The sequence below is a fragment of the Perspicuibacillus lycopersici genome, from assembly GCF_025660475.1.
Lineage (GTDB): Bacteria > Bacillota > Bacilli > Bacillales > Caldibacillaceae > Perspicuibacillus > Perspicuibacillus lycopersici.
In genome coordinates this window covers 288,358-346,028 of record NZ_JAOUSF010000004.1, presented here as the reverse complement: position 1 = coordinate 346,028, position 57,671 = coordinate 288,358, and the positions used below count along the sequence as shown (strand labels likewise).

Annotated in this window: 49 protein-coding genes, 2 pseudogenes and 1 riboswitch (2 of these 52 only partly in view); of the genes and pseudogenes, 17 read left to right on the top strand and 34 right to left on the bottom strand. The window is 36.4% G+C overall.

From position 1 onward, the window contains the following. Nucleotides 1–120, bottom strand: partial view of a DoxX family protein gene (locus OEV98_RS13755; protein WP_263073903.1) — the start only. It extends 396 nt beyond the left edge of the window; only the first 120 of its 516 coding nucleotides appear in the window; its start codon is at nucleotides 118–120; its stop codon lies off the left edge, out of view. A 454-nt stretch (nucleotides 121–574) separates the two neighbouring features. Then, a riboswitch (cyclic di-AMP (ydaO/yuaA leader) is annotated at nucleotides 575–723 on the top strand. Between the two features lie 271 nt (nucleotides 724–994). Here OEV98_RS13755 and OEV98_RS13750 point away from each other — a divergent pair. Together OEV98_RS13750 and OEV98_RS13745 are read left to right on the top strand one after the other, a co-directional pair. Continuing rightward, complete coding sequence (locus tag OEV98_RS13750; protein WP_263073980.1) at nucleotides 995–1,630, top strand: potassium channel family protein; 636 nt, start codon at nucleotides 995–997, stop codon at nucleotides 1,628–1,630. A 3-nt stretch (nucleotides 1,631–1,633) separates the two neighbouring features. Then, nucleotides 1,634–2,980 carry a TrkH family potassium uptake protein gene (locus OEV98_RS13745; protein ID WP_263073904.1) on the top strand — a complete coding sequence of 449 codons (1,347 nt, stop codon included), beginning with the start codon at nucleotides 1,634–1,636 and terminating at the stop codon, nucleotides 2,978–2,980. 58 nt (nucleotides 2,981–3,038) lie between these two features. On the opposite strand, the gene OEV98_RS13740 is transcribed toward OEV98_RS13745, so the two are convergent. Both OEV98_RS13740 and OEV98_RS13735 read right to left on the bottom strand, forming a co-directional pair. Then, nucleotides 3,039–3,554, bottom strand: a complete 516-nt coding sequence (locus OEV98_RS13740; protein WP_263073903.1) for a DoxX family protein — start codon at nucleotides 3,552–3,554, stop codon at nucleotides 3,039–3,041. Nucleotides 3,555–4,742: 1,188 nt separating this feature from the next. After that, on the bottom strand, nucleotides 4,743–5,261 hold the full coding sequence (locus tag OEV98_RS13735; RefSeq protein WP_263073902.1) for a DoxX family membrane protein: 519 nt from the start codon (nucleotides 5,259–5,261) through the stop codon (nucleotides 4,743–4,745). Nucleotides 5,262–5,532: 271 nt separating this feature from the next. Here OEV98_RS13735 and OEV98_RS13730 point away from each other — a divergent pair, with 271 nt between their 5' ends. Both OEV98_RS13730 and OEV98_RS13725 read left to right on the top strand, forming a co-directional pair. Then, nucleotides 5,533–6,153 (top strand): DUF3298 and DUF4163 domain-containing protein, encoded by a 621-nt coding sequence (locus OEV98_RS13730; RefSeq protein ID WP_263073901.1) that lies wholly within the window; start codon nucleotides 5,533–5,535, stop codon nucleotides 6,151–6,153. Nucleotides 6,154–6,264: 111 nt separating this feature from the next. Further along, complete coding sequence (locus tag OEV98_RS13725) at nucleotides 6,265–7,419, top strand: DEAD/DEAH box helicase (protein ID WP_263073900.1); 1,155 nt, start codon at nucleotides 6,265–6,267, stop codon at nucleotides 7,417–7,419. A gap of 52 nt (nucleotides 7,420–7,471) precedes the next feature. Here OEV98_RS13725 and OEV98_RS13720 read toward each other — a convergent pair whose 3' ends face one another. Then, nucleotides 7,472–8,200, bottom strand: coding sequence for a gamma-glutamyl-gamma-aminobutyrate hydrolase family protein (locus tag OEV98_RS13720; protein ID WP_263073898.1), 729 nt, complete (start codon nucleotides 8,198–8,200; stop codon nucleotides 7,472–7,474). Nucleotides 8,201–8,430: 230 nt separating this feature from the next. On the opposite strand from OEV98_RS13720, the gene guaC reads away from it, so the two are divergent. Beyond that, nucleotides 8,431–9,414, top strand: a complete 984-nt coding sequence (gene guaC, locus OEV98_RS13715; RefSeq protein ID WP_263073897.1) for a GMP reductase — start codon at nucleotides 8,431–8,433, stop codon at nucleotides 9,412–9,414. 163 nt (nucleotides 9,415–9,577) lie between these two features. Here guaC and OEV98_RS13710 read toward each other — a convergent pair whose 3' ends face one another. From OEV98_RS13710 to OEV98_RS13690, 5 genes are all read right to left on the bottom strand, one after another. Then, on the bottom strand, nucleotides 9,578–10,030 hold the full coding sequence (locus OEV98_RS13710; RefSeq protein WP_263073896.1) for a GNAT family N-acetyltransferase: 453 nt from the start codon (nucleotides 10,028–10,030) through the stop codon (nucleotides 9,578–9,580). Then, a complete protein-coding gene (locus OEV98_RS13705) occupies nucleotides 10,027–10,536 on the bottom strand; it encodes a GNAT family N-acetyltransferase (RefSeq protein ID WP_263073895.1) in 510 nt (169 codons plus the stop codon). The genes OEV98_RS13710 and OEV98_RS13705 overlap by 4 nt, the downstream gene beginning before the upstream one ends. Nucleotides 10,537–10,690: 154 nt before the next feature. Then, nucleotides 10,691–10,969 (bottom strand): hypothetical protein, encoded by a 279-nt coding sequence (locus OEV98_RS13700; protein ID WP_263073893.1) that lies wholly within the window; start codon nucleotides 10,967–10,969, stop codon nucleotides 10,691–10,693. Between the two features lie 383 nt (nucleotides 10,970–11,352). After that, a complete protein-coding gene (locus OEV98_RS13695) occupies nucleotides 11,353–13,494 on the bottom strand; it encodes a DUF2974 domain-containing protein (RefSeq protein ID WP_263073892.1) in 2,142 nt (713 codons plus the stop codon). A 16-nt stretch (nucleotides 13,495–13,510) separates the two neighbouring features. Continuing rightward, a complete protein-coding gene (locus OEV98_RS13690) occupies nucleotides 13,511–14,359 on the bottom strand; it encodes a DUF1672 domain-containing protein (RefSeq protein WP_263073891.1) in 849 nt (282 codons plus the stop codon). Nucleotides 14,360–14,678: 319 nt separating this feature from the next. Between OEV98_RS13690 and OEV98_RS13685 the strand changes: the two genes are divergently transcribed. Beyond that, complete coding sequence (locus OEV98_RS13685; RefSeq protein ID WP_263073890.1) at nucleotides 14,679–14,885, top strand: zinc ribbon domain-containing protein; 207 nt, start codon at nucleotides 14,679–14,681, stop codon at nucleotides 14,883–14,885. Nucleotides 14,886–14,939: 54 nt separating this feature from the next. Here OEV98_RS13685 and OEV98_RS13680 read toward each other — a convergent pair whose 3' ends face one another. Then, nucleotides 14,940–18,374, bottom strand: coding sequence for a pullulanase (locus OEV98_RS13680; RefSeq protein WP_263073889.1), 3,435 nt, complete (start codon nucleotides 18,372–18,374; stop codon nucleotides 14,940–14,942). Nucleotides 18,375–18,803: 429 nt separating this feature from the next. Here OEV98_RS13680 and OEV98_RS13675 point away from each other — a divergent pair, with 429 nt between their 5' ends. After that, nucleotides 18,804–19,844: a 2,3-butanediol dehydrogenase gene (locus OEV98_RS13675; RefSeq protein WP_263073888.1), complete on the top strand. Its 1,041-nt coding sequence runs from the start codon at nucleotides 18,804–18,806 to the stop codon at nucleotides 19,842–19,844. Between the two features lie 64 nt (nucleotides 19,845–19,908). Here OEV98_RS13675 and OEV98_RS13670 read toward each other — a convergent pair whose 3' ends face one another. From OEV98_RS13670 to OEV98_RS13655, 5 genes are all read right to left on the bottom strand, one after another. Beyond that, the gene (locus tag OEV98_RS13670; protein ID WP_263073886.1) at nucleotides 19,909–20,373 is read right to left on the bottom strand and encodes an HIT family protein; all 465 of its coding nucleotides are present in this window, start codon (nucleotides 20,371–20,373) and stop codon (nucleotides 19,909–19,911) included. Nucleotides 20,374–20,415: 42 nt separating this feature from the next. Beyond that, the gene (locus OEV98_RS13665) at nucleotides 20,416–21,804 is read right to left on the bottom strand and encodes a bifunctional metallophosphatase/5'-nucleotidase (protein WP_263073884.1); all 1,389 of its coding nucleotides are present in this window, start codon (nucleotides 21,802–21,804) and stop codon (nucleotides 20,416–20,418) included. A gap of 1,346 nt (nucleotides 21,805–23,150) precedes the next feature. Then, complete coding sequence (locus OEV98_RS13660; RefSeq protein WP_263073882.1) at nucleotides 23,151–24,623, bottom strand: Msr family ABC-F type ribosomal protection protein; 1,473 nt, start codon at nucleotides 24,621–24,623, stop codon at nucleotides 23,151–23,153. Between the two features lie 486 nt (nucleotides 24,624–25,109). Continuing rightward, nucleotides 25,110–25,154, bottom strand: coding sequence for an erythromycin resistance leader peptide (locus tag OEV98_RS17850; protein WP_142301762.1), 45 nt, complete (start codon nucleotides 25,152–25,154; stop codon nucleotides 25,110–25,112). A 270-nt stretch (nucleotides 25,155–25,424) separates the two neighbouring features. After that, entirely contained in the window at nucleotides 25,425–26,132 is a 708-nt protein-coding gene (locus OEV98_RS13655; protein ID WP_263073881.1) for a class I SAM-dependent methyltransferase, read from the bottom strand. A gap of 388 nt (nucleotides 26,133–26,520) precedes the next feature. Here OEV98_RS13655 and OEV98_RS13650 point away from each other — a divergent pair, with 388 nt between their 5' ends. Together OEV98_RS13650 and OEV98_RS13645 are read left to right on the top strand one after the other, a co-directional pair. Next, entirely contained in the window at nucleotides 26,521–27,630 is a 1,110-nt protein-coding gene (locus OEV98_RS13650) for a YibE/F family protein (RefSeq protein ID WP_263073979.1), read from the top strand. Continuing rightward, nucleotides 27,627–28,397, top strand: coding sequence for a YibE/F family protein (locus tag OEV98_RS13645; RefSeq protein ID WP_263073880.1), 771 nt, complete (start codon nucleotides 27,627–27,629; stop codon nucleotides 28,395–28,397). The genes OEV98_RS13650 and OEV98_RS13645 overlap by 4 nt, the downstream gene beginning before the upstream one ends. 261 nt (nucleotides 28,398–28,658) lie before the next feature. On the opposite strand, the pseudogene OEV98_RS13640 reads toward OEV98_RS13645, so the two are convergent. From OEV98_RS13640 to OEV98_RS13625, 4 genes and pseudogenes are all read right to left on the bottom strand, one after another. Next, nucleotides 28,659–29,768 (bottom strand): annotated as a pseudogene (locus tag OEV98_RS13640) (transposase). 242 nt (nucleotides 29,769–30,010) lie between these two features. After that, on the bottom strand, nucleotides 30,011–30,412 hold the full coding sequence (locus tag OEV98_RS13635; protein WP_263073878.1) for a DUF6157 family protein: 402 nt from the start codon (nucleotides 30,410–30,412) through the stop codon (nucleotides 30,011–30,013). Nucleotides 30,413–30,525: 113 nt separating this feature from the next. After that, the gene (locus tag OEV98_RS13630) at nucleotides 30,526–31,131 is read right to left on the bottom strand and encodes a helix-turn-helix domain-containing protein (protein ID WP_263073877.1); all 606 of its coding nucleotides are present in this window, start codon (nucleotides 31,129–31,131) and stop codon (nucleotides 30,526–30,528) included. Nucleotide 31,132: 1 nt separating this feature from the next. Further along, nucleotides 31,133–31,675 carry a sigma-70 family RNA polymerase sigma factor gene (locus tag OEV98_RS13625; RefSeq protein WP_263073875.1) on the bottom strand — a complete coding sequence of 181 codons (543 nt, stop codon included), beginning with the start codon at nucleotides 31,673–31,675 and terminating at the stop codon, nucleotides 31,133–31,135. A 183-nt stretch (nucleotides 31,676–31,858) separates the two neighbouring features. Between OEV98_RS13625 and OEV98_RS13620 the strand changes: the two genes are divergently transcribed. Beyond that, entirely contained in the window at nucleotides 31,859–32,638 is a 780-nt protein-coding gene (locus tag OEV98_RS13620) for a class I SAM-dependent methyltransferase (protein WP_263073874.1), read from the top strand. A gap of 132 nt (nucleotides 32,639–32,770) precedes the next feature. Here the strand turns inward: OEV98_RS13620 and phoU are convergent, their stop codons facing one another. The 7 genes from phoU to OEV98_RS13585 form a co-directional block, all read right to left on the bottom strand. After that, entirely contained in the window at nucleotides 32,771–33,436 is a 666-nt protein-coding gene (gene phoU, locus OEV98_RS13615) for a phosphate signaling complex protein PhoU (RefSeq protein WP_263073873.1), read from the bottom strand. A 60-nt stretch (nucleotides 33,437–33,496) separates the two neighbouring features. Continuing rightward, on the bottom strand, nucleotides 33,497–34,276 hold the full coding sequence (pstB, locus tag OEV98_RS13610; RefSeq protein ID WP_263073872.1) for a phosphate ABC transporter ATP-binding protein PstB: 780 nt from the start codon (nucleotides 34,274–34,276) through the stop codon (nucleotides 33,497–33,499). An 11-nt stretch (nucleotides 34,277–34,287) separates the two neighbouring features. Continuing rightward, nucleotides 34,288–35,112: a phosphate ABC transporter ATP-binding protein PstB gene (gene pstB / locus OEV98_RS13605; protein ID WP_263073871.1), complete on the bottom strand. Its 825-nt coding sequence runs from the start codon at nucleotides 35,110–35,112 to the stop codon at nucleotides 34,288–34,290. A 21-nt stretch (nucleotides 35,113–35,133) separates the two neighbouring features. Next, nucleotides 35,134–36,021: a phosphate ABC transporter permease PstA gene (pstA, locus tag OEV98_RS13600; protein WP_263073870.1), complete on the bottom strand. Its 888-nt coding sequence runs from the start codon at nucleotides 36,019–36,021 to the stop codon at nucleotides 35,134–35,136. Further along, a complete protein-coding gene (gene pstC / locus OEV98_RS13595) occupies nucleotides 36,021–36,941 on the bottom strand; it encodes a phosphate ABC transporter permease subunit PstC (RefSeq protein WP_263073869.1) in 921 nt (306 codons plus the stop codon). Before pstC ends, pstA begins: the two co-directional genes overlap by 1 nt. Before the next feature lie 105 nt (nucleotides 36,942–37,046). Further along, the gene (locus OEV98_RS13590; RefSeq protein WP_263073868.1) at nucleotides 37,047–37,988 is read right to left on the bottom strand and encodes a phosphate ABC transporter substrate-binding protein; all 942 of its coding nucleotides are present in this window, start codon (nucleotides 37,986–37,988) and stop codon (nucleotides 37,047–37,049) included. Between the two features lie 224 nt (nucleotides 37,989–38,212). Next, complete coding sequence (locus OEV98_RS13585) at nucleotides 38,213–38,656, bottom strand: Rrf2 family transcriptional regulator (protein ID WP_263073867.1); 444 nt, start codon at nucleotides 38,654–38,656, stop codon at nucleotides 38,213–38,215. A gap of 141 nt (nucleotides 38,657–38,797) precedes the next feature. On the opposite strand from OEV98_RS13585, the gene hmpA reads away from it, so the two are divergent. Continuing rightward, nucleotides 38,798–40,027: an NO-inducible flavohemoprotein gene (gene hmpA, locus OEV98_RS13580; protein WP_263073978.1), complete on the top strand. Its 1,230-nt coding sequence runs from the start codon at nucleotides 38,798–38,800 to the stop codon at nucleotides 40,025–40,027. Nucleotides 40,028–41,136: 1,109 nt separating this feature from the next. Here the strand turns inward: hmpA and OEV98_RS13575 are convergent. Then, nucleotides 41,137–41,358 (bottom strand): hypothetical protein, encoded by a 222-nt coding sequence (locus OEV98_RS13575; protein WP_263073866.1) that lies wholly within the window; start codon nucleotides 41,356–41,358, stop codon nucleotides 41,137–41,139. Nucleotides 41,359–41,403: 45 nt separating this feature from the next. Then, complete coding sequence (locus OEV98_RS13570) at nucleotides 41,404–42,150, bottom strand: SDR family NAD(P)-dependent oxidoreductase (RefSeq protein WP_263073865.1); 747 nt, start codon at nucleotides 42,148–42,150, stop codon at nucleotides 41,404–41,406. A gap of 254 nt (nucleotides 42,151–42,404) precedes the next feature. On the opposite strand from OEV98_RS13570, the gene OEV98_RS13565 reads away from it, so the two are divergent. After that, nucleotides 42,405–44,438: an ABC transporter permease subunit gene (locus OEV98_RS13565; RefSeq protein ID WP_263073864.1), complete on the top strand. Its 2,034-nt coding sequence runs from the start codon at nucleotides 42,405–42,407 to the stop codon at nucleotides 44,436–44,438. Between the two features lie 191 nt (nucleotides 44,439–44,629). On the opposite strand, the gene OEV98_RS13560 is transcribed toward OEV98_RS13565, so the two are convergent. Continuing rightward, nucleotides 44,630–45,889 (bottom strand): mechanosensitive ion channel family protein, encoded by a 1,260-nt coding sequence (locus OEV98_RS13560; RefSeq protein ID WP_263073863.1) that lies wholly within the window; start codon nucleotides 45,887–45,889, stop codon nucleotides 44,630–44,632. A 1,259-nt stretch (nucleotides 45,890–47,148) separates the two neighbouring features. Next, a pseudogene (locus OEV98_RS17845) lies at nucleotides 47,149–47,220 on the bottom strand (SEC-C metal-binding domain-containing protein); the annotation flags it as partial. Between the two features lie 632 nt (nucleotides 47,221–47,852). Here OEV98_RS17845 and OEV98_RS13550 point away from each other — a divergent pair. Both OEV98_RS13550 and OEV98_RS13545 read left to right on the top strand, forming a co-directional pair. Further along, entirely contained in the window at nucleotides 47,853–49,001 is a 1,149-nt protein-coding gene (locus tag OEV98_RS13550) for a BMQ_0737 family morphogenetic spore coat protein (protein ID WP_263073861.1), read from the top strand. 352 nt (nucleotides 49,002–49,353) lie between these two features. Continuing rightward, a complete protein-coding gene (locus OEV98_RS13545) occupies nucleotides 49,354–49,809 on the top strand; it encodes a M67 family metallopeptidase (RefSeq protein WP_263073860.1) in 456 nt (151 codons plus the stop codon). An 83-nt stretch (nucleotides 49,810–49,892) separates the two neighbouring features. On the opposite strand, the gene OEV98_RS13540 is transcribed toward OEV98_RS13545, so the two are convergent. Continuing rightward, a complete protein-coding gene (locus OEV98_RS13540) occupies nucleotides 49,893–51,104 on the bottom strand; it encodes a hypothetical protein (RefSeq protein ID WP_263073859.1) in 1,212 nt (403 codons plus the stop codon). 284 nt (nucleotides 51,105–51,388) lie between these two features. Between OEV98_RS13540 and OEV98_RS13535 the strand changes: the two genes are divergently transcribed. From OEV98_RS13535 to OEV98_RS13525, 3 genes are all read left to right on the top strand, one after another. Further along, a complete protein-coding gene (locus tag OEV98_RS13535; protein WP_263073858.1) occupies nucleotides 51,389–52,297 on the top strand; it encodes a hypothetical protein in 909 nt (302 codons plus the stop codon). Between the two features lie 94 nt (nucleotides 52,298–52,391). Continuing rightward, nucleotides 52,392–53,258: a glycosyltransferase family 2 protein gene (locus OEV98_RS13530; RefSeq protein ID WP_263073857.1), complete on the top strand. Its 867-nt coding sequence runs from the start codon at nucleotides 52,392–52,394 to the stop codon at nucleotides 53,256–53,258. A gap of 52 nt (nucleotides 53,259–53,310) precedes the next feature. Next, a complete protein-coding gene (locus OEV98_RS13525; RefSeq protein ID WP_263073856.1) occupies nucleotides 53,311–54,402 on the top strand; it encodes a glycosyltransferase family 4 protein in 1,092 nt (363 codons plus the stop codon). A 618-nt stretch (nucleotides 54,403–55,020) separates the two neighbouring features. Here the strand turns inward: OEV98_RS13525 and OEV98_RS13520 are convergent. The 3 genes in view from OEV98_RS13520 to OEV98_RS13510 are tightly spaced (at most 10 nt apart) and all read right to left on the bottom strand, a layout consistent with a single transcriptional unit that may run on beyond the window. Then, nucleotides 55,021–56,769 carry a glycosyltransferase family 2 protein gene (locus OEV98_RS13520; RefSeq protein WP_263073855.1) on the bottom strand — a complete coding sequence of 583 codons (1,749 nt, stop codon included), beginning with the start codon at nucleotides 56,767–56,769 and terminating at the stop codon, nucleotides 55,021–55,023. Next, on the bottom strand, nucleotides 56,762–57,505 hold the full coding sequence (locus tag OEV98_RS13515) for a glycosyltransferase (protein ID WP_407676514.1): 744 nt from the start codon (nucleotides 57,503–57,505) through the stop codon (nucleotides 56,762–56,764). Before OEV98_RS13515 ends, OEV98_RS13520 begins: the two co-directional genes overlap by 8 nt. Nucleotides 57,506–57,515: 10 nt before the next feature. Next, a protein-coding gene (locus tag OEV98_RS13510) for a sulfotransferase family 2 domain-containing protein (protein WP_407676513.1) crosses the window boundary here: on the bottom strand, nucleotides 57,516–57,671 show its 3' end. The gene runs 636 nt beyond the window's last position; only the last 156 of its 792 coding nucleotides appear in the window; its start codon lies beyond the right edge, outside the window — the gene reads right to left on this strand; its stop codon occupies nucleotides 57,516–57,518.

Below are 57,671 nucleotides of genomic sequence, written 5' to 3'. Positions count from 1 at the left end.
TGCATCAAACCCACCAGTAAATTTATGCCACGCTCCTTCGATCCATTGAAGTCCTAACCAAATTCTTGCCACTGTCCAAATTACGTTTACGATTGGGTTATTGAACCATTGTTTTTTCATTTTTATTTCCTCCATATATTTTAGTTGCAAATTGTGAAGTTTTTCACAAATATGTTTAAAAAAAGGAATAATTGCTTTTGCTTTAACTACTTAATATCGTGATTTCTATTTGTGAAATGTTTCACTATCTTCTACACGTTTAATATACCGCACTTTTATTCCCATTGCAAGCCTTGTCACCATTTTGTCATTTTTTACGTTCCATACAGTAATAACAATTTTAACTTTTGAAAAATGCAGACTGTTTTTATACTGAATAACAATTTTTTTATTACATTGCTACTATATAATAACAATTAATCCATTGATTTTTTTCTATCAAATCCCTATTAAATCAAGCTTTATCATGAATAAAATTAATGGCAATTATTAAGTTTTGGAAAACGTATTGACACCTATATAAAATCGGAGTAGATTTATCTTTGTTTCATTTGATAAAACTAAATATCCGAATACCTTTTAATCGCTGAATCAGCCATTTTGAGCGGGGGAACCATTCGATAGCTTTGAGCTATCTTGGGGTGAATCTTATTGACTAATAAGAAGGGATACTCTCAATCCCTAATCCGACAGCTAACCTCGGAAGCGTTAAATTTTTATCTGGAGAGAAAGGTCAAAGGTTTATTCCTAAGACCATTCTATTTTGATGGTCTTTTTTTATTGGTCATTTTTATTTCCGCAGACTAAAATCCAAGCATGGGACTACATGTAAATTCAATCTGCTCAGCATTGTATATCACTCATTAAATAGCATCCTTTTTACAGTGTGAAGTACCTTCATTCTGTATTTAGAAAAACAACCCTTTTTGGGAAAAATAATAGATTGCACAGAAACAGAAAAGAGGAGACAACTTTGAAGAAGCAATTTGTCATTATGGGGCTAGGTCGATTTGGTCGAAGTATTTGTAAGGAGCTCTATCATTTAGGACATGAAGTATTAGTAGTAGATATGAATGAGGATAAAGTGAATTATATGTCGGATTATTGCACACATGCTGCAATTGCCAATGCTTCCGACGAAAAAGCATTAAAATCACTTGGCGTGCGGAATTTTGATTATGCGATCGTTGCCATCGGGGATAATATCCAAGCTAGCATTCTCTGTACCTTGTTATTAAAAGAGCTTGGTGTGAAAGAGGTTTGGGTAAAGGCTCGTGATACAAAACATCAAAAGGTGCTTGAAAAGATTGGTGCCGATCGAATTATTCACCCTGAAAAAGATATGGGAGTCCGAATTGCTCGCCAGCTAAATTCAAATAGAGTAATAGATTTTATTGAGCTTTCAGAGGACTATAGCATTATAGAATTGATTGCGACAAAAAAAATTAATAATAAATCATTAGAGGAACTGGATATTCGTTTGAAATATGACTGCACGATTATCGCAATTAAGCGTGAGGATGAAGTTACCGTATCTCCTTCCCCATCAGCAGCTATTTATCAAGGGGATACACTTGTTGTTATCGGGAAGAAGGACAATCTGAAACGATTCGAAGAAAAAGGGATGTAACCTATGATTCTATCAAATGACAATCATCCATTAAAAAGGCGAATGTTCCAACTTAGCCCACCACAAATATTGGCTAGTGGCTTTTTCGTTCTTATTTTACTAGGAACCTTTTTATTGAAGCTGCCCTTTGCAACATCTGCATCAATCTCCTGGTTAGATGCAGTATTTACAGCAACCTCTGCTACAACGGTAACTGGGCTCGCTGTTGTCGACACAGGGACTACTTTTACAACATTTGGTGAAGTTATTATTATGCTTCTTATGCAATTTGGTGGTTTAGGGTTTATGACCTTTGCTGTATTATTTTTTTTAATGTTTAAGAAAAAAATTGGTTTACAAGAACGTGTCCTTATTCAAGAATCACTCAACCAAACCGCATTAGGTGGACTAGTACAATTAGTAAAGGCATTATTTATTTTTTCAATTAGTATCGAAGCGATTGGTTTCATCCTTTTATCCATTAAATGGGTACCAGCATTTGGGTGGCAAACTGGAATGTATCAAAGCTTATTTCATACGATAGCTTCTTTTAACAATGCTGGTTTTTCTTTATGGCCAGATAATTTAACTTCATATGCTGGGGATCCATTAGTTAATATCGTAATTACTGGATTATTTATTACAGGTGGTATTGGTTTTACCGTACTAGTAGACTTATGGAATAAGAAAAATTTCAAGCATTTATCGTTACATTCGAAAATGATGCTTGTCGGAACATTAGGCATAAATGTGATTGCGACATTATTACTATTTATTCTTGAATATTCTAATCCAGGTACGCTTGGCTCGCTTTCCTTACCAGATAAGCTATGGGGAGCTTATTTCCAAGCAGTAACCACTCGGACTGCTGGTTTCAATTCTATTGATATTGGGGCGATGACAACCCCTTCGCTACTACTTATGATGCTCCTTATGTTTGTCGGTGCAGGAAGTAGCTCGACTGCCAGTGGGATTAAAGTTACAACCTTTATTGTATTGATTTTAGCTACGTATTCGTATTTAAGGGGAAAAGATGAAACGATCATATACAATCGAGCAATTAAAAAACAAGCGATATTAAAAGCATTGGCGATTACCATTATTAGTTTCATGCTTATTTTTGTTACAATTTTCTTATTAACAATTACTGAAAATGCGCCGTTTTTATCCATTGTATTTGAAGTTGTCTCTGCGTTCGGTACGGTTGGTTTAACAACTGGGATAACGGCAGACCTTACGTCGATTGGAAAATGTATTATCATCGTTATGATGTTCATCGGTCGTATTGGTCCATTAACAATTGCATTTCTATTTACAAAGCAAAAATCATCCTCGATACGCTATCCAGAGGAGGACATTTTTATCGGATAATTAAAATGTCAAATGAAAACAAGTCAGCCATGTTTCTGGCTGACTTGTTTTTTTATTGTTAAACAGTTGCTACTTTCTTCACTTTATTGCCACGGTTATGTCTGTTTGCGAAATATGTTTTGATCATTGGGACTGCGAATCGGTCCACACCGTAGTAGTATGTGCCTGCTCCGATGAATAATAAGATAACTGCTACTGCTAATAATACTGGGTTTGTGCTGATTGTTCCTGCTAATAAGAAGTTCAAGTTCATGAATGCCCCGGCGATTAATGCTGGAATTGTTGCTGCCCCAAGTATTAAACCAATGCCTACTAGGAATTCTCCGACTGGGATGACGACATTAAAGATTTCTACATTTGGCATTGCGAAATGTTCTAGAAATGCTCCGTACCAGCCTTGGACTACTGGTGCCTCACCTCCGGCTTTGGCGATTGCGCCTTGTAAAAATCCTGCTGCATCAAACCCACCAGTAAATTTATGCCACGCTCCTTCGATCCATTGAAGTCCTAACCAAATTCTTGCCACTGTCCAAATTACGTTTACGATTGGGTTATTGAACCATTGTTTTTTCATTTTTATTTCCTCCATATATTTTAGTTGTTAGTTGTGAAGTTTTTCACAAATATGTTTTAAAAAAGGAATAATTGCTTTTGCTTTAACTAGTTAATATTGAGTTTTTATTTGTGAAATGTTTCACTATCTTCTACACGTTTAATATACCGCACTTTTATTCCCATTGCAAGCCTTGTCACCATTTTGTCATTTTTTATGTTTGTAAACGTTAATATGTTGGTTATGTTGGTTATGTTGGTTATGTTGGTTATGTTGGTTCTTTGCTTGTATGTAATCCTTATGATGTCTACTATCAAGCGGATTTGGAATCACTTTTTTTCTCAAAATCCTTTTGAGACCTTCCTTCTAAAGGATTTTCGTTCCTTTTTTTGACCAAAATCCTTTTGTGGCCATCCATCTATCGGATTTTTATCAACTTTCTTGCTCAAAATCAGATTGAGACCTTCCTTCTAAAGGATTTTCGATCCTTTTTTTGACCGAATTCCTTTTGATACCTCCCTTCTAATGGATTTTCGATCCTTTTTTTTCTCAAAATCCTATTGATACCTTCCTTCAAAAGGATTTTAGCCCACTTTTTTGCTCAAAATCCTTTTGACACCTCACATCTAACGGATTATCGCTCCTTTTTTTGACCAAAATCCTTTTGACACCTCACATCTAACGGATTTTCGCTCCTTTTTTTGCTTGAAATCCTTTTGATACCTTCCTTCTAACGGATTTTAGCCCACTTTCTTGCTCAAAACCCGATTGATACCTTCCTTCTAACGGATTTTAGCCCACTTTCCTACTCAAAACCCGATTGATACCTTCCTTCTAACGGATTTTAACCATTTTTCCTACTCAAAACCCGATTGATACCTTCCTTCTAAAGGATTTTAACCCATTTTCCTACTCAAAATCCGATTGCTACCTTCCTTCTAACGGATTTTAACCCACTTTCTTGCTCAAAACCCGATTGAGACCATCCTTCTAACGGATTTTAGCCCACTTTCTTACACAAAATCCGTTTGAGACCTTCTATCTAACGGATTTCTGCAACTTTTTCTGCTCCTAATGCTTTTGAGACACTCCGTCAAAACGATTTTCTCTCCCCTTCTTCCTCCAAATCCGATTAAAACCTTAAAATCGACAAAAAAAACAAGCCAACCAGGGGATTCCTGGCTGACTCGCTTTCCTAAATTCATTTTGCTAAACTGTCGCTACCTTTTTCGTTTTATTTCCGCGGTTATGTCTGTTTTGGAAATATGTTTTAACCATTGGAATTGCGAATCGGTCCACACCATAGTAGTATGTGCCTGCGCCTGCAAATAATAGGATAACTGCTACAGCAAATAATGTTGGGTTTGTGCTAATTGTTCCTGCTAATAGGAAGTTTAAATTCATGAATGCGCCTGCGATTAATGCTGGGATTGTTGCTGCTCCAAGTATTAAACCAAGACCTACTAACAATTCTCCCAATGGAATCACTATGTTAAAGATTTCTACATTCGGCATTGCGAAATGTTCTAGAAATGCGCCATACCAGCCTTGTACTACTGGTGCTTCACCGCTTGCTTTTGCAATTGCTCCTTGTAAAAATCCACTGGCGTCAAAACCATCGGCAAATTTATGCCATGCTCCTTCGATCCATTGGATTCCTAGCCAAATTCTAGCAACTGTCCAGATTACACTTACTAGAGGATTTGTCCACCATTGTTGTTTTTCCATTTTTGTTACCTCCAACTAAAATATTTTTTGTGAATCAATTCACAAATCTCCCTAAAAAAATAATGATTGCTTTACAAACTATTGATTATTACAAAGTTATATTTGTGAAATATTTCACTATAACTACACGTTTAATATATCGTAATCAATTCCTCCTTGCAACCGATGTCACGATATTGTCACCACTATGCTAATTTGTTTCGATAATGTTCACTTTCTAACTTTTAAAGAATAGTATGGGATAAACGTTGAAAAAAGAAGGAGGATAACAATGCCCACTTCCTTACCCGTTATTATTCAACCATTGAAAATAACAAGCGGACCGAAAAAGACTATTTACTACCCACTTGTTAGTGGCATGAAAAATCAACACTTCGAAAACCTTGTGAATCAAACAATCGTTCAACATACCCAGCAGCTAATTAATTTGCAAGTAGGGGATATACCTTCAACCGTTGAAGAAATGATCGGTTCATTTGAAATCAAAAATAATCAACGGGATGTATTAAGTCTCTACCTATCCAACTATACGTATCACTATCATGCGGCACATGGAATGACCTTCATCCATTCGTTAACGTTCGATTTGAAGGACAATAAAATCTGTACACTTCAAAGCCTATTTAAGCCGGGAAGTAATTATATTGAAAGACTTTCAGAGCTTATTCATCTACAAATTAAGGAACGAAATATTGAACTAATTGATGATTTTACCGTAATTAAACCAGATCAAGATTTTTATTTAGCAGATAAAACATTAGTGATTTATTTTCAACTTTATGACATCACTCCATATGTATTTGGCTTTCCTATGTTTCCTATTAATGTGTACAGCATTCAAGATCTTATCGATGAAAATGGTCCACTTGGACGGTTAGCAGCGAATAATTGACTCGCTGCTATATTATTTTCACCACTTCTTCAGGAAAATTTTGTACTAAGCAGCATTTTCGATTAGAATAGAATGATATATAGCAATAGGTAAAAAGGATGGTACAAATAAATGGCAAACAGCTTACAGTTAGAAACAATGAAACCATATATACAATCGGTTTGGAAGGAGTCTGGATTCCAAGCCCCAACTAATATACAGGATCAAGCAATTCCAGCAATACTAGAAGGAAAGGATGTCATATGTGAATCCCCTACTGGTACTGGGAAAACACTTGCCTACCTGCTTCCTGTTATTGAAAAATTGGACGAATCAAAAAAAAGTGTTCAAGTGGTCATACTGGCTCCTTCCCGTGAACTCGTAATGCAAATATTAGATCAGGTTCGAAAATGGACAAAAGGTACGACAATCGGTAGTGCATCCTTTATTGGCGGTGCAAATGTGAAAAAACAAGTAGAAAAGCTAAAGGAAAAACCACAAATTGTTGTTGGGACTACTGGTCGTATTGTCGAGCTAATTAAAATGAAAAAATTAAAAATGCACGAGGTCCATACCGTTGTCGTTGATGAAGCAGATCAATTGGTATCACCAGAGCATTTAGGAAATGTTCAAAGCATCATAAAAGCAACTTTACGTGATCGCCAAGTATTATTTTTCTCAGCAACAATCTCTCCTCAAACCGAAACGATTGCAAAAGGGTTTATGCAGGATCCACAAGTAATTCGAGTCGAAGAAAATATTGATCAAACAAATACAAATCATATATATTTTGTTTGTGAGCAACGAGATAAAATCGACTTGCTGCGAAAAATCATCCATACCATCTCTGGTCGGACTATTGCTTTTCTTAAGACCGTGGAAAAAGTTGAGGAAGCAGAAGCGAAGCTTGCCTATCATGGCATTCCTTTAGCTGTACTTGCCGGCGAATCAAAAAAAATGGAAAGACAGCAGTCAATGAAAAATTTCCGTTCCGGAAAAATCCCGTTATTATTAACGACAGATGTAGCTGCAAGAGGCTTAGATATTGAAGATGTAACATATGTCATCCATTTTGATTTTCCAAAAACGACAACACAATATTTACATCGCTCTGGTCGGACTGGACGGATGGGCAAGGAAGGAACAGTTATTTCACTTGTTAACGCAAGGGAAGAAAGCTTCTTAAAGAAAATGAGTCATGAACTAGGACTGACGTTTACAGAGAAGCAATTATATCAAGGAAAAATTGTCGATATTGTCGGACAAAAAAACAGCATAAAAAAATAATAAACAAAAAGGAAATGAAGCGTACCTTTCGTCTCATTTCCTTTTTTCTCTTTTAAGATAGCTTTCGAAGCTTCACACAATGCGTAACAAATGATTGAAATAGTTTTCTGCTTGGCTCATCCACTTCCAACATATATTCCGGATGCCATTGAAGCGCATGAACAAATTTTTTCCCTGGCATAAAGGCTGCCTCCACGATACCATCTTCTGCTAACGCTTCACAATGAAGTGATTTTGCTAATGTTTTTATACCTTGATGGTGAAGGCTATTTACCAGAACACATTCTTGTTGATACAGATCGTATAATAAACTATTTTTTTCAATATGTATCGCATGAATCGGAGTATCGTACGGTTTTTCTTGTTGATGAACAATCGTTTTCCCTTCGTTTACTTGTGTTGGAATATCCTGATAAAGGGTTCCGCCTAAAACAGCATTGAGTATTTGCAAGCCTCGGCAAATCCCCAATATTGGTTTATCTGCCTCAAGCGCATATTTTATAACGAATTCTTCAAGCGTATCACGAGCTAACAGAGGTTTGCCACATAGGCTACTTGCCCTTTCTCCATATAATTCCGGATTCACATCTTGACCGCCAGTTAATAGAAATCCATCAAGACTTTCAACCAATTGTTTAATCGCTTCTGAGTCATTTATTAACGGCAAAATGATAGGTATTCCACCTGCTTCCACTATTCCCTTTAAATAACTAGGAAGCATCCAGTAGCTTTCTTTTTCCTCATCATATAAAGGCATAACACCTATTACTGGTCGTTTCATAACCTTCTCCTCCAATGCATGAACTTTCGATAAATTTTTACATAAAGCTTAACACGAAACATCCATTCCTGAAACTATCAAAGCTGATTGATAGAGAATTTCGTTAAAAGACTGGAAATTACTGTCATTCCGATAAACTCTTTGACACATAGAAAAAAATAAGGTATAGTACCAATTGCGAACGAAATAATTAAAATTTAATTTAAATATTCGTGTTTAGGGGTGCTATTATGGAAAATGTATTTGATTATGAAGATATTCAATTGATTCCCGCAAAATGTATCGTATCTAGTCGTACAGAATGTGATACAACTGTTATACTTGGTGGACGTACGTTTAAATTGCCAGTCGTACCTGCAAATATGCAGACTATTATAGATGAAAAAATCGCGCTACATTTAGCGGAAAATGGTTATTTTTACATTATGCATCGTTTCCAGCCTGAGAAACGTCTAGACTTCGTTAAGGATATGCAAGCTCGTGGCTTATACGCATCGATCAGTGTCGGTGTAAAAGAAGAGGAATATGCATTTGTTCAACAACTAGCGGAAGCACAATTAACGCCTGAATATATTACAATCGATATTGCCCATGGTCATTCGAATGCAGTTATTGATATGATTAAACATATTAAAAATTATTTGCCAGCCGCTTTTGTGATCGCAGGAAATGTTGGAACTCCTGAGGCTGTAAGAGAATTAGAAAATGCTGGCGCAGATGCTACAAAGGTTGGAATTGGACCTGGGAAAGTATGTATTACGAAAATCAAAACTGGCTTCGGAACTGGTGGCTGGCAATTGGCAGCATTACGCTGGTGTGCAAAAGCCGCAAGTAAACCAATCATTGCAGATGGTGGTATCCGTACACATGGAGATATTGCAAAATCGATACGTTTTGGAGCAACAATGGTGATGATAGGTTCCTTATTCGCTGGTCACGAGGAATCTCCAGGGGTAACGATAGAGAAGGACGGAAAATTATACAAAGAATATTTCGGTTCTGCATCCGAGTTTCAAAAAGGCGAAAAGCGGAATGTTGAAGGGAAAAAAATGTATGTAGAATACAAAGGTCCACTTCAAGATACGTTAGATGAAATGCAACAGGATCTTCAATCCTCTATTTCCTATGCTGGCGGAAAAGAGTTAAAGGCAATTCGTAATGTCGATTATGTTATTGTGAAAAACTCGATATTTAATGGGGATCGGATTTATTAATTGGATGATAGAAACAGTAAGAAAGTAAAAAGCATTCCACACACATTTTGTTTGGAATGCTTTTTCTTTTACCAAAAAATTGAATGGAATTTGTACGTTCGATTATTTTTACTTGGAAAGAGTTTTTTATTGCACAATAACCATTTGTCGTAAAATTTTTTCCCTATAAGGTTTGCGAAAGGCGAATCATATCACGACACCATATGCCATTTTCCATAATAGGCTCATCATAATTTCGTAGAAAAAAATTTTGATCAACCCCTATTATACGAAATCCACATTTTTGATATAGAGCAAGCTGTCCAAAACTAGAATTTCCAGTACCAACCTCCAGCGTTTGATATCCTGCCTGCTTTGCCCGAAGAATCGCGTCTTTTATTAAGTTTTTGCCCAAGCCTTTTCCTTGGTAATTTTCATGAACCGCTAAGTTCATTAACTCGATTGTACTAGCTGAAGTTTGCAATAAAACATATGTACCAATAACTTCCGCATCCTTTTGTAAAACATAGCATTCCCCTTTATCCAAATATTCCTCGATTCGTTCACGAGCGGGATCTGCCGTCAATAATAATTCCATAGGGGCTAGCTCTGCTGAAACAAGCTTTATAATTTTCATTTTCCATCCCTTTTATTTGCAAAAATTAGCTGATAATAATGAACATCTTGCCATTGACCAAATTTATAGCCAACCTCTTTTAAACTACCCACTAGCTCGAAGCCGAATTTCTCATGAAGCTTAACGCTCGCTTCGTTTCCACCAGTAATTACACCAATAACGGTATGATAATTCAACTGTTCCGCGCGTCTGATAATTTCCTTCATCAGTAAGCTACCTACGCCTTTCCCATGATGCTCTGGTGCAATATAAATCGATAATTCACTCGTCCGGTCATAGGCATCCTTTTCTTTAAAATGGTTCAAGCAGCTGTACCCAAGCACTTCCCCATCTTCTTCTGCAACAATTAGTGGCAATCGACCGCCATATTTTTCAAACCAGATTTTACGCTCCGCGAAAGTTTGTACATTTATATCAAAAGTAGCAGTGTAGTTTAGTATTGCATAATTATAGATTTCAAGCATTGCAGGTAGGTCGTCTATTTTTGCGTCCCTAATTTGAATCATCTAGTTGTCCTCCAATTGTCAATGATCTGTATTTTCTATCTTCCTATATCTTGAAAACTATTATATGCTTTTTCGTCACGTTATGTAAGCTATTTTTCATGATTCGAATAAACATTTAAAATGGAGGAATGCAATTACAGCAACAATATGTCGTTCATTTCTTCATTTTCTTTAACAGCTGGACAAAAATCAACAAAATAGGTGCGACTGGTAAATTAAATAGGTAAATCAGAAGCATCCATCCATAGGCTGAAGTATTTTTCCCTAAGGAAGCTAGGTAGAATCCATAGGCAATAATAAAGAGAATTTGGCATATCCATGCTAACACAATATTGCCTATTGTTTTTACTGCAACATGTTTTCTCTTGATACCAATTTGGATAAATATAGACGGAATTAACGGAATGCCTAAAATGAATAGTATGAAGCCCATCCTCACACCTACCTCCTGCTTCCATATGAATACTTCTCTATTTGATCCTAATACAACATGATTTAATTTGATTCTTTTTTGTAATACACTTCAAAAAACCCATTAGGTATATGAATAGCTTTTTTGTATCTGGGAAAGATATTTGTTCGTCTGCTTCACTATTAAATAAACTGTTGCAAACTATTGTGGAGAAAAGCTTTGAAGTGTTTTTGCTTGTAGGTTATTTTAAATGTAATAATAGCTAATGAATGACTTGTTGCACTATAATTCTGTCTAAAATACACAATTCATGTTTTTCCACAGACAAACAAGTGACATTCAAGCTTGTCACTACAACAGAATAAAAAAGGATGCAATGGGTATGCCCCAAAAATTGCATCCCTTTAACCGATCGTCACACGGTTTACTTGTTCCTCGAGAATTTGGATATTTTTTAAAACACCTTCAGAAGCTTCATTTAGTGCCAAAATGGCATTTGCTTTTTGCTCGGAAAGCTGGTGAACGATATCCTTAAGTAATAGCTCCATATCATCTAATATATTTGCTGCAGCAGAATTATATAAATGGATATTATAGTAACCAGAGTTCTGAAATAAAAAGGTATCAAAATATGGACGGAAGTTATCAATTACCTCGCCGAAATTATTATCAATCCGATTAATGCCATCTCGGAGACCCTCTAATGTTGAAGCTAATTCATCCAACGGACGAAGTGCATCATTTACTGCTCGGTTCACTTTATCATCAAAATTAGAAAACAAACTTGCAATTAAACCGGGGATATTTCCGTATAGTCCGATATTTTTTGCTCCACGAATTGTTGCAGAAGCAGTTTCTAATAAACTTTCGACACTCCATAAAATTATTTTCAAGCTATTTAAAATTGGTTTAATTAACGAATGGGAACTCTTTTCAAAAACCTCAAAGGCAAGATCTAAATGAATTTCCTTCAATTGCATACGTACCTTCATATAAGGAGAATCGAGTAAAGGATATTCCTTTACTGGTTGTATTTCTACCCGGGTACCAGAAAATTTACTTTTCGTACGAATGGAGCTACCAAGCAGCTGATCCTGATCTTTAAAGGTTTGCGCAACAGCCTGAATTTGCAGCTGATAATCTCCAATTTGTTTTTCTACCAACCCTTTATTTTTCATGATAATTTGATAGTGGGCCATAATTTCATCAACCACTGCATCTCGAAATGCATTTGTTCTACTTACAAATAAGTCAGGTATCATGTCTCGAACAATATATTGAAAGCCATTCGTTAAATTATCTACTTGCTGCTTTAATTGATAAAGCTCTTGGCGAATTTGTTGAAAAATTACTTCCACACTAATATTTTGATTTATTAAAAACTCCAACAGCTCCATCGGTGGGGAATTTAAAATGGAGTTTAAATTGCGACAGGCTATCTCTGCTACAGCTAAGCTACGAATAAGATCGTCAATAACTCCCTTTACCCTTTCGGCATGTTTAGTAATTTCATTGAATACTGGGTCACCGATATAATTTTTAAATAAATCATCAAATTGATCCTGAAGATTTTGTACGCGTATTGCAAATTTCTGATTTTCATCGATGACAATTTCAAAGGAGTTTTCTAAGTAGTCATTTGAAGTTTTTATTCGACTTAATACTTGCGATCCAATCGCGTCCCCTAGTTGCTTCAAATGGGAGTGGTTCAAGTCTAACCGCGGGGTAAATCCTGCATGAAGTGATTTTCCTGTCCATACACTAGTAATGACGTGGGCGTCGGCATTAAAATAAATTTTTCCGTAGCCTGGCTCTCCTTCATTTCCAATAATATAAGCCTGCTCCTGTTCATCAATTCGCCAATCTAACTCACTACCAGACTTCCGGAGAAATCCGGTATGGTTATTCCCGATAAAAGAAAAGCTAGGAACACCATTATTAATCTCATAATGTGCACCGGGAATTCGATTTTCTAAATTGCCTGTTTCAATTGCCGTCGTTAATGGATCATATACACTGAAATAATTGTGGATATTTTTATAGTCTTCTCCTTCATCGACAATACCATCTGGGAGAAGAGCAGGATTTAATGTCACAACCTCCACGTCCGGATGATGCACTCCAACATACCCTGCCAATCCTCCACCTAATGAATTACCAGTAACATAGGCAATATCTCCAAATTTCTCTACCATATCCTCATAATAATCCTTTGCATCTTCAAGCTGCGCAGGTGTAAAATCGCTAAGTAGCTGTGCATCTACAAACATATCGGTTGTATCAGATGTCCCTTGGTATACGACGACATACTGACCGGTCGCTAGATTTTGCACGGTCATGGCATCGAGGCCAGAAGTTGTGTTTCCGACGACAGAATAAACCCGATATTCCGACCCATTAACTTCGATAATATCATCCACATTATAATTTAAATATGCATGATATCCCCCAAGTTCGACCAAGTCCCGATCATTAATAGGCTGTTCCAATTGTTGGACCGTGTTACTTACAATTGTGCCTGTATTTATATTTTTTATTTCCCCCACCATTTTCTCCTCCTAATTATTGCTTAATAATTTCATTAGGATGTGCTCGTTCTAATGTATTTTCCTTTACCCCATTTCCAGTTGCTTTATCGATATAGTTATCATTTAGTCTTACAGAATAAGAACCTTTTGGTAATCCTTCCATAGCCTCAATATCCTTTATGATTTGATCAAATATTTGTGGATCTGGTTCTTTATTTGCTTCCTTCATGAATAATTGTATCGAGAATGTCACTTGTTTTGGATCATACGACGATCGAATACTATTTTTTAATGCAGCCTTGCTTATCTCACGGTTTTCCTGATACATTTCATATAATGTATTAAAGTTTGCCCTCGGAATCGAAATAAAATAATACGGAGTAGTATATCCGCTACCCATGACATTTTCGATCGCTTCTTCCTGAAAACCAACAACTGGATATTCCGCTGTAAGCTGTTCAAAATAGTTATCAAGTGTCGCTAACTCGTCTTCAAAAATCATCGCATATAAACCAGCAATAATCGCTCGTTCTACTTCCCCTTCTTGTGTCCATATTTGATCGGCTAGAACTTTCTTATTTGCTACATCCATCGGTACAATTGCATATGTGTAGAAATGTGGTTCACCGACTGATTCGACAAAAACTGTCGCACCATCAACATTGCCAACGATATTGTGGAGAACAATTTCTGTATGATAGTTTACTTGGAAAAATTCTTTTACTGCGGCCTCTATTTCCGCACGGGCAGCTTCAGCAATTTTATCTGTTTCTTCTCCGTTTGGAAGCTCATAGCCATCTCCAATATAGCTTTGTATAGAAACAAGTTCTTCCTTTCCAGTCGTTTGATCATTATCAAGTGGTCCATGTTCCGTTTCATTCATTAGTGAGCAACCTCCAATTACCATAAATAGTAATATTAAGAAAACTATAACTTTTCGCTTCAAATTTTTAGTAACCTCCTAAAGGATGAAAATTGCCAGTGACTTCAATAAAATATTCAGTATTTACTGTCATTATAATCAAATATTGTAATCATTACATTGGAATGTTGCTCTTTTTGTAAAAACAGGTAAAAAGTATGACCCAGTCTAGGAGATTGGCACTAATTTTTATTAAAATTTTCTGATTACAAATATAATTTCCTTTGGATATACTATCTGTAAGTGGTAAAATTTTTCTATGTCGAAAGGGGGATTTTTTATGAGTGAAAAAAAAGGCTGTATTAAATGTGGTCATACAGAAGTCGGTACAAAAGAAATCGCGACATCTGGAACTGGTTTGTCGAAAATGTTTGATATCCAACATAATCATTTTAAGGTGGTTTATTGTAAAAATTGCGGATACTCCGAACTATATAACAAACAAAGTTCGACTGGCTCGAACCTTATTGACCTTTTCTTTGGTTAAAATACAATAACAGCCTAGCATATATTTTACATGCTAGGCTGTTATGTAGTTACTTTATTTTACTGAATATCGTTTTCTTTGTAGGACATACATTGCGATTGCCCCGATTAACAGTACAGTTCCAATAAGTAACCACTGATAATTCATCGTTGCTGTATTAGGAAGTGGTGCACCTGCTGCTTCATCAGATGTACCGTTGTCACCACCGTTTCCATCAGTTGGGTTGGATGGATTTGTTGAATCTCCTGGTACTGTCGGATTGTCCCCATTTTCATCCCCATTCCCTGGATTTGTTGGGTTTTCGCCATTATCATCACCATCTCCAGGGTTCGTTGGATTGTCTCCATCATCATCTCCGTCACCTGGCTCTGAAGGAGTTTCATTATTTGCACTTACCTTCACTACAGCAGTAGTCAATGGATCTAAAGTGATGTTAGCATCCGATAAACTAACACCAGAAAGATCAGTTACCTCTTCGACACCTGCTTCATCATTATCAACGAGCACAACACCATTTGTTAAATCTTCATTTAATGTTAAGGAACGTTCCTCGTCATCTGCATTAATAAAGACATAATAAGCATCGCCATTTGTTGCTTCATTACGATAAGCAATGATTAAATCCTCCGCTCCCATTTCTGGTGCAGAAACCAATGTTACATTAGAATCTACAAGATCCTTTTCTCCTAATCGGAAAGCATCAGTTGATCTACGTAGTTCAATTAATCCAGTAGTATATTCTCTCGTTAAATTATTGATTGGATATGCTTCCTCATTCGTTGCTTTTTCCCAATCAATCATATTGATTGCGTCGGAGGAATCATAGGAATCATGGATGAAATATGGATATACAAACGGATTACCATTTTCATCTGTCATATATGTTGAACTATTCGGTGGTACATCGGTTTCGGCACGATATTGTTTCGTGCGTCCATACTCTTGCCCTGCATGAATAAATGGTGTACCTTGCGATGTTAATATTAAAGAATTTCCAATTCGGATTCGTTTATGGATTTCTTCCTCATAATACTCTGGATCCTTCTTAATGGATTGCGCAATAACATCATGCAATGTTAAATTATCATGTGCCGCAATGTATTGCACAACATCTCCTGGATCATCTGCTAAGAAATTAGTAGGCTGCCCTTTAATATTGGAAAAAATTGTATTAATATTACGAGCACCATTCGTAATGAATCGTGGCTGTCCTTCACTACCAAATCCTGATTTTAATTCATTTCTTATTTCATCAGAGAAAGATGCTACTCCATTCGTGTATTGCATCCAGCTTTGATCCGCTGCCATTACAGGATCATTATCATCTCCAGAATAGGTAATCCAGCCTTCACCAATCATAAGTACATTCGGATTGATTTTACTTGCTTCGTCATACGCTAGCTGAATACTTTCTGCATCATGGTCTCCCATCATATCAAAACGAAATCCATCAATTTTATATTCTTCTGTCCAATATTTAATCGAATCCACTAACACGCGTCGGGACATTTTATGGGTTGTTCCAAGGCGACCACCACCAAAGTTTTCTTTTGGATTACCGTTGACATCCATAAAATGATAATAATTTGGTACTAAATTCTCAAATATTTCTGTTCTTGCTGTGTGATTATATACCACATCGAGAACAACACCCATACCACGCTTATGAATTTCATTCACTAAATTTTTAAATTCTGCAATTCGTAATTCTGGGTTATCTGGATTTTCTGAATACATGCCAGATAACGAAAAATAACTTTGTGGGTCATAACCCCAGTTATAATTATTATCAGAAGAAGAATATTCCAATAGTCTTTCATTACTTTGCCATTCATCTCCAAAGAAGTAACTCATAACAGGCATTAATTGAATATGGGTTACACCTAATGATTGAATATAGTCTAGTTTGTCGATGAAAGCCGAGAAGGTACCGAATTGTGCATTTAGCTCATCTTCAATACTTGGATCTGAAGTAAAGTCACGCACATGTACTTCATAAATAATGGCATCTTCACGTTTCTCATAACCATCGATAGTAGCAAAGTCTAATGCTGGTCCAATGTTCGAAGGATCGACAATGGCAGCTTTAGCAATTGGATATTCTCCGCCTAATTCTGGGTTTTTCCAACCCGCTAAAGATTTCGCATATGGATCTAATGCTAAATTCGTTTCCTCACCATGCGTAATTTTATAATGATAGTAATAGCCTTTAACACTATTTAAACCAGTATTTTCTTGGTTTAATGTAACCTCCCAAACACCACGATCCCCTAGTGTCATTGGGATATCCTCTTGAACCACTTCCATTTGATTATCTTTATCGTATAAAACGACCGATACGTTGTCTGCCTTAGGTGACCATACCTTTAAAGTAGCAGTCCCATCTGCATGCAATTCCGCACCTAGCTCTCCATCATAGCCATACATTTCATCTACCATTCGCCAGCCACCAGCTGCAGGAATTGTCATACCATCATAGGTTATGTAGAATGGCGCTGCATCTAAAGCAAACGAACCATAGATTTCTACTTTTGTATCATTAATAATTGCTGCATCCTCTACGTCTACCGGGTTTCCATCTTTATCTGTTACCGCTAGCTCATTGATTAATGCTTCTACAGTTAAGTCTTCTGTTTTTGAAAATAATAGCTGAATTTTTGAATCGGACAATAACTCTCCAGATATCAATGTTGTTGGAATACTACCATATGGATTTGGATACACTTGGTTATCGCCATCTTTTACAAAAAATTGGTTATACTCATCACCTGGAAGAGTATAATTATAGTCTCCCGTTTGTACCCCTGTCGCTTTATTAACAAAAAGGAAACCAATATCTTGTGCTTCTTCAGTTAACGGAATATCATAGTAGGCACCATGTTTGCCAACACCTGTTAAATTGGTAGCCCCATCTGGCCAGCCACCAGTGGAAGGTGATGCAACATCTCCCCAAGTCCAAATTGCCCAATCATCGTAGTTATTGTCTTCACGATCATAATGAATACGAATCGTATTTTCCGGCAAATCAACCGGTTCAATGATATTTACTTCATCAGATCCTTGCGAAATCCATACTTCATTTAGATCCGGATGAATCAGTTCCACTGTTTTATCGCCACCATCTTTATCACCAGTTACGACATTTAATACAAGGAAACCAACCTTCTTGGCATTGTATTTAATTGGAATATCTAAATACACCCCGTAATCATCCACTTGCTCTGCCACGAATGGAGTTCCCCCGCCTGGCCAATTTTGTGAAGGCATTTCCACATCATCCCAAAGCCATAATCCTAAATTTTCATAATTGCCATCTTCTCTTTGGTAATGAATACGTAGCGTATTTTCCGGAACATTGCTTCCGTTTCCTTCTTGAACCTTTAGCACCTCTGCAGAAGTTGCAGGAACAAAAGCATAATTACTCATCGAAAACATTAATAAAATGATCAATACATAATGAAATAGCTTTTTCCAATTTTTCATACGCATCATTCTACTCTCCCTATAATTAATAGTTAAATAGTTTCACAAGCAGTGAGCGGTTCTCCCCCCTTTTCCCCGTGTAAAAAACAACTTGATAAGCACCACTGGGTGGAAACGCTTGCACAAATATCCAAAAAAATATGATTGCAAACGCTTCCACTTTCACTTAACATGATACATATTATCTAAATAAAAATCAATTCTTAATCTTAAAATATATTTTTTGTAGTCTTTTGTAGAATAGTCATACAAACCAATAACCATTTTTTCTATTAAAGGGGTCATGCAAACGTGTGCAACAACAGGCATTATCATTGGTGGGATCTACTAGAAATTATGATAAAATATTGTAACAATTAGCTATAACCTCTTTATTTTAAATTGTTATGATAAATATATAGTATGCTAGCTTTTAAATTAAAGGAGGAATTTATGATGAGAGCACTCGTATGGTATGGTACAAAAGATGTTCGCGTGGAAACAATTAATGAGCCTGTAGTGACAAATGGAAAAGTAAAAGTGAAGGTGAAGGCAGCTGGAATTTGTGGAAGTGATTTACACGCCTATGCCCACGGGATCGGTATTCAAGTTGGCACCCCACACCCACTCTCTGGGAAAATGGCACCATTAACAATGGGACATGAATTTGCTGGGGAAGTTGTGGAGGTTAGCGAAGGGGTTACTTCCGTAAAGGTTGGTGATCGTGTTGCAATTGAACCAATGTACCAATGCGGTGCATGCGATAATTGTAAAAAAGGAAACTATCATTTATGTGAAGGCTTTGGCTTTATTGGACTAAATGGTGACGGCGGATTTGCAGATTATGTGGTTGTAGATCCTTATATGGTTCATAAATTACCGGATAACGTTTCATTTGAAGAAGGTGCATTAGTTGAGCCAACTGCAGTTGCCGTATATGCGGTGAAAGAAAGTAAGCAAAAAATCGGTGATACTGTAGCAGTATTTGGTGTCGGTCCGATTGGGCTATTAACTGTTATTGCCGCAAAGGCAGCTGGAGCAGCACGAATAATTGCTATTGATATTTCTCCTGAACGGCTGGCACTTGCGAAGGAGGTTGGCGCAACTCATATTATTAATAGCTTAGAAGAAAATTGTGTTTCAATCATCCTTTCCGAATATGGCGGTGTTGATGTCGCTTATGAGGTGGCAGGTGTTCAGGCTACATTAACAAGTGCAGCCTCCGTAGTCAAAAAAGGTGGGGAAATTCGCGTGATTTCATTATTTAGTGCACCAGCAGAAATCGATTTGTTCTCCTTAATCGTACGCGAAATTTCGATTACAACAAGCTGTGCGTACCACCATGTTTTCCCTGAAGTAATATCGATGATTGAAAATGGTGTGCTTGACGTCCAAAAAGTCATCACTGCCAAAACAACATTAGAAAATATTGTCGAGGACGGATTTGAAAAACTAGTAAGTGATAAATCACAGGCAAAAATTTTAATTGAGATTTAATGAGAAATGCAGGAGCAATGTAGCTCCTGCATTTCATTTAGTTTAGGTTGAAATTTATATTCCCTTACTTAACAATTGGTGATAGCTTCTCTAATTCCTGATAAAGCTTTCTTTTCATAATTTCTAATTGTTCCGCTGTAGGTTTTACTTCATCGGAGGACATTGTCTCTCTATCTGCCCACCAAACTGGGCCATCAATTCCATCACTTTCTCTTCTAGGAAAAAGATGCCAATGCAAATGTGCATCCCCGTTTCCAAGCAACTCATAATTCATTTTTTTTGCATTAAAGGCATGATAAACTGCTTCAGCAACCTTACTCATTTCCATTAGGAATTCTGCCTTCTCATCTTCCTCTAAAAAGTGTAATTCGGTTTTATGCTGTTTACATAAAAATAATGTATATCCATGGAATAATTGATGATCACCAATAACGACATAGCCTGTTTTAAGCTCTGCTACAACGTAAGGATTCGTTCCTTCCTCAATCATCTTTATTCTTTTACATATTAAACAGTTATCCCCACTCATTTTCGTCAGCTCCAGTGGCTACTATTTTTGAAAACAAAACTACTAATTTTTAATAGCTAGTTTATCCGTCCAGCGGTTTTGATAAGCTTTTTCCAAATATACTTCCTTATCAGCATATAGGAGGATAACATCCTTTATTTCCTCTGCTAAATATTTTTCATTCCGATTTTGTGCGAGACTTTGATATCCAGTACCTCTTTGTAAATAATCCGAGCTAGCGACGGTATACCATCTCTCCGCATCTAACGGTTCATTGCCTATGTATATTTCGTGAACTGTACTGCCATCGTGGATAATCTCAGCTCCAGATACATGAAGCTTCCCTAGGAATCTACCACGGAAACCAGGACCACGGCCATCTACTAAGTTCATTTGCGAATCTATCGACTGGATGATTGCTTCCTTAAGGTGTTTCCCTTGTATTTCAAAGGACGTTGGATTTAAAGGTGAGGGGCAAATTTCAATCAACTTTTTCTTAGATATATGGTCAAAAAGCCCAGCATTACAAATACCACTATTAATCAAACCAATCTCGCAATTTAGCATATCCTTTAATCCATCCGCTATTAAATTGGATAGCGGATTTTCTTCCACCACATCATGCCATAGTGGCTTTGTAATTCGATAAAGTGGCTGACTTAATACTTGAATCGCCTTTTCTTTATTTGTATGTAAAATCGATAAAATTTCATTATCTGGTTCAAAGGTATTTGTAGCAATTGTTTCTGCATGTAGCAACGTTATTTTACCATCTGCAATTTCAAGATCTACAATTCCCACGTGCTCCGCATAATTACCCGCACTGTTCATAATCGTGTTATCAATGATTCTAGCTTCTGAATAGAGCTTATGGTCATGGGCGGATATAATAATATCAATTTCCGGTATTTCAGTTGCAAGCACTTCATCCTCAAAGGTGCCAAGATGGCTTAATAAAATGCAAATATCATATGCACCATGATTCCGTTCAATTTCCTTCTTGATTGCTTCCTTAAATGGAGACATTGAAATACCCAATCCATCACAAAAATCTCCTAGATTAGGAGAGGATCCAGTGATTAGAATGCGAAGACCATTTTTGTTAATAATCGTGCTTGTATGAACACCTTTGATTGGAGTTAAATCCTTTTTCAGCAAATTATTACTGATAAAAGGAAAATGGCTATTGCTTGCCATATTTTCTAGTGTGTCCACGCCATTAAACATTTCATTGTTGCCAATCGTTAACGCATCATAGCCAACCGAATCTAGTAATTCAAGGGCCGCAATACCCTTTGTCCCCTGTAATTCAATACTTTTAAAATCTGCAAAATCTCCACCATCTAGAAGCAAAGTATGCTCCTGTTTATATTGCTTAATAACGGTAACCGCTCGCGCAAAGTTAGTAAAATTACTATGTATATCATTTGTATGAATAATTGATAGCTTCATCCTGTCCCTCCAATGGTTGTTTATTTTAGAATAATATATTTTATTGGACAATTCTAGAAAAATCTTTTTTATGCTTAGTGAATGTAGAGTATAGGGGGAATGGAGTATGTGGAGTATGTGGAGATATCGGGACGGATATTTGGATGGTATCAAGGGTTTTTGGTAAGAAGAATGTGGGGTAGGAATTGGATTGATAATTAAACTTAGCTTCGATTGGATCTTTTATTAAAACCAGGCTATTTTAGTTATCAAAAGGATTTCTCATCGATTTATTATTCACTTTCCTGTTGACGGCCACTATCAATAGGATTTCATCTTTCTTTTTTGTCCACTTTTCTGTTGACGACCTCCATCTATAAGATTTCTCTTTACTTTTTTGCTCACTTTCCTGTTGACGATCTCTATCTATAGGATTTCGCTTGTTTTTCTTGCTCACTTTCTTGCTGACGACCTCTATCAAAAGGAATTTGCTTGTTTTTCTTGCTCACTTTCCTGTTGACGATCTCCATCCATAGGATTTCTCTTTCCTTTCTTCCTCAATTTCCTATTGACGAACTAAATCAATAGGATTTCGCTTGTTTTTCTTGCTCACTTTCCTGTTGATCACCTCTATCAAAAGGATTTTGCTTTACTTTTCTTACTCACTTTCCTGTTGACGGCCTCCATCAATAGGATTTCATCTTTCCTTTTTGCCAACTTTCCTGTTGACGACCACTATCAATAGGATTTCTCATCGATTTATTATTCACTTTCCTATTGATCACCTCTATCAAAAGGATTTTGCTTTACTTTTCTTACTCACTTTCCTGTTGACGGCCTCCATCCATAGGATTTCGCTTGTTTTTATTGCCCACTTTCCTGTTGACGGCCTCCATCAATAGGATTTCGCTTTACTTTTTTGCTCACTTTCCTTTTGGTCACCTCTATCCATAGGATTTCGCTTGTTTTTATTGCCCACTTTCCTGTTGACGATCTCCATCAATAGGATTTCGCTTGTTTTTCTTACTCACTTTCCTATTGACTACCTCTATCAAAAAGATTTTGCTTTATTTTCTTACTCACTTTCCTGTTGACGGCCTCCATCCATAGGATTTCATCTTACTTTTTTGCCCACTTTCCTATTGACTACCTCTATCAAAAAGATTTTGCTTTATTTTCTTCCTCACTTTCCTGTTGACGACCTCCATCCATAGGATTTCTCTTTACTATCTTCCTCACTTTCCTGTTGACGACCTCCATCCATAGGATTTTATATAGGTGCTTGCCTATAAAAAAACAACCCAGTACTTTAAATACTGAGTTGTATCTTCTTAACGTATTGACTATTACAATGTTACGTCGAGGATTTAAATCCTTTCCCACACAAGTTTTAGCTTCCTCTCCTCCATCCGATAAATGCAATCCGCTACATTCTCTATGAACTTTCGGTCATGGGATACGAGGAGAATGGTACCTTCATAGCCTTTTACAAAGCGCTCCAATGCCTTCACGCAAAATATGTCTAAGAAATTAGTTGGTTCATCTAAAATCAATACATTATATCTTCCTAAAAAAAGGCTACATAATGCTAAACGAATTGCTTCTCCTCCGCTTAAATCTTGAATATTTTTCCGTAAATCACTACCTGTAAAGCCCATTGAATGAAGGACGGAACGGATCTTGCTTTCCGGATAATCACTTCTATCCTTCATATAGGCTATAACAGTTTCTATCTTTGGAAATTGATAATCCATTTGTTGATAGCATCCGATAACCGCCTTCGGGGAAATCGTCACTCCTTCTCCTTTTTGAAAAATATAGCGAAGTAAAGTGGTTTTTCCAGACCCATTTTTTCCTGTGAGTGCAATAGTTTTACCTAATGGAAATTGAAAGCTGGCTTTCTCTAGAAGTACTTTATCCCCTAACGTAATGTTTAGCTGGTCTGCCATTATCGGAAATTTATTGTGTAATGCTAAAGATTCTGGTTGATGAAAATTAAGTGACTGTACAAAAATTGGTGCATTGACTGACTCAAGTTGTGCTGCACGTTGCTCCAATGCTTTTGCTGCTCGCTGGACCGCCTTTTGACTCGAATCCTTTGATTTTGTCATAAACATTCGATTTGCCTTTGCCTTTGTTTCCTTTTTTGAAATATGTCCATTTGCTTCGGTAATTTTTGCTGCCTTACTCATTTTTTCCTCAGCTGCCTTTAATAAGCGTGCTTTTTCCTTCGTATATTTTTCATGCTGCTCCTCTTGTTGTTTTCGTTTCTGCTCCTTTTGTTCCTCATAGTCTGAATAATTTCCTGTATACTCTATTACACGACCATCCTCTATTTCCCATATTTTTGTCACGAGCTTATCTAGTACAAATCGGTCATGACTAACAATGACAAGTGCCCCATAATAATATGTTAATTCCTCGATTAAAAACTGGATACCGGACTCGTCTAAATGGGTTGTCGGCTCATCAATTAGCATTCCTTCATAATAAGTGGAAAAAATTTGTGCAAGCTTTAGCCTAGTTAATTCCCCACCACTTAAATTGTCCCTTTCTGTGTGTGGAATCGCCAGCCTCCCAATTAATTTAGGATCTATTTCTGTTTCCTCAGGAACAGCTAATTGGTCAAAATAGGCAAAATCAGAAAAGCGATGAATCTTTCCCTTTTCAGGCTGAATTTGACCATTCATTAGCTTCAGCAACGTACTTTTTCCTGCCCCGTTTCTTCCGACTATACCAATTCGATCGAATTGATGTACCGCTAATCGTGGTATAGTCAACACCACTCGCTCCAAATATGAAAGCTCAATATTTTCCATTTGTAAACAAACTTGTTCCATTCTTTTCTTCCCCCAAATCTCAAATAATATTTTTAGCAAACAAAAAAAATCACAAGCATCTGCCTGTGATCTAAGAGTAAAGGGGAGCATTCCATCCAAATACGAATATTGCAAAATACACCTGCCATTATAGAGGGCAAGAAATTTGGACATAAAAAAGAAGACAAAACGAGCTGCCTTCTCTACCATTACATAATGTTTTTGGCTGTTTTCACACAGATTGTTACTATTTATAAAGTGCCTGCAGACTGAATAAACTCCGCGCATCCATTCGGGCAAGCGGTGAGCCTTCCCGTTACTATCACTATTCCACTGGAGTCTACTTATATTCAGTCTGCTTAATAGTTTAAACAAAATTTCTTATCTTGTTAAATAAAAACAATCCCTTAGAAAACAGCCATATTCTATGAAATGAAGATTATTAAAAAAGGACAGACTTATCCCGTTTACTCTGTCACACATAACAGAGACTTTGAACGTATTTAATTACTGGTTCAAAGTAGGGAAACGAAGTCTCATCGCATGGGTCATTTTTTAATAATCCTCCTTAAAATTGTTTCGCATCGCTGTTATTATAAAAGCTCATGCATAAATTGTCAAAGGGGATTACTTCTTTGGTTTTTCAAATTGGTCAATGCTACCACCAACTCCTCCAAATATCCCGATAATTATAAGTGTAACTAATTTTAAAGTCATCTTCCAAGTCGAGATTTTCATTAGGGACCTCCTTTATAAAGTGTTCGGTTTGATCGTTACATTTTTAATACCATTATGTTACTAATTAAATTTAATTAAATTATATTATTTTTTCTTCTGAACGACATACGTTATCGCATTTGTTTTAAGTAAAATATTGTGCTTCCCGCGATGGATCAAATACTGCAATGGCTTTACCTCTGATTTCAATAATTCCCAGCGATAATAATTTTTAGATAAAAGCTCTAACATTTCGTTAGTTGAAAGATTCACTTCCATTTGTGCATCCGCTTTTCCATTCGTTTCACTATTAATTTCTTCTACATCAGTGTTAACGACTAAACAATTCACTCCTCCGCTCTTCGTCCCATCTGCCATCTGTTTTATTACCATTTCCAGTACTTCCACTGATTCCACATGTTCTAAAGCTGATACGGCTAATATGAAATCATATGTATCTCGTTGTATTTCAAAGCTCCCGATATCGGCCTTGATTAAATGTATTATTTCACGCACCTGATATTCTTCACGATACTGTTTTAATTTTTCCAAAGCAGAATCCAATAAATCAACACAGACTACTTTCCCGTTGTTGCCTTTTATTGCTTCTGCTATCGGGATACTATTTCTTCCAACTCCACAGCCTAAGTCCAGCACTTGAATATTCTTTTTATCCTTTATTAGTGGTAATAAATCCAGTACTGTTATTACTGGCTTATTTAGCCAAGAACCTTCAGCAAAAAGCGTGTAATTTTCATAGCAATAATCATGGTAACGCTTCTCCTGCTCACGTATTACTGCAAGTCTATCCATACCCCTCAGCTCCCATTATTTCCTTTATACTATATTCGACACCAAGAGCTGATTTTCATTTTTTTCTATTTTATTTCTTATTGATTAAATATAATGTAATTTCTCGTTTCTCCCCCACCAATTCTATTAAGTAGTTAATACTTTTTTCGAAAAAACAAAGCATTATAATAGAGTAATAGTAGTTTGAAGTTTTGTTGACAGTTAGAAAACTTAATTGCTATACTATGCCCATTGTTAACTACATACTTTCCTAAAAATTAACATAGAGACATCTCAATTTCGATTCGCTAATGGAGCTCTATTATTCCTTCTATTTATTAACCAGATATCCTCCATTACGATCATTGGAGGGAATAGCTTGAATACGATAATAAACCGATTAGAAAAAATGACAGCAAAGCAAATGCTTTTGTATGGCATGCTAGCCATTTGCTTTGTTGCCTCTCTTGTTTTTGTTAATTATAATTATTCGTTTTATGAACGGCCAATCGCGAAAATCACCGAAGCCCATTTGCAAGATACATCGGAAACAACCGATTTATACGAAAATACAGATACCATTTACACCCAGGAAATAACTGCCGAATTAAAGAACGGGGAAGAAAAAGGGAAACTGATTCATTTAACAAATGAATATTCTGCCTCGGGAGCGTTTGATCAAGAATACTCCGTTGGGAATGATTTGTTTGTTTACATTAATCCTGACACTGTAGATGATAATGAATTAACTGGGTCCATTCTCGATGTAAAGCGTGATAAATATATCGTATTTGTAGCATGGATTTTCATCTTTACGCTTCTATTTGTCGGGAAAAAACAAGGGCTATTTTCCATCGTAAGCCTTGTCGTGAATGCATTGATTTTATCTTATGCATTAGATATTTATTTGAGGACTTCTGATATTAGCTTTGTTCTGATTTGTAGCACTAGTGTTATTTTGTTTACAGTTATTTCCTTACTACTTGTGAATGGGTTCAACGAGAAAACGTATGCGGCGATTATTGCGACAATCGTAGGTACCTTTAGTTCCTTATTGATTTCCTATATCGTAATTTGGGCAACTTCTGGGAAGGGACTGCGCTATGAGGAAATGCAATTTTTGACTCGGCCATATAAAGATATTTTTATGGCAGGGGTGTTCATTGGGTCGTTAGGAGCCGTTATGGATGTAGCAATTACCATGTCCTCCTCCATCTTTGGTCTTTTCGAAAAAAATCACAACATATCGATAAAGGCATTGACTAAATCTGGCATGGAAATTGGGAAAGATATTATGGGAACGATGACAAACATTTTGTTCTTTGCCTATGTCAGTGGCTCGATTCCTATGCTAATTTTGTATTTAAAAAATGGTTCCCCATTAGGATTTACACTATCCATGAACCTTTCCTTGGAGTTTGCTCGGGCATTAGCCGGGGGGATTGGTATCGTTTTGACCATTCCGATCGGGTTATATACTTCCATATTGTTCATTAATCGAAAGAGGGCAAGAAAATGAGTGTATTAGTATGTTTAGGAGCAATATTGCTTATATTGATGGTAGTTATTGGAGGAAAAAAAGGCGCCCGTTCTTTCCTTGCCATTTTCTTTAATTTCGGTGTATTACTATTTATCATTCTTTTAATGACAAATCCAGCCTTTCATCCGATTACGTTAACATTAATTGCCTGTGTCATAATTAGCTGTATTAATCTTTTCTATATTAACGAGGTGAATACGAAAACAAAGACAGCGTTCCTTTCTTCTATCATAACAACCGTAATTTTGCTGTTTTTCATTTTACTATTAACTGAAAAGGCAAAAATTCATGGATTTGGTGAAGAAGAAACAGAGGAGCTCGGTATCTTTTCCCTTTATATCGGCGTTGATTTCGTTAAAATTGGTGCTTCTGTCATTATTATGAGTGCGATTGGAGCAATTACAGATACCGCAATGGCGATCTCCTCACCAATGCGTGAGCTCTTTTATCATCATCCGTTGATCAATCGAAAGGAGTTATTTGCTTTTGGTATACGGATTGGGAAGGACATTTTAGGAACGAGTGCCAATACATTATTTTTCGCCTTCTTTGGTGGCTACATTGCGCTTCTAATTTGGTTTAAGGATTTGTCATATTCACTCGATGAAATTGTGAATTCGAAAATTTTCAGCTCGGAAATGATAACAATCTTTTGCTCTGGCATTGGCGTGACGTTAGTAATTCCGATTACTTCTTGGATTACTGCGTATTCCTTAGTTAGAGGACGAGAGAAAAAAGAGGCGTAATTGGCTGGAGGTAAAGCGACTATCCTGAGGATAGCCGCTTCAGACTGTCGACAAAAGGTATTGAGAGACATCCTCTCGGTGCCTTTTGTCATTTTTTGATGGAATTGCGGTTAAAATCCGTTGATTTCCGCTCCGGGCACTTGCTTTCCGGGGGGCGGGCGGTGAGCTTCCTCGTCGCTTTCGCTCCTGCGGGATCTCACCTGTCCCGCACATCCCCCAGGAGTCAAGCACCCTCCACTCCAATCAACTAGTTTGGTTCACTCAAGCAGGTTGCCAAGTCCAAGTGGCCATTTTCTTCCAATTCATGGCAGCAAACGTAAGCATCGCCTGCATAGACAATTTTTTAAGACCTCGTAAGGTTGTCCATCGCGTACCATGCTTTTCCTTCACATCTACAAAAACACGTACTACTGTCTCTTTGCGTTTTGCATATATCTCTTTGATTTCATCGTTGTGACGTAAGTGTTCTGCCTCTTCTAAATAAGGTTCCCAAATATGCCGTTGTAAAAGCTTTTGATGGTTTTTACTATCCGTACAATGGGGTAAAAACGGACATTCTGCACAAATCGATGAATTTGATTTATATTGCCGATATCCTTCCTTCGTTGTCGTCGGATACCTTAAAACCTGCCCTTTTGGGCAGAGGTAACAATCATAATGTTCATCATACACATAATCATGCTTACGGAAGAAACCATCTTTCGTTTTTGGACGAATGTAAGGAAGGACAGGTAACATTTGATTCTCTGATAAAAATTTGTGATCGCCGGTGTTTTATAAGCTGCGTCAGCAGCTACTGCAAGTGGCTTTTTTACTTTTTCTATCACTTTCTCGACAAGAGGCTGTAACAGACGACTATCATGTACATTTCCGGGAGTCACTATCGTGCCTAATCAAACTTACGTTTATTAGCACTCGCTTTTACATGTATAGAATCTAAGAAAATATGATCAGCAGACAACAATCCTTTATCCGTAATCTCTTTCAAAATAGGATAGAAGATGTCTTCAAACCATCAGAATCATGGTAGCGATGTTCATAATTTTCACCGAAAGTAGAAGAGGGAGGAACTTCTGTGTAGAATCCGAATCCTAAAAACCAATGATAGGCCATGTTTGTTTCAATTTCTTTTATAGTTTGGCGCATAGAACGGATACCAAATATGTATTGGATGAAAATCATCTTAAACAAAACTACGGGGTCGATACTTGGACGGCTAATCCCTGAATAGAGGTTTTCAACCAAGGGATAGATGAAAGAAAAATCAATAGCCGACTCTAGCTTGCGCACTAAATGATCTCCAGGAACTAATTGATCAATTGTCAGCATTTCTAATTGTCCACGGTCATTTGTTTGGTTTCTCCTCATCATGGAACGTCACTTCGAAAATTATTAATCCTATATTTTAATTGATTGAAGTTTATTAGAACGGAGGGTGGCGACTCCAGAGGGAAAAGCGGGAAAGTCGAGACCCTGGACTGAGCGTAGCGAGGGAAGCGGCTCGGCCCCGCCCGCGGAAAGCATCCACCCTTCGTTCCAATCAACCTACACTATTTACATCATTCTATTCTTAAAAAAAAGCGACTATCCTGAGGATAGCCGCTTTTTTCTGTCTACTTCCTTTTTGTACGCATGCCCTTCAGCTTTTGGATATGCGCTTCCTTTTCTAACGCTAAGTATTCCTCACTGTTTACAGCATAGAGTGCAATTTTCCCTTCGTTATCATAATGAATTCCCCAGCCATAGCTTTTCACTAGTGGTGAAGCTCGGAAGCATGCTTTTGGCTTGGAGAAAAATTGATCTTTAAGCTCCGCTAAATTTTCCGTTTCTAGTTTGTTTTTCCTTACATATGTTTGGAATTGGACATCCGCTTGTGTATAATGATACGGATTATTTTTGATCAATTCAAATTCAATCGAGGCAATCGTTGGCTTTTCATTTTTCGGTACAGGAATGACTGCCGTATTACGTGGCGAGTCTTCTGAAATGGTAATAAACGTGTTTTTGTAGCTCATTTTTCTGACCTCCTCTGTGCCAATTATTACACAAATTCAACAAACAATACCTATAATTGGTAAAATTTTTATTACTATTTCGTGATAAATTATTTGTTTCTTGCTTTGTATAGTTACTGTTTACTTGCTTCATCAACAAACAAAACAACATCCCCATAAAACTCCTTATCAAAATAAATCATTAATTTCCAAATTCCGGATTTCGGTATTTCGAATGTTGCGACAAATTGTTCCAAACTATCATATCCAACAGAAGGCTCCGTAATTTTCTCTGCAGGTAAAACATGGATACGATCCCCTGTTTCCTTTTGAGTAGCATAGATTTCCATTGTTTTTCCATCATATGCGACAAATGGTTCCGTAAAATGAAACAAATACCCATAAGGTTTACCTGCCGAAAGGGTAGGATCCGGAAAAACCTCAAGCAACATTTTGCCATCGTGCTCATATCCATGGCGTACCTGCCAAGTGCTCTCAATTGTTGGCGCTGCTCCCTGCTGTATTGGACCACCAAATATATCAATATAAATTAAGAATACAATGATAGCCACTGCAAAAGTAGTAAGCAAATAAATGGACGGGTTTAACCTTCGATAGCCTTTTAATTCTTCTTGATATAAGGCAGTTCGAATTTTTCTTTTTTGTATTTCTGAAAAATGTATTCCTTTATGTGTCGTTGAATCCATTGAATTTCGTAATGACTGAAGTTCTTTTTCCATTTCACCGCCACCGTTCCATTAATTTTTCTAGCTTCATTCTTGCCCTACTTAATCTTGTCTTTACCGTATTTTTATTAATCTTTAATATTCCACTTATCTCTTCTATCGATAATTCCTCGTAATAATATAAAGTAATCACTTCCTGATATTTTACTGGGAGTGCTAAAACACAAGTGGATAAAAAGTACTCTTCACTGCTTTTTATTAGAGACATTTCTGGTGACAGCCCAGTTGATTTCGTATGCAGGAAAAAAATTGGGTTAGTAATTACTCTTTTCACTGTGGAGCTCTTTAAAACATCCTTACATTTATTGATCGTAATTCTATAAATCCACGCTTTAAGAGATAGAATATTCTTCAAATTTTCAAATTGCTTAAAACTAATAACAAATACATCCTGAACAACATCCTCTGCAAGACTCCAATCCTTTAAATAGTTATAAGCTAATTTCGTTAGCTTCTCCCCATATTCATCCATTACAGCTTCAAACCAAGTTTCCTTATCCTCTCGATTTATCTCTTCCACATTTCCCCATTCGCTCAAGCAAATATCACCTCATTTCCTACTTAATACTAAGACGACCAAGTGGGCAATCCGTTTCGTTTTTTTTCAAAAAAATATATAGTTCGCACACACGCGACTGATATTAATGCATTGCCTGAATGAATGGTCATCTTTAAAATATAATTAGGTTACAGAAATATAAATGAGATAGGAACGATACAAATGATTGTCACAACAGCAGGTAGAGCTACTAGTGAGTTAGTTACGAAGGCAAAAGTGGTAGCAGAAAAGTATCATTTAGTATATAGAGTGAGAAATGGTGTATCAGTTGATGCGATGAAGCAACAATATCATGACGATATTGTTGTGGTTGGTAAGGAGCAATTATTTATTGCGCCAAAAAATTCCGATAAGAAGTTGTTTTTTCATCCCAATATGGCGATGGTCCGGGCAAAACGAATATTTAATGGGAATACAGATCCTTTAATCGAGGCTGCTCGTTTAAAAGAAGGGATGTCTTTTTTAGATTGCACACTTGGTCTAGCATCCGACAGTATAATGGCTAGCTTAGCTGTTGGGGAAAGTGGTACAGTTTGTGGGATAGAAGGAAATCCTCTCTTGTTTCTCCTTGTGACAGAAGGATTAACAACATGTGTAAGTGGCAATCAGTATTTAGATCAAGCGATGAGAAAAATTAAAACTGTAAATGGCGACCATTTTTCCTATTTACTGCAAGCAGAAACAAATTCCTTTGATGTCGTCTATTTGGACCCGATGTTCCATTCAACAATTCCAACCTCTAATGGCATTCAGTCAATTCGTGGAGAAGCACTATTTACAGATGTCACCACTGAACTGATTGCTGAGGCGAAACGAGTAGCAAGAAAACGAGTAATACTAAAAGACCATTGGACAAGCACTCGATTTGCCACGCTAGGTTTTCAGCAGTTGAAAAGAAAATCATCGTTGTTTCATTATGGGGTCATTGAGGTAAAGGTGTGATTTAGCGGATATAAATAAATTATTTTTCCGCAAAAAAAATGAACCCATTATCGGATCCATTTTTGCATTTTTATTTCCATTTATACACTAACCGAATCAATCTTGATGAATTAATCATAACAATCAAATTGGTTATTCATTTAAATCATAATGTTTTCCTTTCACTAAATAAAAAACATCTTCCGCGATATTGGTAATATGGTCAGCGGTTCTTTCGAGTGAACGACATGTAAAGAGAAGCTGAATGATTTCTGAAATATTTCCTGCTCCTTGTTGATTGAGCTGGAATAGTTCCTGGATCGTTTGACTATACAGATGGTCGACTTCATCATCTTTATCAGCCACTTGCTTCGCTAAATGAATGTCTTCATCTATAAATGCCTTTAAACTATCCATTAGCATTTCACTTGATATTTCTTGCATTTTTTTTATTTTTATAAAAGCATCCATCATACCATCTGGTTTTTTTCCTAAACGAATGGTGGACTTTGCAATATTCTCTGCAAAATCGGCAATCCGTTCAATATCGGTAGCTATTTTTATTGTCATAATAATTTTTCGCAAATCCGTTGCAACAGGCTGCTGTTTTGCAATGAGAATAATTGCTTGGTCATTGATTTCTTCATATAATAAATCCGCTTTTGCATCATCATCCATTATTTCTAATGCTGCGTCTACATCATACTGCTCTAATGCAGTGATTGACCTATTTAATGCTTTATCGGCAAAATTACATAAGTCTGTAAGTTTGCTTAGTAATACCTTTATTTCTTCCTCAAAGCGTCCTCTCAATGCCATCCCTCTAAAATCCCCCTTATCCATCATTAGAAAAGTATTATCGTGCTCGATGCTTTGGAATTATCCAAATCGCCCAGAAATATAATCTTCCGTACGTTTATCATTTGGTGTGGAGAAAATGTTATCTGTATGATCAAACTCAATGACTTCTCCATTTAAGAAGAATGCAGTCTTGTCGGAAATACGTGCTGCCTGCTGCATATTGTGGGTAACAATTACAACCGTATACTTTTCCTTTAATTGGATGATTAAATCCTCAATTTTTGCAGTTGAAATCGGGTCAAGTGCAGAGGTTGGTTCATCCATTAACAATACATCTGGTTTTGTCGCAAGTGCCCGTGCAATACATAGCCTTTGTTGCTGACCACCAGATAATCCAAGTGCTGGATCCTTTAAGCGATCCTTTACTTCATCCCATAGGGCAACATCCTTCAAGCTTTTTTCCACTAATTGCTCGATTTCCTGCTTATTACGTAAACCATGGATTTTTGGACCAAAGGCAACATTGTCGAATATCGATTGTGGAAAAGGATTACCCTTTTGGAATACCATTCCAATGTTTTTTCGCAAATCCACTAAATCACGTTTTTTTGTAATTAAATTTTCTCCACGAAACATAATTTCACCAGATATTTTTACATTTGGTGTCGTATTAACCATGAGATTCAATGTTTTTACAAACGTAGATTTTCCACATCCAGATGGGCCGATAATTGCGGTAACTTTATTTTTTTCTATTTCCATATTAATATTTTTCAATGCATAGGTTTCGCCGTACCATAGATTTAAATCATTCACAGAGAATATTAATTCACTTTTTGTTAATACGTTCGTTTCCATTATTGTCCTCCTTATCCGAATTGCCCAGAAATATATTGCTCTGTTTTCTTCTCGGACGGTTTCGTAAAGATTTTCGAAGTCCTATCATATTCCACTAAATCTCCATTTAGGAAAAATGCCGTTTTATCGGACACCCTTGATGCTTGATGCATATTATGTGTCACGATAATAATGGAGTAATCTTTTTTAAGCTGTAAAATAAGCTCCTCAATCTTTGCGTTTGATATCGGATCTAGAGCAGAGCTTGGCTCATCCAATAAGAGAACACTTGGTTTTAATGCGATTGTCCTTGCAATACATAATCGCTGCTGTTGTCCGCCCGATAATGCTAGTGCGGATTGATGCAGGCGATCCTTCACTTCGTCCCATAATGCAGCCTTCCGTAGACTTTCCTCCACGATTTGGTCTAATTTCCCCTTGTTGCGAATTCCAGCAAATTTTAAGGCATGTGTTAAATTTTCATAAATGGATTTTGGAAATGGATTTGGTTTTTGGAAAACCATACCGATTTCCTTTCTTAGCGCAACAACATCAATATCATCTCGTAAAATATTGATTCCATCATATAATATTTCCCCTTCCGCGCGAGCGTTAGGAATAATATCATTCATCCGGTTAATGCTCCGTAGGAAAGTAGATTTTCCACATCCAGATGGGCCAATAAGTGCAGTTACTGCATTTTTTTCTATTTCCATTTGCACATTATGAACCGCCCAATTTTCACCATAATAAATATTTAAATTTTCTACATGTAAAATATACTCTTTATCTACTACACGCTGATCCTCCGTAGGATTAGACACGCTTTGATTTGTATCGGTTATTGTAATCGTCATTTACTTCACATCCTAATTCATTTATTTCGTAGCTGTCATTTTCTTGTAATACATGCTTCCAATCCATCTTGCCAATAGATTAAAAATGAGCACACTAATTACTAATACAGCCGAAGCACCTGCTGCCTTTTCTGTTACATCTGGAATCAAGCCTTGCGTATTAATACTCCAAATATGAACGGCTAGCGTTTCTGCTGGTCTAAAGATATTTAACGGAGAGTTATCAGCAAATGGATTCCAATTGGTATAATCTAGTCTTGGTGTAGATAATCCAGCGGTATATAACAATGCAGCTGCTTCCCCAAAAATCCGACCAGCAGACAAAATAACACCTGTTAAAATACCTGGAAAAGCACTCGGTAGTAATACTGTTTTCACCGTATGCCATTGCGTAATACCTAAAGCTAAGCTCGCTTCTTTTAATTCTCTTGGCACCGATCGGATAGCATCCTCACAAGTACGCACCATAACAGGGATGTTAAAAATGGCAATCGTTAGTGCCCCACCGAAAATTGTATATCCCCAGCCAGTTGTATTAACAAACACTAACAATCCAAACATCCCAATTACAATCGATGGTAAAGAAGATAGCATTTCAATACAAGAACGGATAAAGTTCGTCAGCTTTCCTGGTTTCGCGTATTGCGCCATATATATTCCGCCTAAAACGCCTAATGGTACGGAAATAATTAAAGTTAGGATTAAAATATAAAAGGAATTAAACAATTGATCACGAATTCCACTACCTGCAAGAATATTACTAGATGGTGAGGTTAAAAAGTCCCAAGAAATTTTGGAAAAGCCATTCATAATAATATAAGCAAATAAATATAAAAGAATGGCGACGATAATCATTGATAATCCAACAAAAGTAATGGTTGCTATACGGTCTGCTATTTTACGATTCATTAGATTTTCCTCCTAGATGACAAGAATCGAATGATGAGAATAAAGATAAAGGACATCACTAGCAAAATTAGACCAAGTGACCATAGTGTATTATTTTCAATACTTCCATAGGTTGTATGTCCAATATTTAATGTGATGATCGTCGTCAATGTAGCAGCCGTATCCGTGATTGAATTAGGAAAATCACTAACATTTCCGATTACCATTTGCACCGCTAACGCCTCTCCAAATGCCCTTGCCATACCTAAAACGATAGCTGTAAGTAAAGAAGGTAATGCAGCAGGAATTAATACTTTTTTAATCGTCTGCCATCTTGTAGCACCTAGTGCATAAGCACCTTCTCTTAAATTTTTCGGTAATGCATTTAGTGCATCTGTTGAAATCGACGTTACAGTAGGTAAAATCATTATAGCCAATACAATGGTTCCAGAAAGGAGACTAAACCCTAATCCTCCGACATGATTACGAATAAATGGAACTAATACAGATAAACCGATAAAACCATAAACGACGGATGGTATGCCTACTAAAAGCTCTATTACAGGTCGAAGCAGCTTATTTCCCCATTTTGGAGCAATTTGCGTCATGAAAATAGCTCCTCCAATTCCAAGAGGTGCTGCAATTAAAGCAGAAAGCATTGTAACTGCAAAAGAACCGAATATAAAATTAAATGATCCAAACGATGGTGTTTCCGATGTTGGATTCCAATTCGTACCAGTTATAAAATCCCATGGATTAATTCCGTTTTTAATAAAGGATTGTAACCCTTTTATCGATAAAAACACCGTCAACGCAATAGTTAGTGTAATAATAATAATTGCACTTGATTTAACAATAATATTTCCTTTTAATTCACTATCTTTCCGATTTTTATTCGATTTCAATAGACGATGACTGCTTAATTCTGTAGTATTTCTCATTTCTTTTTATTCACCCCGTTCATCCAATAAACAGGATAAAGCCTTCTTAAAAAATTCTTAAGAAGACATTTATCCAAAGGAAATTAATTTCAAACTTTATTCAGCTTACTTAATATCTGATAATGCACCTGTAGCATCACGTTCAACTTTCATATCTGTTACAGGAAGATAGCCTTGGTCAGGTAAAATTGTTTTTTGAACATCATCACTAAACAAGTAATCTAAGAAAGTTTTTACTAATCCTTCTGGTTCACCATTTGTGTAAGAGTGTTGGTATGCCCAGATAGGGAATTTACCAGTTTGAACATTTTCATCAGTTGCTTCTACACCATCAATAGATAATGGAGTCACTGCGTCATCTGTAAAGTAAGAAAATGCTAGATAACCAATTGCACCTTCAGTTTCAGAAATGATCTTTTTAACTGTGTTAGAAGAATCTTCTGTAATTCCTTCTGCTGTTTCTGCACCATCTAATCCATATTTTACAAATGTTGCACGAGTACCTGAGGAATCTGGACGATTTACTAAAACAATTTCTTGGTCAGCGCCACCTAGCTCTTTCCAGTTTTTAATTTCACCAGTAAATACTTTAATTAAATCAGCTTTTGAAATGTCTTTAATTCCTACATTAGGGTTAACCGCAGCTGTCATACCGACAACAGCAACTTTGAAGTCTACTAATTTATCTGCTGGAATACCTTCTTTTTCTTCAGCGAACACGTCTGAGTTACCAATATCAACTGAACCTTCTGCTACTTGGCTCAATCCAGTACCAGATCCACCAGCATTTACTTGAATATCTACTTTAGGATTCTCTGCCATAAATTGTTCAGCAGCAGCTGCTACTAACGGTTGCATTGCAGAAGAACCAGAAATTACAATGGAACCAGAAAGCTCTTCTGTTTTTTCTTCCCCTTGATTACCTTCATTACCATTGGAACTACTACTATTATTATTTGTGTCTTCCGCTCCGCTTCCACATGCTGCTAGTACTAAAGCAAAAATTGAAACGAGAATTGCAAGAGATAATTTCTTTATTTTCTTCATCTGTTTTGTCCCCCTAAAGAGTTTAATTTTGCTTACACGTTTATATTAGAGGTAAATTATTAACTTCATATAAACGGAATGTAAATGAATTGTAAATTCGACAGAAATGTGGAAATTTCATCGTATAAACCTTTTAGGAACGGTGTTGCGTGCAAAAAAATACACCGTAATCATTAGTGTTCATACTAATTTTTACGGTGTAATATACTTTCAAATTATTAATATTAATTCTGACTTAAACGAAACAATAAATTTAATTCATTTTTATTTGTAACTAGTTCTTCTAATGTATATCCATATAAAACATTAAGGAATGCTTGTAATGCTTCATTGAGCGCATGCTTTAGCTTGCAGGCAGGAGAAATCGCGCAGTAATTCCCACCTTCTTTAAAGCAATTGACAATGTGAAAGTCCTCTTCTGTTTTCGAAACTACTTCTCCAATATTAATATCTTTCGGGTGTTTCGCTAGTTTTATCCCACCATTCCTTCCACGGATTGTTTCAATATACCCGAGCTGTCCGAGTTGATGAATGATTTTCATTAAATGGTTTTTTGATATATTATAGGATTCGGCAATTTCTAAAATCGTACTTAATTCCCCATCCTTTTTAATTGCTAAATACATAAGTACTCGCAAAGAATAATCTGTATAATTCGTTAACCTCATTTGTTGTGACCCCTTATTAAGCCTTTTTTTTTTATTATACCATGGAAGCTCACCCCCGTTAATTGTGACAACTTTTCAAAAGATGTATTTAAAAGGTATCTTTTATTAACACTATCGTTATATTATAAACATGTATTTTAAATATATGTTTATAAGAGGAGTTCATTTAACATGCTAAATACTAAAACAATTGAGATCATTAAAAGCACAGTACCAGTACTTGAAAAACACGGAAAAGATATTACTACACACTTCTATCAAATGATGTTCCAAAATCACCCAGAATTATTGAATATATTTAATCACGCAAATCAAAGACAAGGACGTCAACAAACAGCATTAGCAAACGCTGTTTATGCTGCAGCTGCGCATATTGACAATTTAGAGGCTATCATTCCAGTAGTAAAACAAATTGGCCAAAAACATCGTGCATTAGGAATTTTACCAGAGCATTACCCGATTGTTGGTGAAAATTTATTGAAGGCAATTAAAGATGTATTAGGGGATGCTGCAACAGATGATATCATTAATGCTTGGGCAGAGGCATATGGTGTCATTGCAGACGCATTTATCGGCATTGAAAAAGAAATGTATCGGGAGGCGAAGGAGCAACCAGGTGGTTGGGAAGGCTTTAGAAAATTTATTGTCGACCGGAAAGTAAAAGAAAGTGATGTGATTACTTCCTTTTACTTAAAACCAGAAGACGGCAACGCAATTGCTTCCTATCAGGCTGGTCAGTATCTAACAGTTAAAGTAAAACCAGAGACGGATGAGTATACACATATTCGCCACTATAGTTTATCTGATGCACCAGGAAAAGATTATTATCGTATTAGCGTAAAACGTGAAGATCATGGTGTCGTTTCTACATATTTACATCAAGAAGTATCAGAAGGCGATGTAGTTTTAGTTAGTGCTCCTGCTGGTGATTTTGTGCTAGAAGCGAAAACAGCACCTGCTGTGCTCATTAGTGGTGGCGTAGGTTTAACACCGATGGTAAGTATGCTCCACACACTTTTAGAACAACAACCAGATCGCGAAGTATTGTTTGTTCACGGTGCATTAAACTCACAAGTCCACGCTTTGAAGAACGAGGTTGCTAGAATAGTAGCTACGCATGCTAATGTTAAAAACTTTGTTGCCTATTCAAATCCAACGGACACGGATCGTGCAGCTATGAATTTTGACAAGGAAGGCTTTATCGAGCTTGATTGGCTACAAAAAATTGTCGCAACGAACCAAGCAGACTTCTATTTCTGTGGACCTGTTCCATTCATGAAAATGATGTATCGTTCTTTAATAGAATGGGGAGTTCCAGCAGGAAACATTCATTTCGAATTCTTTGGTCCTGCAAGCGCATTGACAGAATAATAGATTGAATTATTTGATGATCCCAGTACCTATAGGAGACTGGGATTTTTTTAGCTACTTTTTTAAATCTATTTGGTGGTCATTTTCTTGAAGAGTGGGTTTTTAAAATCAGCTACTACATAATCCCTTTAAAAGGCGTAAATTTCCTTTGATTGGTTGTCTCATTAGGATTTTGTGCTTCAAATCGGATCGTTTTCCTTTTGATGAGTTTTCTCAATAGGATTCTACTCTTCAAATCTGCTACATTTCCTTTTGATGAGCTGTATCAATAGGATTCTGCTATTCAAATTTGCTACATTTCCTTTTGATGAGCTGCATCAATAGGATTCTTAACTAAAAATCTGCTCGTTTTCCTTTTGATGAGTTTTCTCAATAGGATTTTACTCTTCAAATCTGCTATATTTCCTTTTGATGAGTTGTCTCAATAGGATTCTTAGCTAAAAATCTGCTCGTTTTCCTTTTGATGAGCTGCATCAATAGGATTATTAGCTAAAAATCTGCTCGTTTTCCTTTTGATGAGTTTTCTCAATAGGATTTTACTCTTCAAATCTGCTATATTTCCTTTTGATGAGTTGTCTCAATAGGATTCTTAGCTAAAAATCTGCTCGTTTTCCTTTTGATGAGCTGCATCAATAGGATTCTTAGCTAAAAATCTGCTCGTTTTCCTTTTGATTGGTTGTATCAATTGGATTCTGCTATTCAAATCTGCTACATTTCCTTTTGATGAGTTGTCTCAATAGGATTCTTAGCTAAAAATCTGCTCGTTTTCCTTTTGATGAGTTGTCTCAATAGGATTCTTAGCTTCAAATCGACCCAATTTCCTTTTGATTGGTTGCATCAATAGGATTTTTAGCTAAAAATCGACCCGATTTCCTTTTGATTAACTGTCTCAATAGGATTCTTAGATAAAAATCTGCTCGTTTTCCTTTTGATGAGTTGTCTCAATAGGATTCTTAGCTTCAAATCAAACCGATTTCCTTTTGATTAACTGTATCAATAGGATTCTTAGCTAAAAATCTGCTCGTTTTCCTTTTGATTGGTTGTATCAATAGGATTCTGCTATTCAAATCTGCTACATTTCCTTTTGATGAGTTGTCTCAATAGGATTCTTAGCTAAAAATCTGCTCGTTTTCCTTTTGATGAGCTGCATCAATAGGATTCTGTGCTTCAAAATAGTCACGAATTCCTCTCGATACACCAGATAAACAAAATTCTGTACTAACCATTGAACCAAAAGCTATTCGATGCTTGTGTGAATGAGCACTGATCAATAATAATCCTGCTTCGTACAGTTTCCGAGAAAGCTCCTGTACAGAAAAAGACCTGGCCACAACGACCAGATCCTCCACCATTACCTGTATATCCCTCATAAAAAGTTAAATATATATTTGTCCGCCAGCACAATTTACAATTGAGCCATTTAATGTTTTTGCTCCATTCATTGCAAAAATAACAACGTCCGCAATCTCTTCCGCGGTTGCTGGAATATTGGGAGCAGTTGTCGCTGCTATTTTCGCTCCGATTTCCTCTGTATAGGTTGAAATCGCCTGTGCCGAAATATTCGTTTGCATTGTATTCGGTGCAACACCAACCGCAAAAATATTCAAATCTTGATAGTCCTGGCCGATTGATTTCGTTAAGCCTGCTAATGCATGCTTGGAGGCAGCATAAATTCCATTGAAGGCCGTTGGTTTAAAGGAGTTCGATGAAACAGTGTTGATGATCACGCCACCTCCATTTTCTATCATTACAGGAATTACATATTTGATTCCGAGAAATGCTCCTTTAAGGTTGATATTCATTAACCGATCATATTCCTCACTTGAATATTCATGTAGCAATCGGAAAGGAAGCATTATCCCGGCATTATTATGGAAATAATCAATTGTCCCAAAGGATGCCACCGTTTGTGCAACATAATGTTTCACATCAGCCTCACTCGCTACATTTGCTTTAACAAAAATCACTTCTGCCCCAAGCATTTTTGCTTCTTCTGCGGTTGCTTGGCCATCCTTTTCATTGTAATCTACTAAACTTAAACGATATCCTTGCGCAGCTAGCTTTAATGCTGTCGCTCTACCAAGACCTGTTGCTGCACCAGTAATTAAGACCACTTTATTCATATCATTACCTCCTAAAAATTTTTATAACAGTTAAGAATCACTCAGTCAGTTTAAGCGCTTACAAAAAACTGTTTAAATAACTCAAGTAACTGTCTAATTTAATAATAGAATAAGTGAAAAAATATTACCATTATGAACAAACACGATTCCTGTTCATTTATCTTCGGTATCCATTCCTACTTATATATTAATATACATTGTTTTCTGATATAATAAAAAATACAATCTATTTACTAAAAAAATAGGAGGAAGAAATGAAATTTATTAAAAGCATCCTTTTCTACTTTTTTGGTGTAATCGGGATCCTATGTATTAGCGTGTTTCCCGAATACATAACCTCCATACAAATTACTAATGGAGCGAATTATTTTGTTCAGCTTTTTTCTTTTATCGCCTCCCTTGCAAATCCGGATTCATGGGTATATACCTCCTATGCTTCAACTAAGGGATTTCCGATCTTTTCGGTCCTTTTCGAGCCTTTCATCTATTCGATGAAAATTCTTTTTGGGGCTATTTTTTTCGGATTTATTATCGCATTTCTTTTAGCTATTTTATTTAAGTATTTTAATCGGCGTGCCCCAATTATTAAATCAATACTTGATTTCCTTGAATCCATTCCAGATTTATTAATTGCAACACTACTTCAGGCACTTTCTGTTTTTATTTTTCAAAAAACGGGAGTGGATTTGTTTCGAGTGGCTGGATTTAAGGAACCCGTATATTTTGCACCTATCGTAACATTGGCAATTTTACCAGCAATTTCGTTTCTAAAAATCTTGCTCCTTTTAATTGAAGAAGAATCTATCAAAAATTACGTCCTTTTCTTAAAAGGGAAAGGAATCGGGACTTTGAAAATTTTATTACAGCATATTTTCCGGAATATTATGCCTGGATTATCGCAAAGGATGAAAGTCATTATTTGGGGAACTTTATCTAGCCAATATATAATTGAATATATTTTTAATATCCATGGTATATACAATTATTTGCTAGAAAGCTTCACTCCAATAACGATTTTCACATCACTACTTCTTATCTTCACACCGTTTTATGTTATTTTCCAAATTTTGGATTACTGGTTGGAGGATACAACAGAAAATTCAATGGATAAAATCGAACGACGGAATAAAATTTCCCTTTCCAAGAGGCTAAAAATATGGAAGGATGATATCCTTTTCACAATGAAAAAGCTACGAATCAAAAACAATGGCTTCCTACGGGGGCTTCGAAATGGTTTCCGATCGCTAATACCATATTTAAAAAACATAAAAATCATTATCGGTAGTTTATTCTTTATTTTAACGATAGGCTACAGCTTTATTTATTCTTTAGCTACTGATAGCCAAGTAGATCAAGTGATGCTCCTTTACGAGGAAGATGGTATAACATTACTTTCTACACCACCTCATGCTCCAACAGAACCATTTTTATTTGGATCGGATCGCTACGGGAATAGCATTTTCGATCAAATAGTGGTGGGAGCTAAGTATACATTATTTTTTGGATTAGCTATCGCATGTTTACGGGTAGTAGGTGGATTGATTTTCGGTATGCTTTTCGCATTTTATTTCAATCAAAGATGGCAACGATGGTTTGAAAAATTAGTAGATTCCTTGCATTTTGTGCCTTTAAGTGTTATTGCTTATGTCCTTTTGGCACCGATTTTAGTATCACATGGACATGAATTTTCGTTTTCCTTAACTGAGCGAATTTTAATTGAGATTCTCATTTTAACTTTATTTGTTCTGCCATTAACTACTGTGTTAATTGGAAAGGATATTAAGAATGTTACAGCGCAAGAATATATTTTATCTGCTAAAACGGTTGGATGTAGTAAGTTTTATCTCTTTTCCCGATACATATTGCCACAAATAAGTCCGAAAATGTCCATATTATTTGGACAGCAATTTATTCAAGTATTATTGATATTTATTCATCTGGGAATATTTGATCTCTATTTTGGTGGGACAAAGCTAATCATAGGTTTTGATTCTGCGCCTGTTTCGGTAACATATGAATGGTCTGGCTTAATAGGGGCAATAGGTAGAATGTCAATGAGAACTGGTCAGTATTGGTATTTATTAGTACTTGTTGCATTTATTCTCGCAATCTTCGCGATGCAGTTAATAATTAAAGGAATAACAGACGTTCAGCAAAGCAGAATTGGGGTATTGCATAGATTTCGGAAAAAACGGTTTGCTAAAAAAGCAGACCCATCATTCGAAAATACAGAATTATTGTCGGAACAAAATTTTCGTTGGATGGAAAAAAATGATCTTAACGTATAATTGATTTGAAATGAATATTTTTGCTACGTTTCTCTACCCTTGTACGAAATGGAACAAGGGTAGAGTGGTTTTTCACGGCAACTATTATTTGATTTGCCTGTTAAATTCTCTAATTACTGTCACTGCTCAAGTAATAATGGAGTATTTTCTAACACTTATTCTTATAATTCATCAAGCGCTAGTAAGCAGCCTTAATTACTACCTTCGCTTTCTTTTACAGTTTCCTCTCCATCTCTCAGCAGCCGTAAATCATGACCAGTTGGATTTTGGAAAATTCGCAAGCCAAATTCCGAAGCTACAGCAAATAGATGGTCAAAAATATCCGATTGAATGGATTCATACACGTCCCATTGCGTATTATTCGTAAACGCATATATTTCGAGTGGCAAACCATTAGCCCCAGGCTCTAGCTGTCTAACAAGCAATGTCATCTCTTTATGAATACCTGGGTGATTTTGCAGGTAGTGCTGAATATATGCTCGAAAAACACCGATATTAGTCATAGCCCTTCCGTTGACCCGATTTTGTTTATTAATATTCTCATTATGTTCAGCAATTTCCTTTTCCTTCACGGTAATATAATCGGTGAGATAATGAATATGTTTATATTTTTCAATCATCGCATCAGAACAAAATGAAATACTCGTCATATCGATGAATAAAGATCGTTTAATTCTTCTACCACCAGCACTTTGCATGCCTCGCCAATTTTTAAAGGAGTCGGAAATAAGTGCATAGCTTGGAATTGTGACAATGGTTTTATCCCAATTTTGGACCTTTACGGTGTTTAAGGAAATATCGATTATATCTCCATCTGCCCCATATTTCGGCATTTCAATCCAATCGCCTACTCGAACCATGTCATTGGAGGACAATTGAATTCCCGCTACTAAACCTAACAGGGAATCTTTAAATACAAGCATAAATACAGCGGATAATGCTCCGATTCCACTTAAGAGAATGAATGGGCTCCGTCCCATTAGACTTGCAATGATTATGATTCCACCGATGATAATTAAAATAATTTTTACCACCTGTATGTATCCTTTAATCGGCCGGATCTTGGAAATTTCATACGTTCGGTAAATATCGTCAATTGCGTTTAAAAAGCTGTTGAACACAAGTAGTGCAACAATAATGATGTAGATTGCCGCACCCTTTTCAATGATATTCTGATACTGTGGGAACGTTGGTGCATAATGATAAATAATGATTGCTGGTACAATATGGGAGAGCTTATGAAATACTTTACGGTTCAGTAAATAATTATCCCATGTTACTTTCGTACGGTTGACGTAATGCGTGATCAGCCGAATCACAATTTTTTTCGTGATAAAGTTTGCAATTACGCAAACGAGCATAATAAAAATAATCATCCCGATAACAGAAAGTGTTACTGCTAGATCTGACTCTACACCATATCCTTCCAGCTTTTTCTGAATAATGTCCATATGCCTCATCCTTGTATCAATTGATAGTTAACTTTTTCTCTACCCTCTATAATAAAGTATCTCCCATAGAAAAGAGAATGTCAGAGGGAAAATTTTTTTAAAAGTAATGGAATGCTTTCGTATAGATTGTTGCCATTTGTCTGAAGACTGCAGAAGGATACACACCGAGCATCGATTCGTACGAATGGAAGTATCTGTGTATTCCGTTTGCATAGCGCTTCATTTAATAAACTTATCTCATAATATAACAACAATCCTTTAGAATTAGCCAATGTAAAAAAAAAACAGGAGAAATATTCGCGCATGGAATGTTCTCCTGTCGTAAAAATTATTTTTTTGATATTTTCTATGTTATACAAATGAATACTTAAGCGTTAAGCGCCTGTCTTTAGATCCTCAATACGTTCTACTATTGATTGCTTGTCGCTGGCATCTTTGACAAATGTTAAAGCTTTTTCGTATAGTGCTTGTGCCCGCTGATGGTCTGCTGTTTTCGGATTCATCCACTCGGTATAGGCATCACCCCAACGAACGTATATCCATGTCATCTCTTCGTCTTTATATTTCTCCTTTGATAATGCTTCAAAAAGTGTATCTCCAGCTTTTACTTGATTTAGCTGAAATAAGGCTTCCGCTCCAGCAGTTCCCATATTCATTAACACTGATGGGTTTGATTCCGGAAAATGTTTACGAAATTCGGTCGTGAATTGAAATACCATTTCTAAATAACGAGGATCCTTTTGCCCTAAACTAGATAATGCCATTTCAAAATCTTGCACCCAATTAAAATAACTTTGTGCCATAAATGGAGCTGTCAAGGCATCCAATTGTTCGATAGAGGAAACCTGTCTAGGAGTCAGCCATGCAAATGTTTTGTTCCAAAGTTCCCACCAAAGCTCACATGCCGCTTCCTCCTCTTTGTTTTCATATAATTGATACCCATCTTGCATCATGGAGTGAAGCATCTCTGCCAAAATATGGTCAGGTGCTAGTCGTTTTGCTAGCACACGAATAACGTAAAAGGCAAATTCAGCTGAAATAGTACTTTCGTTCAACTGATACGATTTTACCCATTCATCAAATAATTCCTTCGCGGATTTTTTTGATATGATTGCTTTTACAAAAGATTGCTCGTCCATTGTCAGCCCTAGCTCATTAAGCTTTGTAAAAATCTCTTCACTTGTTAGTTGTGCTACCTTCTCCAAGCTCCAGCTTTCCGTTTTCCCGTTATTAGGCTGCGTCTGATCAAATGTTACATCTTTATTCATACAGCATTTTTTGTATTTTTTCCCACTGCCGCATGGACATGGGTCGTTTCTACCAATGTTCATCTTTACTCCTCTTTTCGTTTTCATTACGACGCTTTACTCAGCGAGTTTATCACTTCAAACGATAGGCAATAGTTTCTATGCTAATACCATTATAATCATACCGATGTTTTTTTCTATTGCCAAATAGCCTGCTTTGCAATATGCTAGCATTTTTTACTGTAATGCTTCTTTTCCAATTAGAGGCTTTTCTCCAATTCATTATGATTCGATTACTTGCTTATATGATGATATGCTCCTTGTTATCGCTTAGGCTAATTGATAGTTTTTGAAAATGATATCCACAGATTTTTCTTATTATCAAAATTGGCATCATCCACATTTCTATTCAGTAAAGATGAATCTTGCGGACATCTTCCCATGTTTACTATTTTCCAGATTAGATTCCTTTCCATTTCTCTGAATAAAAATACAGATTTTTGAAAGGTGAGAAATGCGAAAGTTTACATTTGAATCAGGTCACTTATGAATGGCTGCATATTTTGAGTAGTAACTTAACTCGTCTTTTTGAATATATCTATTGATAGTCAATTACCTAAATTTGCCTATTTTTTATATTATTGTAGCCTTTGATGTATATACCTCATATGATGTTATGGAATTAGATATCTATTCTTATGAAAGGAAAGATGTATATGCAGAAAAGGATTAAAGCAATCCAGGGACAGCAAGTTGACCCCAACCCTATTGGCCCTGAATGTATAAGAGTTACTAAAATCTACGATTGGGTTACACTAACAAATCGTGAAAGATCTAATGTAACTATTCCTGAAGAATGCTTAGACCAAATTACAGAATGCCTGGAAGAAGGCAATACTATATCTGTTACTTGTTCAGAAGTAGTGGCAGGAAGAAGCTGTGATTTAGTAGGAGCAGTTCCTACGGATATCGGCGTTCCAGGTGCACAAATTGTTACATTAGCATTTCAAGTACAAATAAACGTACAATTCTTATGCAACGGTGCTCCATTATGTAGTTTTGTAACACCTGTCGGTTATGTAGATGATGTTATTCTTTGCTTCCCTGAAGGCACAGAGATTAACTGCCAAATTTATCAAGTACAATGCAACGCTGTGTATAATCAAATGTTAGGGAATGTAGTCGTATTGGATGTTGTTATTTGTCCATCCATTCGTGTCGAAGCAGAAGTGGCATTAGAAGTAGAAGCTAGATTCTGCGGACCTCGTCAAATTATTCCAATTCCTGAACAAGAGGTTGCGTGCCCATTCCCAGAATTTCCACCACAATGTCCTACATTCTTCCCAGCTCCTTCGACCGTTGTTCAAGGTGCGGCAGAATATACAGGACCAGTTACACTCAGCTACATTGAAGGTGCTGCTGCAACAGGTGGCATAGCTGCTAGACAGGTATTTACAACTACACCAACTGGTGAAATTGATTTTACTGCATTAATCGCTGATGATTGTAATCTTGCGAATAGCAGAATTCAAATTAACTTCCTCGAAACACCTGGAGCAACACCAACTCCAATGGCTACACCTGAGGATGAACTAGATCAAAGCTTTACATTTACTGCAACTGATTTTAATCAACCAACACCTGTAGGTACAAACGGGTTAACAGTAACAGGTACTGGAATATTCTCACCTTCTGGCGGTGTATCAGAAAATGCAACATTTACACTAACAATGACTGATGTCGACCCAGTTGGAGACAGTGCAACTATCACTATTACAAGCGCAACTGCTATCGTGACAATTGCTCTTACAGATGTCACAAATGTTGGTCTAGAAGTAGAAGTAGCACCTTGCAGCAGTTTATAATATTGTATTCCCAATCATTCATTTTTGTAACACCAGGAAAAGGGATTTCTTCTCCTGGTTTTTAATTGATAAATACAGCATCGTGCATTCCGCATCCAGACAATCGGAATGCACGATAATTTTAAGAAACAGCATGTTCTTATATTCCAAATTCCTATTATTAAATTTTATAACGAATGTTCAGCCAATCAAAGACAGTTTATTAAATACCTTTTAATAGATTTTAAGGAGATGGGTCATTTGAGCAATAGCAAATTAACTAAGAAGGTTAGACAAAAATTAGGCCTACCGAAAAATAATACAGTGAAAATTCCCAAGGCTAAACCAGCAAGGATCCAAGTTCAATCATCCAGTGGAAAAGGAAAAGGCTGCTGCGGTAAAAGCAGATAAATTCAAATTAAAACAAGCACAACTGGTGATGACAAGTCATACGTATCAATCAATAGTCAATCATTGTAAAATGGAACTCCCACTTGAAGCATGTGGAATATTATCTGGAAAAAATGGTACTATTTGTTCTATTTGGCCAATGAAAAATATGGATTACAGTGAGGTTTCTTTTTCGATGTCAGTACATGATATAGAGAAAGTATTCCATTTAATTGAAGCAAAGCAGGAGCAATTACTGGCGATTTATCACTCACACCCTACTGCGCCGGCAATTCCATCTCCTGGAGATATTAAATATCACAATTACCCGGAATTGAGCTATATAATTGTTTCCTTAAAAAATCGAAAACCGGACGTTAGGGCATATAAAATTGTGAGCAAGCAAGTCAGTCCTTTAGTTATTAAACAAATTGACTAAAAATAGCTACTCAGCATAAATCATTGCCTTTTATAACAAGCTTAAGTAGCCGATGATCCTATCGCTGTTCATCGGCTACTTGTTTAATTTAATAATAACGAGATTTTATTATTAGAAACGATTTCTAGCTTATGTTCAGAGAAGAAAGTATAGGCTTCTATTTTAATAGAATTGACATGTTCCATGTCATTCACCTTCATTTGGATGTTGGATAGGCTAATATTTTCATCTGGGGCAATTGTTAGCTCGTTTATTGGACATATCCATATTTCTCCTTTTTCTTGTGCATCCTCCTGCCAATGGTCATACATATAGCGCCATCCTTTAGGACCATCCGACGTTTGAATGCCTTGTGTTTGGATTGCATTTGGAGGTAAAATTTGACCATTAAAGCTAACACTACCTGGTGGCGATATACGAAAACAAATAATAGGGTTTCGTAATAGAACGTTCCCAGTATTTTTGAGTGATAAGCCACCAAATATTTTCGGTGTTTTATTTTTCATTAGGAAGAGATGATAATCAAAGAATGACTCTGCGCGTGCAAGTATATTTTTCTGAGCTGGTTGATTCCTTTGTACTTGAGTATCCATTATCTCTTGAGCAGTTTCTTCTATTAATGCAATCTCCTTATTAGCCATGGTTGTGGTGAAAGCTTTTAGCCAGTGCTCCAGAGGGAAAATAGAAAGGAGAGATTGTCTGTTATCCCCTTGAAGCTTGTGAAGTAATCCTAATGATAGAATAGCAGCCAAGCTTTTTCCTACCTTTTCCCAAAAGGATGCCTCCATTTCCATTGGATACAAAATATGACACGCTACTTTTTGATAGGTTTCTTTCTCATCTATTTCATGAATCACTAGTTTAATAGTATGTTTCTCGCACTCGGACTTGATCTCATTTATCCATTCTGCTGCAAATTCTGCTGGCGAACAGTAGATTTCCAATGTTGTATCTTGTAAATATGGTAGCTGACTAATAAATATGGACAGGCTAAGATCTAACGCCTCCACCTTTTCCTGCTCTGATTGGCTATATTGTACGCCACTGCTCTTTAAGCTATTTTGGATAAATTGAAGCATTTGCTCCTCATATCGTTCCATTCGTAACGAGCTTTGTAAATGTTGATCCCGCAATAACAGGATACGTTTATTCGATAATCCAGGAAGTAATGTTATCCTTCCTGCGGTTACATCCATATCCACCTGAAATCCCCATGCACGGCAGCAATAATAAAACGCTGGCACCGTTTCATCCGGGATGGAATAACAATTCGTATTGCCTAGAAAAACTTCCATTTCTCTTCACCTCTCATCGATTGGTGCGAATATATGTGACATACGATGACCATTATATGATTCTCCATTCCCAAATGTTAAAACCCCCTATTCATTAGCATTTCACTATGTCCTTGTCACCATTTGAAAAACAATCGCATATTTTAAGATGAAAACTTCCTTTTTCATACAAGAAAAAAGATACGGATTTGTTATTTATTTTTATTATTATTCTATTACCTTAATCGAATGGTGTGATTAGGTGATGGGCAGTGCAAATCTTAATACATTGGAGCAGATTAGCGATGAAATATGAGAAGAAAACAAAACTTACCCCGGTACAGATGGAACAAATGATTATCCATTTAAAAGCAGAGGTCGAAAAACACAAACGAAAAGCAGAAAAGTATGAGCAGGAATACAACAATAGCCATATTAAACACCTCAAGCAAACGATAAATAACTTAACGAAAGAAACAGAAAGACTACAAAGGACTATACAAAAACAAGAAAATGAACAAACCTCTACGAAAAATCATTATCTCGCACAAATCCAGGATTTACGTACAGAATTAAAAACAAACTTACGAGAAAAAACAGATGTCATCACAAGACTGGAGGAGACTATTTCCGAATTAAAGGAGGAAAACGAGAAGCTAAGAAATAAATTAAAAAAATATGAAGGAAATGAAAGAGGAAATTTTCAAGTATCCAAAAAAGGAACAAATGAAGAAAATGGCAATACTTCATCCGTTCACCACCAATCAGTGAATTTAAATAATGCCAGTACAAAAGCAAACAGCAAGTTCATATATCACAGAGATAAAGTAATGCCTACAAGTAAAAAAAATATGGATAAACAGCCAGAGAATAGAAGCAACCCTTCAAAAATCATGCATCATCCACATAAAAGTCTGGAAAATCCGATTAAAACTTTTCAATTTTCCTATGATTCCATTAAACAAAAAACCCCAGTAGCGTTCACTAATCAAAAGGAGCAGCAATCGAACCAAAATCTTCCTACTAATAATCTCCAAAATCGGAATCCTGGTTGGCAGCAATCTATAGCTAAGCCAACCACTGTTAGAAGAAACATAGCTAATGTAATGACATCTACTAACCTTACTTCCTTTGCAGAAGGGAACTTTTTACGAAATAACCAATTCCTTACTCAGCCAACCGCTGTGGACCCCTTTAGACATTTAAGAAAATAGTTGTTATTCCGTTTGCTTTCCATCTATTAATTGTAGCTCTTTTACAGATTGCTAGAGATTACATTCAAAATATTGCTGTGAAGGGGGATGAATCATGGACGTCTCTATTATATTCCCTGTGAAAAATGAGGGAATACAATTAAAAAATACTTTGGATTCCCTTTTTTCCAAAAAAACGAACACTACATTCAAAATTATTATCGTTAATGACGGGTCTAACGACGGATGCTGTGATTTTTTGAATAGCTATGAGAAAAAAGAATCTATCAACCTTATCGTGACGGAAGGAATCGGTGCTGCAAACGCCAGAAATCTTGGGGCTAGTCATGCAGATAGTGACTATTTAATATTTTGTGATGCTCATCTCCAGTTTGAGGATTGGTGGATTGATCGACTTTTAGAGCCGCTACATTTACAGCAGACAGATGCCGTTTCACCTGCTATCGGTTCATTTAATAATGACGATTTCATCGGGTTTGGTCAAACACTTTTGCCGAATCTACGAATTAAATGGAATGCTAAGCCGGATGGTTTAAGTGAAACTGCAATCTTACCCGGTGCCTGTTTGGCAATTAGCCAAAGGATTTTTGCGGAAGTAGGTGGTTTTGACAAAGGTTTTCCCACTTGGGGGCATGAAGATGTCGAATTTTCGATAAAATTATGGCTGTTTGGCTATCGCTGCCATGTACTTCCAACGGTAAAGATTCTCCATTTTTTCAAAAAGCAGCTCCCATATGAGGTTCGATATGAAGACTTTTTTTATAACTTACTAAGAATGGCCTATTCTCACTTTACAATTGAAAGAATCCAGAAATGCAAAAAACTAATGCTTCACACAAAGGCGAGGGAAATTGAACGAAAAGTAGTAAAAAATGGTGGATTAGATCAAAGGAGAAATTATTTCAAGAGGAGAGTCCATACGGATGACTGGTACTTCCATAAGTTTACAATTGACTTTTAATTAACGATTACAACCATTCCATCATTGGCCAAAGGATTCAGGAGGAAACTACATGAATATTTTATTTGTTTACTATCTTCCAAGCGGAGGTGTGGAAACTCTCAATCGGCAAAGATCGATTGCTTTAAAGAAATATGGAATTCATTGTGATTTTCTTTACTATCAAAAAAAGCGTGAATTAATAAATATACATGAAGGACGGACATTTGTTACTGATAATAACGAGGAGATTGCGAAAATCATCCAAAATGGCAACTATACTGCCATTGTTTTAACCTCTGATTATATTGGACTTTCTCGATTTAGAAAAATAGGATATACAGGTTTGCTAATATATGAAATTCAAGGACTTGGAACAGAGAAAACAGCACAAAGAGAACTTAAAAAAGCCTCCTACCTTATTTCTAAATTTGCGGACGCGATTTTAGTATCGAAAACACCACATATTTTAGCGATTCTTCAAGCTTTGCCAAATTTACCACAGACCTTTGTTATGAATAATTGCTTCGATATAGAGCATTTTTCCTATCTGCCATCCCAATCACAAATTGGCCAACCTATCATTGCTTGGATTGGCAGAATTGAAAATAATAAAAATTGGTCGGAATTTCTGCACATTGGTCACCAGCTGATCGAGAAATATAACCCCAATATTCAATTGATGATATTCGAGGATCCTACACTATCCTCACCAGACGAAAGGCAGAAGTTTCAGCAAACCATCCAAACATTAAACTTAACAAGGAATTTAATCATCCATTCCAATATTCCCCATGAAAGGATGGCAACCTTTTATTCAATGATCGGTGACTCAGGGGGGCTATTATGCTCAACCTCTATTACGGAAGGCTTTGGCTATGCTATTGTTGAAGCGATGAGCTGTCTTTGCCCAGTACTCTCGACTCGATCAGATGGTGTTAGCAATTCAATCATTCATAATCAGACTGGTAAATATTATACGATTGGAAATATTACCGAAGCATTCAATGAAGGCAAGGAATTAATGGAAAATAAGACGTTAAGAGAACAAATCCGTTATGCAGCACTCCATCATGTGAAACAGGAGTTTAGCATTGAAACATACGGATCCCAGTTTCTTTATATGATTAATCGATTAAAACAGGCAAAAAACAAAAAGGTGTAAACTTCTGAAGGCTGGGACAAAAGTATTTTTATGTAAGAGAATCCGAACAAAGTTAAGTAGGTAAATTCACTCCGGAAATATACTTCGCTTTCCGCTGGCATGGCCTTATCCTCCTCCTCCGCTACGCTTCGTGCGGGGTCTTCGGCTTATGCTTTTCCCGCAGGAGTCTACGTATATTTCCTCCGCTATCCGAATGATTGTTCGTCTTACATTTAAACATCCATTGTTATGTCCCAGCCTCTTTTATGATAAGAATAAAATGGATGTCCGTTTTCAGGGACGTTTCCGCTTGCCAGGCTCGAGTCTCCTGATATGTACGAAACTATCAAGGCTCTCACTCAATATTAAGTTTTGATTTATATTTTTCCAACTCTAAGAAGAGAAGCTAAATCTGGCTTCTTAATCTTTCAATATTTAGCCAATTCTCCTCACCACTGTGTTCCTGCGGGTTCTCGAGTCACGGACAATTCCCGCAGGAGTGCCCCTTCACTCCAATCAATTTTCAAAAGTATCCAATTCTTATTATTGGTATAGAAATTTTCCAAAAAATTCACTTATATCCTAGCCCATTTTTTCCGTTCATAAAAAAAGGAGGTGCTCTCCTCCCTTACTACGTTTCTATATTGTTAGTAAATAGTGAAATATTAAAAGGAATGGCTTGATTCTCTCATTATTCATCAAGCGGTTAGCTTCCGATTTGGCAAGCTCCGGATGAAATTTAGAGCCTTCGGTAAGATTCGTTATTTTTTCCCCGTTCCATAGCCTTCTTGCTATCGATTGGAGCATATCCTGAAATAAACCTTTAATGGATAAATAATCGGTTGGATCGTTTTCTTGCAAATATTGAAATGCCTCCAGTATCGAATTTATTTGTGGTAAGCCAATTCCTAAAAAGTGAAGTGCAAAGACTCTCATTTCCACTTCTTTATATTTTCTAAACATTCTTACAAAATTTCGCATTGCATCCATTTGGTTCGAAGCTGCAACTGGATGCTCCTGATGATAGCCTATCAAACTAGTATGGTTAATAAAGGAATACCCCTTCTTGTACAATCGATACCCCATTTCATGATCATCCCAACCGTATCCAGGGTATTCTTCAAATAGTCCTACTTCTCTAAACCCTTCAGCCTTCGCTGACACATTACCAGTGCAAAATAAAATCCATGGAAATTGAAAGCCTATTAGCTCATTACCAAATGTTTTAAATATCGTATCTCTGTAAATGGGAACAAATGGCTTTTCAAAGGAGTAATGAATATACGATTGATCATAAACATTTTCCTTCGTTAATAGTGTCCGCCGCTTGTTATTTTTTATCATTTCCTGCACATTAAAACGCTGATAAGGATTGTTTTGGACAATTTGTGTAAGCTGCTTCTTCTGCATCTCATTGTATTCCGGATAAAATCTTGTATAAACTCCATGAAGCACCAAACTTCCGGATACTACTAAGCGGTCCTTTTTCTTATGTGCCTGATAATGAATGTCAATAAAGTCTGGCTTTACGATTATTTCCGCATCGAGAAAAACGATTATTTCCCCGCTAGCTGCTTGCAGTCCTAAATTTCTCATATTTGGCCGACCGATATTATGATTGGATCGGATATACGTTATCGAGTAGGAAAAGGCAGAATCTCGCGGTATTTGGAATGTATTGTCTTGGGAACCATCATCACAAATGATAATTTCGAACTCCCGTTTATTAAAGGTCTGACATTCCAATGAGTGTAGCGTCATTAAAATATCCTGGTATTTATTATAGGTTGGCATGATTACCGTTACTTTTGGATTGAATGGACTGCCGTTTTTATAAACTACCCCTGATAAGAAATCACGGCTCCAAATAAGCGAATGCGGAAATGTATTCGAATGATATTCTTTCATCTGGACTATTTTTTCATGGCTAAAACTTTCTTTCCATAGCTGAATAGCGCGAATTTTCCCTTTGAAACACTCCCCTTTCTCATTACCGCCTATCATTCGGGAAGGATATATATGTGTATAGTTGCTTTTATTTCCTTGGGCAATTAATCTTCCATTTATATATAAAAATGGTTTTTTCTCAAGATAGACTAATACTAAATCTACCCATGTCGAAGTATCAACATGGGCTAGTATGACAGTATGATAGTGATTATCCCCATACTCGATTATTTTTATTTCATGACCATTCACTACTACACCGACACTTGCCGCACCCTTTTCAGTGGAATCAGGGGCGATTATAAATGGAAATGCCGCTGCATTGTACTGTGAATCTGGTAATATACTAATGCGGTAACTAAAGCTATCGGCTACTTCCATACGATTTATGCTAAAGCTGAGAAACTCATTTCCTTTAAAGGTAAAAGGAATATTAAACATCGTTTTTCATCCTTGTCTTTGTAATTAATCGCTCCAAATCTTGCCGATATTTTTCTTTAATCATTTTAAATTCCTCCATTTGTTCTAACCGATGAACTACTGATCCCATCTTTTTGTGGACACGATAATTAGTTAATGTAATATGATAATAGTGAATCGTTGCTTGCAAAGCTGCTCTGATCCAATAATCATAATCCTGAGTGTATTTTAATGTTTCATCAAAGAGTCCGACACGTTGGACTAATTTTTTTGACATCATAATCGTGCATCCATTGATTGGACAATAATTTTTCAATGATTCTACAAATTCCAGTGAACTCGTAAAATGCTTCCCTACATTAAAATTAATAATTTTATTATGTTCATCAATAATATTAAAATTTGTAAAACTAATTTCGGCCAGATTATTAAGCATGAGCTCCAACTGGGTTTCTACCTTTTTTTCATCAAATAAATCATCCGAGCTTAGCCAGGCAATATAGTCTCCCTTTGCATGTTTTAAGCCTTTGTTTAATGCCGCTGCAACTCCTTTGTTCTCTTGTTCCAAATAGATTATTTGGGAAAGATATGGTTTTACTAGCTCCGTATACATTGTCGAACCATCATTCACTACAATAATTTCTATATTTTTATAGGTTTGTCGTCGTACGCTTTCGATTGCTTGATTCACATACTGACAGTTATAAAAGGGAATAATTACACTGACAAGCGGCTGCCGTGTATTCAACCGGATCACTCCTTTCCATTCAAATACGATTCATCTGATAGTTATACATCTCAAAATCTCGCTTATATATACTATTAACTAAAGCAATCGTTTCCGGATTATAAAAGCTTCCATAGGTAGGTAATTGTGGATATTGCTTAAACGTTTCATAGGTCACTTCCATGTTTGCAAAATC

What these genes read in the sequence shown, in the direction of transcription:
- OEV98_RS13530 (WP_263073857.1), top strand. Translation starts at nt 52,392, where the DNA reads ATGGACGTCTCTATTATATTCCCTGTGAAAAATGAGGGAATACAATTA.
- OEV98_RS13735 (WP_263073902.1), bottom strand. Translation starts at nt 5,261, where the DNA reads ATGGAAAAACAACAATGGTGGACAAATCCTCTAGTAAGTGTAATCTGG.
- guaC (WP_263073897.1), top strand. Translation starts at nt 8,431, where the DNA reads ATGGAAAATGTATTTGATTATGAAGATATTCAATTGATTCCCGCAAAA.
- OEV98_RS13570 (WP_263073865.1), bottom strand. Translation starts at nt 42,150, where the DNA reads ATGAATAAAGTGGTCTTAATTACTGGTGCAGCAACAGGTCTTGGTAGA.
- OEV98_RS13675 (WP_263073888.1), top strand. Translation starts at nt 18,804, where the DNA reads ATGAGAGCACTCGTATGGTATGGTACAAAAGATGTTCGCGTGGAAACA.
- OEV98_RS13585 (WP_263073867.1), bottom strand. Translation starts at nt 38,656, where the DNA reads ATGAGGTTAACGAATTATACAGATTATTCTTTGCGAGTACTTATGTAT.
- OEV98_RS13590 (WP_263073868.1), bottom strand. Translation starts at nt 37,988, where the DNA reads ATGAAGAAAATAAAGAAATTATCTCTTGCAATTCTCGTTTCAATTTTT.
- OEV98_RS13525 (WP_263073856.1), top strand. Translation starts at nt 53,311, where the DNA reads ATGAATATTTTATTTGTTTACTATCTTCCAAGCGGAGGTGTGGAAACT.
- OEV98_RS13700 (WP_263073893.1), bottom strand. Translation starts at nt 10,969, where the DNA reads ATGGGCTTCATACTATTCATTTTAGGCATTCCGTTAATTCCGTCTATA.
- OEV98_RS13655 (WP_263073881.1), bottom strand. Translation starts at nt 26,132, where the DNA reads ATGGATAGACTTGCAGTAATACGTGAGCAGGAGAAGCGTTACCATGAT.
- OEV98_RS13540 (WP_263073859.1), bottom strand. Translation starts at nt 51,104, where the DNA reads ATGGAAGTTTTTCTAGGCAATACGAATTGTTATTCCATCCCGGATGAA.
- OEV98_RS13630 (WP_263073877.1), bottom strand. Translation starts at nt 31,131, where the DNA reads ATGGAAAAAGAACTTCAGTCATTACGAAATTCAATGGATTCAACGACA.
- pstB (WP_263073872.1), bottom strand. Translation starts at nt 34,276, where the DNA reads ATGGAAACGAACGTATTAACAAAAAGTGAATTAATATTCTCTGTGAAT.
- OEV98_RS13685 (WP_263073890.1), top strand. Translation starts at nt 14,679, where the DNA reads ATGAGTGAAAAAAAAGGCTGTATTAAATGTGGTCATACAGAAGTCGGT.
- OEV98_RS13665 (WP_263073884.1), bottom strand. Translation starts at nt 21,804, where the DNA reads ATGAAGCTATCAATTATTCATACAAATGATATACATAGTAATTTTACT.
- OEV98_RS13560 (WP_263073863.1), bottom strand. Translation starts at nt 45,889, where the DNA reads ATGGACATTATTCAGAAAAAGCTGGAAGGATATGGTGTAGAGTCAGAT.
- OEV98_RS13680 (WP_263073889.1), bottom strand. Translation starts at nt 18,374, where the DNA reads ATGCGTATGAAAAATTGGAAAAAGCTATTTCATTATGTATTGATCATT.
- OEV98_RS13750 (WP_263073980.1), top strand. Translation starts at nt 995, where the DNA reads ATGGGGCTAGGTCGATTTGGTCGAAGTATTTGTAAGGAGCTCTATCAT.
- pstB (WP_263073871.1), bottom strand. Translation starts at nt 35,112, where the DNA reads ATGACGATTACAATAACCGATACAAATCAAAGCGTGTCTAATCCTACG.
- OEV98_RS13745 (WP_263073904.1), top strand. Translation starts at nt 1,634, where the DNA reads ATGATTCTATCAAATGACAATCATCCATTAAAAAGGCGAATGTTCCAA.
- OEV98_RS13660 (WP_263073882.1), bottom strand. Translation starts at nt 24,623, where the DNA reads ATGGAACAAGTTTGTTTACAAATGGAAAATATTGAGCTTTCATATTTG.
- OEV98_RS13535 (WP_263073858.1), top strand. Translation starts at nt 51,389, where the DNA reads ATGAAATATGAGAAGAAAACAAAACTTACCCCGGTACAGATGGAACAA.
- OEV98_RS13725 (WP_263073900.1), top strand. Translation starts at nt 6,265, where the DNA reads ATGGCAAACAGCTTACAGTTAGAAACAATGAAACCATATATACAATCG.
- OEV98_RS13520 (WP_263073855.1), bottom strand. Translation starts at nt 56,769, where the DNA reads ATGTTTAATATTCCTTTTACCTTTAAAGGAAATGAGTTTCTCAGCTTT.
- OEV98_RS13705 (WP_263073895.1), bottom strand. Translation starts at nt 10,536, where the DNA reads ATGATTCAAATTAGGGACGCAAAAATAGACGACCTACCTGCAATGCTT.
- OEV98_RS13645 (WP_263073880.1), top strand. Translation starts at nt 27,627, where the DNA reads ATGAGTGTATTAGTATGTTTAGGAGCAATATTGCTTATATTGATGGTA.
- OEV98_RS13635 (WP_263073878.1), bottom strand. Translation starts at nt 30,412, where the DNA reads ATGAGCTACAAAAACACGTTTATTACCATTTCAGAAGACTCGCCACGT.
- pstA (WP_263073870.1), bottom strand. Translation starts at nt 36,021, where the DNA reads ATGAATCGTAAAATAGCAGACCGTATAGCAACCATTACTTTTGTTGGA.
- phoU (WP_263073873.1), bottom strand. Translation starts at nt 33,436, where the DNA reads ATGGCATTGAGAGGACGCTTTGAGGAAGAAATAAAGGTATTACTAAGC.
- OEV98_RS13720 (WP_263073898.1), bottom strand. Translation starts at nt 8,200, where the DNA reads ATGAAACGACCAGTAATAGGTGTTATGCCTTTATATGATGAGGAAAAA.
- OEV98_RS13730 (WP_263073901.1), top strand. Translation starts at nt 5,533, where the DNA reads ATGCCCACTTCCTTACCCGTTATTATTCAACCATTGAAAATAACAAGC.
- OEV98_RS13565 (WP_263073864.1), top strand. Translation starts at nt 42,405, where the DNA reads ATGAAATTTATTAAAAGCATCCTTTTCTACTTTTTTGGTGTAATCGGG.
- pstC (WP_263073869.1), bottom strand. Translation starts at nt 36,941, where the DNA reads ATGAGAAATACTACAGAATTAAGCAGTCATCGTCTATTGAAATCGAAT.
- OEV98_RS13620 (WP_263073874.1), top strand. Translation starts at nt 31,859, where the DNA reads ATGATTGTCACAACAGCAGGTAGAGCTACTAGTGAGTTAGTTACGAAG.
- OEV98_RS13650 (WP_263073979.1), top strand. Translation starts at nt 26,521, where the DNA reads ATGACAGCAAAGCAAATGCTTTTGTATGGCATGCTAGCCATTTGCTTT.
- OEV98_RS13690 (WP_263073891.1), bottom strand. Translation starts at nt 14,359, where the DNA reads ATGAATGAAACGGAACATGGACCACTTGATAATGATCAAACGACTGGA.
- OEV98_RS13550 (WP_263073861.1), top strand. Translation starts at nt 47,853, where the DNA reads ATGCAGAAAAGGATTAAAGCAATCCAGGGACAGCAAGTTGACCCCAAC.
- OEV98_RS13740 (WP_263073903.1), bottom strand. Translation starts at nt 3,554, where the DNA reads ATGAAAAAACAATGGTTCAATAACCCAATCGTAAACGTAATTTGGACA.
- OEV98_RS13710 (WP_263073896.1), bottom strand. Translation starts at nt 10,030, where the DNA reads ATGAAAATTATAAAGCTTGTTTCAGCAGAGCTAGCCCCTATGGAATTA.
- OEV98_RS13670 (WP_263073886.1), bottom strand. Translation starts at nt 20,373, where the DNA reads ATGAGTGGGGATAACTGTTTAATATGTAAAAGAATAAAGATGATTGAG.